Source organism: Desulfamplus magnetovallimortis (assembly GCF_900170035.1).
In the GTDB taxonomy this organism is placed as follows: domain Bacteria; phylum Desulfobacterota; class Desulfobacteria; order Desulfobacterales; family Desulfobacteraceae; genus Desulfamplus; species Desulfamplus magnetovallimortis.
Genome location: NZ_LT828543.1, coordinates 255438 through 313108 on the forward strand (window position 1 = coordinate 255438; position 57671 = coordinate 313108).

37 protein-coding genes (1 of these 37 only partly in view) are annotated in these 57671 nt (G+C 42.6%); 18 read left to right on the top strand and 19 right to left on the bottom strand.

All coding sequences use genetic code 11. The annotated features are described in order from the left end of the window. Positions 1-6890: VCBS domain-containing protein (locus MTBBW1_RS27470; RefSeq protein ID WP_139786721.1), on the top strand; the 6890-nt coding region annotated here is incomplete at its 5' end. A gap of 331 nt (positions 6891-7221) precedes the next feature. Here MTBBW1_RS27470 and MTBBW1_RS09690 read toward each other — a convergent pair. Continuing rightward, the gene (locus MTBBW1_RS09690) at positions 7222-7764 is read right to left on the bottom strand and encodes an FKBP-type peptidyl-prolyl cis-trans isomerase (RefSeq protein ID WP_080802849.1); all 543 of its coding nucleotides are present in this window, start codon (positions 7762-7764) and stop codon (positions 7222-7224) included. A 546-nt stretch (positions 7765-8310) separates the two neighbouring features. Here MTBBW1_RS09690 and MTBBW1_RS09695 point away from each other — a divergent pair. The 14 genes from MTBBW1_RS09695 to MTBBW1_RS09760 all read left to right on the top strand — a co-directional run bounded on the left by MTBBW1_RS09695 (position 8311) and on the right by MTBBW1_RS09760 (position 25168). Continuing rightward, complete coding sequence (locus MTBBW1_RS09695) at positions 8311-8808, top strand: MarR family winged helix-turn-helix transcriptional regulator (protein WP_080802596.1); 498 nt, start codon at positions 8311-8313, stop codon at positions 8806-8808. 111 nt (positions 8809-8919) lie between these two features. Continuing rightward, positions 8920-10086, top strand: coding sequence for an osmoprotectant NAGGN system M42 family peptidase (locus tag MTBBW1_RS09700; protein WP_186441191.1), 1167 nt, complete (start codon positions 8920-8922; stop codon positions 10084-10086). 44 nt (positions 10087-10130) lie between these two features. After that, complete coding sequence (locus MTBBW1_RS09705) at positions 10131-11903, top strand: N-acetylglutaminylglutamine amidotransferase (protein ID WP_080802599.1); 1773 nt, start codon at positions 10131-10133, stop codon at positions 11901-11903. 11 nt (positions 11904-11914) lie between these two features. After that, entirely contained in the window at positions 11915-13672 is a 1758-nt protein-coding gene (ngg, locus tag MTBBW1_RS09710; RefSeq protein WP_080802609.1) for an N-acetylglutaminylglutamine synthetase, read from the top strand. Between the two features lie 165 nt (positions 13673-13837). After that, the gene (locus tag MTBBW1_RS09715) at positions 13838-15301 is read left to right on the top strand and encodes a HAMP domain-containing sensor histidine kinase (RefSeq protein WP_080802612.1); all 1464 of its coding nucleotides are present in this window, start codon (positions 13838-13840) and stop codon (positions 15299-15301) included. Beyond that, positions 15279-16598 carry a sigma-54-dependent transcriptional regulator gene (locus tag MTBBW1_RS09720; protein WP_080802615.1) on the top strand — a complete coding sequence of 440 codons (1320 nt, stop codon included), beginning with the start codon at positions 15279-15281 and terminating at the stop codon, positions 16596-16598. The genes MTBBW1_RS09715 and MTBBW1_RS09720 overlap by 23 nt, the downstream gene beginning before the upstream one ends. A 410-nt stretch (positions 16599-17008) precedes the next feature. Continuing rightward, complete coding sequence (locus MTBBW1_RS09725) at positions 17009-18841, top strand: sensor histidine kinase (RefSeq protein ID WP_080802617.1); 1833 nt, start codon at positions 17009-17011, stop codon at positions 18839-18841. Between the two features lie 11 nt (positions 18842-18852). Continuing rightward, positions 18853-19656: a response regulator gene (locus tag MTBBW1_RS09730; protein ID WP_080802620.1), complete on the top strand. Its 804-nt coding sequence runs from the start codon at positions 18853-18855 to the stop codon at positions 19654-19656. Next, positions 19643-20086 carry a potassium channel family protein gene (locus MTBBW1_RS09735; protein ID WP_245809323.1) on the top strand — a complete coding sequence of 148 codons (444 nt, stop codon included), beginning with the start codon at positions 19643-19645 and terminating at the stop codon, positions 20084-20086. Before MTBBW1_RS09730 ends, MTBBW1_RS09735 begins: the two co-directional genes overlap by 14 nt. Before the next feature lie 34 nt (positions 20087-20120). After that, on the top strand, positions 20121-20783 hold the full coding sequence (locus MTBBW1_RS09740) for a potassium channel family protein (RefSeq protein WP_080802625.1): 663 nt from the start codon (positions 20121-20123) through the stop codon (positions 20781-20783). 18 nt (positions 20784-20801) lie between these two features. Continuing rightward, positions 20802-22286, top strand: a complete 1485-nt coding sequence (locus tag MTBBW1_RS09745) for a TrkH family potassium uptake protein (RefSeq protein WP_080802628.1) — start codon at positions 20802-20804, stop codon at positions 22284-22286. A gap of 275 nt (positions 22287-22561) precedes the next feature. Next, positions 22562-23140: a hypothetical protein gene (locus MTBBW1_RS09750; RefSeq protein ID WP_080802630.1), complete on the top strand. Its 579-nt coding sequence runs from the start codon at positions 22562-22564 to the stop codon at positions 23138-23140. Then, positions 23137-24498 (top strand): TrkH family potassium uptake protein, encoded by a 1362-nt coding sequence (locus tag MTBBW1_RS09755; protein WP_080802632.1) that lies wholly within the window; start codon positions 23137-23139, stop codon positions 24496-24498. Before MTBBW1_RS09750 ends, MTBBW1_RS09755 begins: the two co-directional genes overlap by 4 nt. A gap of 10 nt (positions 24499-24508) precedes the next feature. Further along, on the top strand, positions 24509-25168 hold the full coding sequence (locus tag MTBBW1_RS09760; RefSeq protein WP_080802634.1) for a potassium channel family protein: 660 nt from the start codon (positions 24509-24511) through the stop codon (positions 25166-25168). Between the two features lie 444 nt (positions 25169-25612). Here MTBBW1_RS09760 and MTBBW1_RS09765 read toward each other — a convergent pair whose 3' ends face one another. The 7 genes from MTBBW1_RS09765 to MTBBW1_RS09795 form a co-directional block, all read right to left on the bottom strand. Then, positions 25613-26215: a Spy/CpxP family protein refolding chaperone gene (locus MTBBW1_RS09765; protein ID WP_080802637.1), complete on the bottom strand. Its 603-nt coding sequence runs from the start codon at positions 26213-26215 to the stop codon at positions 25613-25615. 427 nt (positions 26216-26642) lie between these two features. Further along, entirely contained in the window at positions 26643-28616 is a 1974-nt protein-coding gene (locus tag MTBBW1_RS09770) for a methyl-accepting chemotaxis protein (protein ID WP_080802639.1), read from the bottom strand. A 68-nt stretch (positions 28617-28684) separates the two neighbouring features. Further along, positions 28685-30655, bottom strand: coding sequence for a histidine kinase dimerization/phosphoacceptor domain -containing protein (locus tag MTBBW1_RS09775; protein ID WP_186441192.1), 1971 nt, complete (start codon positions 30653-30655; stop codon positions 28685-28687). Further along, positions 30628-31638, bottom strand: a complete 1011-nt coding sequence (locus MTBBW1_RS09780) for a response regulator (protein WP_080802643.1) — start codon at positions 31636-31638, stop codon at positions 30628-30630. The genes MTBBW1_RS09775 and MTBBW1_RS09780 overlap by 28 nt, the downstream gene beginning before the upstream one ends. 313 nt (positions 31639-31951) lie before the next feature. Next, positions 31952-33886, bottom strand: a complete 1935-nt coding sequence (locus MTBBW1_RS09785) for a histidine kinase dimerization/phosphoacceptor domain -containing protein (RefSeq protein WP_186441193.1) — start codon at positions 33884-33886, stop codon at positions 31952-31954. Between the two features lie 114 nt (positions 33887-34000). Next, positions 34001-34642 carry a cyclase family protein gene (locus MTBBW1_RS09790; protein WP_080802648.1) on the bottom strand — a complete coding sequence of 214 codons (642 nt, stop codon included), beginning with the start codon at positions 34640-34642 and terminating at the stop codon, positions 34001-34003. Positions 34643-35247: 605 nt separating this feature from the next. Then, entirely contained in the window at positions 35248-36102 is an 855-nt protein-coding gene (locus tag MTBBW1_RS09795) for an MBL fold metallo-hydrolase (RefSeq protein ID WP_245809324.1), read from the bottom strand. A gap of 164 nt (positions 36103-36266) precedes the next feature. On the opposite strand from MTBBW1_RS09795, the gene MTBBW1_RS09800 reads away from it, so the two are divergent. Further along, complete coding sequence (locus MTBBW1_RS09800) at positions 36267-39134, top strand: DNA translocase FtsK (protein ID WP_245809325.1); 2868 nt, start codon at positions 36267-36269, stop codon at positions 39132-39134. Positions 39135-39247: 113 nt separating this feature from the next. Here the strand turns inward: MTBBW1_RS09800 and MTBBW1_RS09805 are convergent, their stop codons facing one another. The 9 genes from MTBBW1_RS09805 to MTBBW1_RS09845 all read right to left on the bottom strand — a co-directional run bounded on the left by MTBBW1_RS09805 (position 39248) and on the right by MTBBW1_RS09845 (position 50716). Then, the gene (locus MTBBW1_RS09805; RefSeq protein WP_080802653.1) at positions 39248-40081 is read right to left on the bottom strand and encodes an Rpn family recombination-promoting nuclease/putative transposase; all 834 of its coding nucleotides are present in this window, start codon (positions 40079-40081) and stop codon (positions 39248-39250) included. Positions 40082-40379: 298 nt separating this feature from the next. Next, positions 40380-42608 carry an SF1B family DNA helicase RecD2 gene (recD2, locus tag MTBBW1_RS09810; RefSeq protein WP_080802656.1) on the bottom strand — a complete coding sequence of 743 codons (2229 nt, stop codon included), beginning with the start codon at positions 42606-42608 and terminating at the stop codon, positions 40380-40382. After that, a complete protein-coding gene (gene gmhB, locus MTBBW1_RS09815; RefSeq protein ID WP_080802660.1) occupies positions 42605-43324 on the bottom strand; it encodes a D-glycero-beta-D-manno-heptose 1,7-bisphosphate 7-phosphatase in 720 nt (239 codons plus the stop codon). The genes recD2 and gmhB overlap by 4 nt, the downstream gene beginning before the upstream one ends. Positions 43325-43334: 10 nt before the next feature. Beyond that, positions 43335-44105 carry a septal ring lytic transglycosylase RlpA family protein gene (locus MTBBW1_RS29965; protein ID WP_087881746.1) on the bottom strand — a complete coding sequence of 257 codons (771 nt, stop codon included), beginning with the start codon at positions 44103-44105 and terminating at the stop codon, positions 43335-43337. A 6-nt stretch (positions 44106-44111) separates the two neighbouring features. Continuing rightward, entirely contained in the window at positions 44112-46595 is a 2484-nt protein-coding gene (gene lon / locus MTBBW1_RS09825; RefSeq protein WP_080802663.1) for an endopeptidase La, read from the bottom strand. 192 nt (positions 46596-46787) lie between these two features. Continuing rightward, on the bottom strand, positions 46788-47225 hold the full coding sequence (locus MTBBW1_RS09830) for an Hsp20/alpha crystallin family protein (protein ID WP_080802666.1): 438 nt from the start codon (positions 47223-47225) through the stop codon (positions 46788-46790). 194 nt (positions 47226-47419) lie between these two features. Next, complete coding sequence (locus tag MTBBW1_RS09835; protein ID WP_080802669.1) at positions 47420-47605, bottom strand: hypothetical protein; 186 nt, start codon at positions 47603-47605, stop codon at positions 47420-47422. Beyond that, positions 47592-48086: a type II toxin-antitoxin system VapC family toxin gene (locus MTBBW1_RS09840; RefSeq protein WP_080802671.1), complete on the bottom strand. Its 495-nt coding sequence runs from the start codon at positions 48084-48086 to the stop codon at positions 47592-47594. The genes MTBBW1_RS09835 and MTBBW1_RS09840 overlap by 14 nt, the downstream gene beginning before the upstream one ends. A 902-nt stretch (positions 48087-48988) precedes the next feature. Continuing rightward, entirely contained in the window at positions 48989-50716 is a 1728-nt protein-coding gene (locus tag MTBBW1_RS09845; protein ID WP_080802674.1) for an aldehyde ferredoxin oxidoreductase family protein, read from the bottom strand. Between the two features lie 558 nt (positions 50717-51274). On the opposite strand from MTBBW1_RS09845, the gene glgC reads away from it, so the two are divergent. Both glgC and MTBBW1_RS09860 read left to right on the top strand, forming a co-directional pair. Further along, complete coding sequence (gene glgC / locus MTBBW1_RS09855) at positions 51275-52507, top strand: glucose-1-phosphate adenylyltransferase (RefSeq protein ID WP_080802679.1); 1233 nt, start codon at positions 51275-51277, stop codon at positions 52505-52507. After that, positions 52507-53967 (top strand): glycogen synthase, encoded by a 1461-nt coding sequence (locus MTBBW1_RS09860; protein ID WP_080802682.1) that lies wholly within the window; start codon positions 52507-52509, stop codon positions 53965-53967. The genes glgC and MTBBW1_RS09860 overlap by 1 nt, the downstream gene beginning before the upstream one ends. Before the next feature lie 38 nt (positions 53968-54005). Here the strand turns inward: MTBBW1_RS09860 and MTBBW1_RS09865 are convergent, their stop codons facing one another. Together MTBBW1_RS09865 and MTBBW1_RS29055 are read right to left on the bottom strand one after the other, a co-directional pair. Beyond that, positions 54006-55214: a radical SAM protein gene (locus MTBBW1_RS09865; RefSeq protein ID WP_080802684.1), complete on the bottom strand. Its 1209-nt coding sequence runs from the start codon at positions 55212-55214 to the stop codon at positions 54006-54008. Next, positions 55195-57671, bottom strand: the 3' portion of a protein-coding gene (locus MTBBW1_RS29055; protein WP_080802686.1) for a glycosyltransferase. Its footprint extends 538 nt past the window's final position; 2477 of the gene's 3015 nt are visible here — the last part of the coding sequence; the start codon falls outside the window, past its right edge — the gene reads right to left on this strand; it ends in the stop codon at positions 55195-55197. The genes MTBBW1_RS09865 and MTBBW1_RS29055 overlap by 20 nt, the downstream gene beginning before the upstream one ends.

The window sequence follows — 57671 nt, forward strand, 5'->3', positions numbered from 1 at the left end:
AAGGTGATGGCACTGAAACCGCCGATGCCGGAGAGACAACCGAAGGTGATGGCACTGAAACCGCTGATGCCGGAGAGACAACCGAAGGTGATGATACTGAAACGGCCGATGCCGGAGAGACAACTGAAGGTGATGGCACAGAAACCGCTGATGCCGGAGAGACAACCGAAGGTGACGGCACTGAAACCGCCGATGCCGGAGAGACAACCGAAGGTGAAGGCACTGAAACCGCTGATGCAGGAGAGACAACCGAAGGTGATGGCACTGAAACCGCTGATGCCGGAGAGACAACCGAAGGTGATGGCACCGAGATAGTTGATGAATATGAAGACGAAATTATTGATGAGCAGACAGAAACAACAATAGCCGATGTAGATGATCCAGGAGACTTCACTGATGACGCAACAGGATTAACAGAGGACAATACCTTTGAAGATATTGATCCTGAAGCAGACTTTCAGGCAGATGTGGCAACCGCATCATCTCCTGACGTTGTTTCCGGCAACCCTTTTCCGGAAAGCGGGCAATCCGGAGATCAATCAGAACCCTTTTCTTCAACTACAGTTGCCTGGGAACCACATTCTGAATCATCCTCTTCACCCACAACAATCAATGATACCTTTTCTCAGGGAGGTCAGGAAACAGGTTACTCCTCAACAAGCACACTGTCAGAGCCTGTGACAAGTTCATTCAGCCCCTGGCAAAGTTCAGACCCCTTTGCAGCACCTGACCCATTTGCATCTGCAACACCTACAGCGACCTATGAGCCCTATCAGGCTGAACCTGTATCTACTCCTGAACCAAGAACAGAAACAAGGCCAACAACTACAACTGTTGTAAAAAGAGAGGAACCGGAAGAGAGTGAACCAGAGCCGGAACCCCTACCAGATCCAGAACCGGAACCGGAGCCAGCGCCGGAACCCGAGCCAGAGCCAGAGCCAGAGCCGGAACCAGAACCGGAACCGGAGCCAGAGCCGGAACCCGAACCTGAGCCAGAACCTGAGCCAGAACCAGAACCAGAGCCGGAACCAGAACCGGAACCTGAGCCGGAACCAGAACCTGAACCCGAGCCAGAGCCAGAGCCAGAGCCGGAACCCGAACCAGAACCGGAACCCGAACCAGAGCCAGAACCCGAACCAGAACCTGAGCCTGAGCCCGAACCGGAGCCAGAGCCAGAGCCAGAGCCGGAACCTGAGCCAGAACCAGAACCCGAGCCAGAGCCGGAACCAGAACCTGAGCCAGAACCAGAGCCAGAGCCAGAGCCCGAACCGGAACCAGAGCCAGAGCCAGAACCTGAGCCCGAACCTGAGCCTGAGCCGGAACCCGAACCCGAACCTGAACCCGAACCTGAACCTGAACCTGAGCCAGAACCAGAACCAGAGCCGGAGCCGGAGCCAGAACCAGAGCCAGAGCCAGAACCAGAGCCAGAACCAGAGCCTGAGCCCGAACCGGAGCCCGAACCGGAGCCCGAACCGGAGCCAGAACCGGAGCCAGAACCCGAGCCGGAAAATCATCAACCATCAGTAAGCAATGTGGCTATAAGCCTGAATGAAAAAGATGATCAGGCCACTGGTGATTTTAGCGTAAATGATTTGGATGCTTCGGATTTTCATACATTTACAATTGTGTCGCAGCCGTCAAGGGGAAGTGTAACCAATAACGGAAACGGTTCATTCACATTTGATCCTGGAAATGATTTTCAGTCCCTTGCTGAAGGTGAAACCCAGAGTGTTTCATTTACATATACAGCCACAGACAGCTCCAGCGAACCAAATGACAGAAGTGAGGCGGCAACTGTAACCATTACTGTCACTGGCCAGAATGATCAACCTGTTGTCTCTAATGTCTCTGTGGACAAAAACATTGACAATGATCCTGATACAGTTGAATCAAGCGTAAATGGGACATTTCAGGTAACTGATCCTGATACATCAGATTCTCACATCTTTGAAATTGTTTCACAACCATCATCAGGAACGGTTGTAAATAACAACAATGGAACATTCACTTTTGATCCAGGAGCCGACTTTGATGATCTTGAATCAGGTGAATCCAGAATAGTCACCTTCAATTACACCGCAATAGATAGTTCCGGTAGCGCCAATGACACAAGTGATGCTGCAACGGTAACCATTACAGTGACAAATGACGGCACATCAACACCAAACCACAAGCCCGTTGTTCAGAATATCTCCTTGAGTTTGGGAGAAGATGACACTGCCGGTAAAAGCGGAACATTCAAAGTAACAGATGAGGACAGCAGTGATACCCATACATTTTCCATTGCTTCACAACCGGAAAAAGGAACTGTAACGACTGGAAGCGGTGGAGCTTTTACATTCAAACCCGGAACAGCCTTTCAAAGTCTTGGAAATGGTGAAACTGAAACTGTCACATTCCAATATACTGCAACCGATGATTCTGAAGAGGAGAATGACACAAGCGATCCTGGAACAGTTACAGTCACTGTTACAGGTGCAAACGATGCTCCGGTTGTCAAAACTCCGATTTCAAGTCAGACCACAGGAGAAGCCGAAGCTGTGACCCTTGATGTTGCAAAATCATTTTCCGATCCTGATACCTCGGATGCAGGGAAACTAACATTTTCTGCAACAGGGCTTCCTCCGGGACTTGCAATTGCATCACTTACAGGAATTATCACAGGTAGTGTTGAAAGCGGAGCATCCCTTGGGGGTATGGGTGGAAAAGGAATATATTCTGTTGTTGTTACAGCAAAGGATCCAGCGGGAAAAACAGTCTCTTCAACATTTATATGGACAATTGACAATGATGCCCCTGTTGCCACGGATAACACCGCAGAAGTTACCGAGGACACGGCAACCACAGCCTCCGGTAATCTTATAAATGATGATGACGGGTTTGGCGTGGATTCTGATACCGGCGGAGGCGTTCTGACAATTTCACAGATTGACGGCATTACATCGGATTCTGCGGATGTAAGTGGTACATACGGAACCCTTGGCTGGTCAGTTGACGGTGCATACACATATACGCTGGACAACACCTCCGCCACTGTGAATGAACTTGCTGAAGGAGATACTGTTACAGAAACATTTACATATACTCTGGCTGATGAAAACGGTGCAACCGATACAGCAACACTTACTGTTACAATAACAGGTTCGAATGATGCCCCTGAGGTCATAACACCCATTACTGACCAGACAGACGGTGATACAGATGATGTGAACTTCAATGTAGCGGTCTCATTTAATGATCCTGACAATGGCGATACAGAAAATCTTACATTTGCAGCATCAGGGCTTCCTGCCGGTCTATCCATAACTTCAAGCACTGGAATAATTTCCGGAACCATTGATGGTGCTGCTTCACTTGGTGGGCCCAATGGAGATGGTATCTATAATGTCACCATAACCGTAACCGATACCAATGGTGCAACGGTGCAAGATAACTTCACATGGAGCATTGACAACATGGCTCCAACTGCCACAAACAATACAGCTCAGGTCACAGAAGACACAGCAACAACCGATTCCGGTAATCTTATCACTGATGATGACGGGTTTGGCGTGGATTCTGATGTCAGTGGCGGCACACTCTTCATTACAAATATTAATGGTACAACATCGGATGCCACGGATATCAACGGGACATATGGCACCCTCAACTGGAGTAGTGATGGTTCATATACATATACATTGGACGTCACCAGACCCGCTGTGCAGGCTCTTGCTGAGAGCGAAACAGTCACAGAACTCTTTACCTATACTCTTGGAGATGAAAACGGCGGAACCGATACTGCACAGCTCATCATTACAATTACAGGTACTAATGATGCTCCTGTGGCATCTGGAAGTTATGTGCATACTATCGGGGACACATCTGTAACTGATAGTTTTAACACCCAGAGTGATAATCTAATGGCAACAGATGTGGATGACACAACTCTTACATGGACTGTAAATGGAGGAAGCACCGCAAATGGTTCATACGGCAGCCTCAACCTAAATGCAAACGGTTCATATACCTATACACCAAACAACGCTGTCATAAACGCACTTCAGGCTGGACAAAATCCATCAGACACCTTCACGGCAACTGTTACTGACTCCCAGGGAGCAACTGATACCCGCACAATTACTGTCAATCTTACAGGGGCAAATGATAATCCTGTTTCAACAGGAACTTACAGCCATAATATAATTGACACATCAGCCTCGGACTCTTTCACCGATATTACGGGGTTGCTTGCGGCAACCGATGTGGATGATACAACCATGACCTGGACGGTCAACGGAGGCACTTCTGCCGCAGGTTCCTATGGAACCCTAACTGTCAATAGTAATGGCAGCTATACCTATACCCCGGATAATGCTGCCATTAATGCTGTTACAACAAACCAGACAGACACATTTACTGTTACAGTCACAGATGCACATGGTGGAACTGCCACAAACACTATCGACATAAATATTACTGGTGCAAACGACACTCCATATTTTGCTTCAGTAGGTTCTGGCTCTGCCTTGAGCTTCAATAAAACGAATGGCATTGTTGATATTGGAGATGTGAACGAACTTGACAATATTAGTCAGTACACTGTTGAGGCATGGGTGAATTTCAACTCTTTTTCTACATACGCAACTGTTCTTGGAAAACGAACAGGAGATGGTGATCGCACCCTAATACTTCAATCTACGGGAACAAACGGCCAGATAGCTGTGGCTGTTAATGGCGGATATGGTTACAGCACCACGACATTAAATACAGACCAATGGTACCACATTGCAATTGTTTATGACGGTTCACAAGGTGTTAATACAGACCGCCTCAAATTATATATTGATGGCCTTTATGATCCTTTTACCTCCCTTGGTAGTGTTCCGGCGACAACTCCGGACTCAAGTTCACGTCTTGTTCTGGGTGCTGAATACAATGGCACAACCACACCCACCAGCGGTGTAGTTCCATTTGATGGTAAACTTGATGATGTTGCCGTATGGGACACAGCCCTTGCCCAGGGGATAATAGCTTCCCACATGGTCACTCCGCCTTCAGGAAGCGAAGGCAACCTGATCGGATATTGGACATTTACTGAGCAAAGCGGCACTACTGTCAGTGATTCAGGAGCTGCTGCTCCAAATATACCAGGTTCCATTATCAATGAGGGTTCTGGAGTAGTTTGGACAACTGACGGGGCAGTCTCTTCTGGATCAGGAATAACTATTGACGAAGATCAAACTGTGGATGACTCTTTTCCAGCGACAGATGTGGATGATGTCTGGTTAATGCACGAATTAACGAACGATGTGGCAGAAGGTGACCTTAGCTTTAACCCGGACGGAAGCTTCACATTTGATCCTGCTGGCGATTTTGAGGATTTGGCCCAGGGAGAAAGCCGTGATGTCACCTTCAGCTATACTGCCACGGATGATGGTGGTGCTGTAAGCGCTCCCGCAACTATCACTATAACGGTTAATGGGGTAAACGATGTTCCTGTTGCCGAAGATGATATAAATGCAACTAATGACAACTCCATGCTTACACTAAATGCCGCCGGTGGGGTACTTGCTAATGATAGTGATGTTGATGATCCTGGGGGGGAATTCAATCCAGGTATTTCCCATACTGTGTCTGCCATAGAAGGAAGTACCGGTGTTGTGGCTGCAGGGGTAGCGGTAACAGGAAGCAATGGCGGTACATTTACCATAGCAAGCGATGGAAGCTACACGTTTGATCCAGGCAGTGATTTTGATGACCTTCCTGATGCAGCTTCCAGAACCACCAGTGTAACCTACACCATTCAAGATTCAAGCGGTGGAACAAATACCGCTACTCTTTCCATTACAGTTACCGGAGCTACACCTGTTTTAATTGACCTTGACGGAGATGGTGTTGAGGTAATGGGAGTAGATACTTCATCTGCTGAATTTGACATGGACAATGATGGAATACCTGATCAAACAGCATGGATTGGACCTGATGACGGTTTTCTTGCTATTGATATAGATGGAGATGGAAAAATCACCCAAAGATCAGAAATAGTCTTTACCGACCATGCTCCGGAAGCAGATACTGACATGGAAGCCCTGCAACTTGCTTTTGACAGTGATGGAGATCATATTTTGACTTCCCAAGATGCAAGATGGAGCGAATTTGGCATCTGGCAGGATGCTGATTCTGATGGCCAAACAGATGAAGGAGAGTTTCATTCCCTTGATGAACTTAAAATAAGTGCCATTGCTCTTGAAACAGAAGAAGTCAGTATTGAAGAGAGCAAACCGGAGCCAGGTGTTCTGATTCATGGCAAAAGCGTTGTAACATTTGAAGATGGCTCAACCACAACAGCGGTTGATGCATCATTGAGCTATATTCCAGGTGAAGATTCAGGTGAAAACCATGCTTTAAGCAATGATGAAAATGTAAATTATGACATCAAGAGTTCTTCAGATATCAATCTTGAAGATGGATGGCTCAGTGCCGCAACAATGAACTCTTCGGAAGTATCTACAACAAAAGACTCAGCAATTTCCCCTTTGCAAGAAGATATAGAGGCAACGCAGTATGAAGAGGTAACCACACATAAAGTGTTGTTTTCGGCTGAACATGCAGAAGAGATATTTAGATATACAGTTGAATCAAATCCTGAAGAAAATTATAAAGCAATGCTTAAAAATTCTGGAGACACTTCCAGTGAAGATGTTTTGGGAAGTGATACCTGGGATAACATCAACGATGGCTGGCACTCCCATGAATCTCCAAGTGATCTTTCTGTTGTTGACGATGCAGCAGATCATGTGTTCAGCACATCAGAAGAACCTTTTCAAATCGATGATCCGGTAGATGCTCTGGATGATGATGGAGGTGCATTGTGCTTTGGTGAAGATTATTTTAATTTTCATCAATAGTGCTGATCTCGTTAAAAGTCGAAAATGCCAAAGCCACTATCAATATTTTGAGTTTGACAATGCTAAATAATAGATCTGGTTGATATAAAATGTGCCGTTATTTTCAACCCATTCCTTAATTCTACTTTGTTAGCTTTAAAAAAGCTCTCAAAACTTTGGGTTCAGTATCAATTATGAATCTTAATAGTCTTTGAGAGCAAATATTAAGACAATCTACAGTTTCTCAACCTGTTTCTCAAAAAAAGACGGGGCTGCTTTATCCACAAGCCCCGTCTTTTCCGAACGCATAGTTTCAACTATCAAATATTAAGTCACGTTATTCTTTAGATGTTCAACACCCGCATCCGCAACTTCCTTTTGAATCAGAACCACAATCGTGTTTATCAGGCCCGCAATCGTGGGAATGAGAGCCACATCCGCAACCGTGGGCCTGGGGTGGCTCTAAGCCTGTTTCCCTGATGGTAATATCAAATGTCAGGGTTTCACCTGCCAGGAAATGATTTAGATCCATTTTTACGGATTCTTCACCGATTTCAGCAACTGTTGCCGGAACCGGTCGCCCTTCAGGATCCTGAAGCTGCAACATCATACCCAATGCTAATGGAATATCTTCGGGAATATGCTGCCTTGCAAGTTCCACAAAAGCATCTTCGTTTCTCACTCCATAGCCCTCTTCCGGTGGAATATTAACTGTCTTTGATTCCCCTTTTTTCATTCCAATCACTGCTGAATCAAATCCTCTTATCAGCATCCCCGATCCCACGGTAAATGTCAAAGGAGCCTTGCCTTCAGATGAATCAAAGACTTTTCCATTTTCAAGCTTGCCTGTGTAGTCAACGGAAATGGTATCCCCTGCATTAATTACGTCAGTCATATTAAAAACCCTTTCAGAACCTATATATGCAGCCGGTTCTGATATCCGGCCGAATCCCCTTGTAAAAACGGCTTGAGGAAAATTCTGCCGGTCATTAAAAAAAAAGCCCGATTCCGGCGGGCTGAAAAAGACCAATTTTTAATATAAGAATAATTTTCGGATTGTCCAACACGTAATTTTTAATGAATTGTCAGCATGACAACAAAACATGTTCTAAAATACTTTCTGGATGATATGAAGGATGCCATAATATCTTACAATTATTGGTAGTGTCCCAAACCTGTGGATAACTCTCTGCCAATGTTTATCGGGAGAGAGGTGCCCTTATCAGATCAACGGCTTTGGAACACCACCTAAATATATTTACTGTTCAAACAAAAAAACAAATCATCTAATATCTAATATATGCAATAATAACAAAAACATAAAACAAATATTAGATTAAAATAGTTGACTTTTTACATAGAACACTATATTGTTTGAATGTTTCCGGCAAACTTCTCTTTAAAAAGTGCTATTGAAACCTGAAAAATATAAGGGGCTACATTGAATACAGAACGAACAGAACAGCGCTGCAGAGAACTTCTCGTATCTCTTCGGAAAATCATACAGGCCATTGATATTCATTCGAGAGATTTGAATAAAAGCTTTGGGCTGACAGGTCCGCAACTTGTTGTATTACAGGAAATTTCTAATCATGGGCAGATTTCAATTACCCCGCTCTCCAAATGTACCAGTTTAAGCCAGGCAACTGTCACAGATATCACAAAGAGACTGGAAGCAAAAGGATATATTTCACGAAAACAGAGAAAAGATGACAAAAGGGCTGTTAGTCTTTTTCTGACAGAAGCAGGAGAAGAGATATTAAATGAGATGCCTCCGCCCTTGCAGGCAACATTCACCAAACGATTTTCCAAAATTGAAAATTGGGAACAGATGATGATCTTAAGTGCATTTGAAAGAGTTGTCGCCCTTATGGCTGCCGATGAGCTTGACGCCTCCCCTATTCTGCTGACAGGGCCTATTCAAAAAACCTTAAAATAACAATAATATTAGGCATCCTTCATATGAACCAACAGTACTTTACACATTTTTGTGAGAGATTCCCACCACTCAGCGCTTTCTCTCAGGAAAGTGTAAACTGGGAAATGAAGCATGCCTAATATTATCATAAAAACAATAAAAGTCAGGAAACATCTTGATATGAATGAATCTTATCTAAAGGAGAAATTGCTTTCCCTGCTCCAGATTCCAAGCCCTTCAGGTTACACGGATCAAATCGTACACCATGTATGCAGAGAGCTTGAGTCCCTTGATATTTCCTATAACGTTACCCGAAGAGGAGCGATCAGGGCAACTATTCCAGGAAAGAGCAGCACCCTTGATCGGGCAGTTTGTGTCCATCTGGACACCCTTGGTGCCATGATATCCAGGCTTAAATCCAATGGAAGGCTGGCAATAATGCCCATCGGCACCTGGTCAAGCAGGTTTGCAGAAGGTGCTCGGGTAACCATTTTCACACAGGAAAAAAAATACCGTGGTACCATCCTTCCTCTAAAAGCATCAGGTCATGTTTATAACGATGAAATAGACACACAACCGGTGTCATGGAAGCAGGTCGAAGTAAGGGTGGATGCCCATTGTTATAACAAATCTGATCTGGAACGGTGCGGCTTTGAAATAGGGGATTATATTGCAATTGATCCCTGCCCGGAAATTGACGTCACCGGCTACATCAATTCCCGTCATCTGGATAACAAGGCAGGTGCTGCAGTTCTTCTTTGTGTTGCCAGAAAAATTATTGAAACCAACATAAAACCACCGGTGGACTGCCATCTGCTTTTTACCATAAACGAAGAGCTGGGTACCGGAGCAAATGCTGTATTGTATAATGATATTACAGAAATGGTGGTTATAGACAGTGCCATGACCGCGCCAAATCAGAACTCCACAGAACAGGATACAACTCTTGTAATGATGGATCAGGCAGGGCCCTTTGATTATCATCTGAACAAAAAACTGGCAAAGCTTTGTAAAGAGAACAACATCGGCTTCAAAAAGGATATCTTTGAATTTTACCGTTCAGACTCAGCCTCTGCCATAGAGGCAGGCAGTGATATCCGCACAGCCCTTGTTGGCTTTGGAGTTGATGCCTCCCACGGATATGAGCGAACCCATATATCCTCATTGGTAAACACAGGCAAACTAATATTAACTTATATTGAAAGTGAACCAACATTTAAAAGGGATGAAAAACAGATGGGCACCATAAAAGGATTCCCCCATCAGCCCACCAGGGCACCAATAAATATTGAAACCTGATAACTTGTAGGTAACAAAACTAAGAATAAAAAAAAGGTGTAAAAATGTGCGGTATATGCGGAGAAATTTTCATTGATAATCACCCGGTTTCCCTTGAATCTGTAAAAAAAATGAAACAGGTCATGGAAAAAAGAGGGCCTGACAGTGACGGTCTCCATAAAGAAGATTCAATTGTATTTGGGCACAGGCGGCTGAAAATTATTGATCTTAGCGAAAAATCCAGCCAACCCATGATAGACAGAGAACTTGGCCTATCCATTGTTTTCAATGGTGCCATCTATAACTACCCTGAACTGCGAAAAGTTCTTCAGGAAAAGGGATATAATTTTACATCCACTGGAGATACGGAAGTTATTTTAAAAGCCTACCATGCCTGGGGAGAGTCATGCGTTAAAAAATTCAACGGCATGTTCGCCTTTGCCATCTACAACAATAAAGATAAATCTGTATTCCTGGCACGGGACAGGCTCGGCATAAAGCCCCTTTACCATGCCAGGACACCAAATTCCATCCTGTTTGCTTCCTCTTTGCCAGCCATTGTGGCAACTGATAAAGTTGATTCTGAGATTTCTCCTGAAGCACTTCACTACTACCTGACCTTTCATGCCGTGGTACCTGCCCCCAAAACCCTTATAAAAGGTATCGAAAAACTACCACCGGCAACCTGCATGAAAATCGACAAAGATGGTGGCATAAAAGAGAGCCGCTACTGGCAACTCTCATTTCACAGGGATGCTGAAGAGAAAAAATATAGCTTTGATGACTGGAAAGAGCAGGTAGTTGAAGGCTTTAAACAAGCGGTAAGACGTCGCCTTGTGGCTGACGTTCCTGTGGGAGTGCTCCTTTCCGGTGGGCTGGACTCAAGCCTTGTGGTGGGGCTTTTGGCTCAATCTGGTCAAAAAAATCTGAAAACCTTCTCAATAGGCTTTGAGAGCGTGGGAGGCGAAAAGGGTGATGAGTTTCAATATTCGGATATTGTTGCCGATTATTTTGCCACAGATCACAATAAAATTGAAGTGGATGCAAGACAGGTTCTGCCCAATATGGAAGCGTGTGTAAAAGCAATGAGTGAACCCATGGTCAGCCATGACTGCATTGGTTTCTATCTTTTGAGTCGGGAAGTGGCAAAACATGTTAAAGTTGTGCAGAGCGGGCAGGGAGCCGATGAGATTTTTGCCGGCTATCACTGGTATCCTCCCATGATGGAAAGCCACAATCCTGTAGAAGATTACAGAAAGGTTTTTGGTGACAGAAGCCACGAAGAGTTTCTAAATATCGTTTCTGAAGCCTACAGAGGAGATGATTATAGCACCACCTTTATTTCAAACCATTTTGCTCTCCCAGGTGCAAAATCAGCCATTGATAAAACCCTTAGAATGGACTCAACCATTATGTTGGTGGACGATCCTGTGAAACGTGTTGATAACATGACCATGGCCTGGAGTCTTGAGGCCAGGGTTCCTTTTCTGGATCATGAATTTGTGGAGCTGTCGGCAAAAATACCATCACACCATAAAGTGAGCCATGGCGGAAAACATATCCTCAAAGAGGCGGCAAGAAGAGTTATCCCCAATGAAGTCATTGATCGCCCAAAGGGCTATTTTCCTGTGCCGGCATTGAAATATCTACAGGGAGAATACCTTGATTTTGTAAAGGAGATTGTTTCGTCACAAGAAGCCAGAAAAAGGGGAATTATAAAGAAAAGCTACATTGACAGGCTCCTGGATGCCCCACAGGAACACATAACACCTTTGAAAGGTTCCAAGCTGTGGCAAATTGCTTTACTTGAATACTGGCTGCAACTGAACAGCCTGTAAAGGAGGCTCCCATGAAAAATGCCCGCTCCAAATACAGAATGGAAAAAAACTATGGTCAATCTCTTAGAAACTGGGAACGTATAGACACACCTGAGACACGCTGCATGAAGTCCAATGCATGGGTTGAGATGGGGTGGGGACGCCTGGTGTTTGCCCATACCTTTGACTCCAACCAAAAAATCGTGGAAGCAATGTGTTCACAGGGGTATGACACCAGAGACATTGCCCTTTATATCATTGACCCCCATGTGGTTATGGCTCTTGCACCGGATAAGCTCTTTCTTGATCCATCCCATACATTCAGAATGTGGTCACATGATTACAGACCAAGTAAAAACGTTTCAGATCTCTTTTCCATCCGTCGCCTCTCCACCATCAATGAAGCAGAAGAGACCAACCGCATCTATAGTACCTGCCACATGAAGGGAGCTGATCCTGATTTTATCCTGGATAACCGCGCTGAAAAAAAGAGAACTTATCTTGTGGCGAAAACCAACTCTGATAATAAAATCGTTGGAACGGTAACAGGTGTAGATCATGTCAGGGCCTTTGATGATCCCGAAAACGGCGCAAGTCTGTGGTCACTTGCTGTTGATCCCCAGACAGATATTCCAGGTATAGGAATTTCTCTTGTTCGTCATCTTCTGGAGCACTATTTTACAAAAGGACGGGCATTTGTGGATATCTCAGTTATGCATGATAACCGGAACGCAATCAAGCTCTATGAAAAACTTGGATTTCAAAGAATTCCGGCCTTTTGTATTAAACGAAAAAATCCCATTAATGAACATCTCTTTGTTCCGCAATCAGAATCAAATCTGAATCCTTACGCAAGAATTATTGTGGATGAAGCCAGAAAAAGAGGTATATCCACTGATATTCTGGACGAAGAGACAGCTCTTTTTAACCTTACACTGGGGTGTAAGTCCATTACATGCAGAGAATCTCTTTCTGAAATGACCACAGCAGTTGCCATGACCAAATGCGATAATAAACGCCTGACCCATGATATTGTAAAAAAAGCCGGAATCAGCCTTCCACGCCAGTGCCTTCATACCAACCATGAAGCTGATCTTGAATTCATGCAAAAAGTAAAACGCGTTGTGGTAAAACCGGTAAGAGGGGAGCAGGGAGAGGGGATAAGTGTCGATATTTCCGAGGAAAATGAGTTAAAAAAGGCGATCAAGGAGGCTTTAAAAATTTGTTCTGAAGTTGCCCTTGAGGAGTATATTGAAGGGGATGATCTTCGTATCATTGTAATTAACCAGGAGGTGGTTGCAGCAGCAGTAAGAAGGCCTCCTGCAATTACAGGAACAGGAGAACACACCATTGAAACACTCATCCAAAAATATAACCGAAGAAGAATGGCAGCCACACATGGAGAGAGTCAAATTCCAATGGACAGTGAGACATTGCGATGCATCAAAACTAAAGGGTATGAATACTGTGACATTCTCCCCAACGGTGAAGTTCTGGTGGTAAGAAAAACCGCTAACCTTCACACCGGAGGAACCATTCACGATGTCACCGGCAGATTGTCGGAACATCTTAGACATGTTGCAGTCAAGGCAGCAGACGCACTTGATATTCCGGTAACAGGACTTGATTTGATAGTAAAGGATGTGGAAGGGCATGAATATGTATTTATTGAGGCCAATGAACGCCCCGGCCTTGCCAACCATGAACCCCAGCCCACGGCTGAAAAGTTCATTGATTTTCTTTTTCCTGAAACCGCTTTATCCAGAGATATGACAATTAATAAAGATTAGTTACTTAGGAATTGATTTTTAATAAATTTTCCGTTGTGACTGGTAGGGGCACGACAAAGAGAGACCTTACAAGAAAGTTATTTATCTGGAAATATATATCGGAGGAGATTTAAGATTAAACCTATAATACAATCTATTCGATTTAAAATTTTTTTGGTGAGTCTATTGCCAATATTTGGTCTGATCGCAGCAGCTTTTCTCAATCATCAATATCTAAATATTCTGGGAAATAGTGCAGAACAAATTCTATCAAAAAATTATAAAAGTATCCGTGCTGCACAGGATATGAGAAAGTCTTTTGATGACTCCCGAACTCTTTTACTGGATCCACTTTCCGCGGGAAAACCTTTGAAGATCATCTCCGGCCAGATCATTGAAGATATTGCTTCAAATTTAATGGTTTGTGAAATGAACATTACAGAAAAAGGGGAGCTGGAATTAATTGATAGACTACATCAACTTTTTGATAAATACAAAATATTGAGAGAGGAACAAAGTGGTTCTGGTCAGGTTTGGGATAACCGCTTCTTGTCCATAACCACTGAGGTGATTAATAACATTGATGATCTGGTTGTATTGAATGAAAAAGCGATGGAGAGAGCCGAACACCAAACCCGAATCCTTGCAGATCAGGCTCAGGCCAATGCCGCCTTTTTATTTGGCGTGGTCATTGCAGCGATGATTGGTCTCAATTATTTTTTTTCTTATCGAATCGCCAGACCCATTATGGTTTTGGCTCACCAGCTTTCAAAAACCAGAGAGGGAAGTGGAATCTATCCCAAGATATCCTTGAAATCCAATGATGAAATAGGATTTCTTGCCCGTTCCTTCAATCAGCTCTTTAACAGGCTGGAACAGTATGATAATAACAGGGATTACATAATCTCTCAAGAAAAGGAGAAAGTCCGCCGTAGTGAGGAGGCAAAAGGAAAATTCATTGCAGATATTTCACATCAGCTCAAAACACCTATGACATCATTAAGCATGAGTCTTGGGCTGCTTAAAAGCAGAGGAGAAAAACTGGGCATTGAAAAAAGAGATAAATTGCTGCTCACTGCATATAATGATTGTAAACGATTGAATGTATTGATTAACGAGCTGGTTGATATTTCAAGGCTTGAAATAATGTCCATGCCTCGCCCTAAAGAGACCCTTGATATTAAAATGGTGGTTGATGAATCATTATCCCCGTTGATTGATCAAGCTGAAAAAAAAGGGGTTCAGATAAAAAAGGAGATACCGGAAAAAATACCCCGGCTTACCATAGATTCGTTTCGATTTCCCTGGGTAATTACCAATTTGGTTGGTAATGCCCTGAGATATACATCTACCGGCGGACTTATAACTTTAAAGATTTTTCAAAAAGGCTCAAGGGTATATTTTCAGTGCAAAGATACTGGAGACGGCATAAAACCTGAAGTGCTGCCTCGGATTTTTGACCGGTTTACTCAATTCTCTGAACGGGGAAAGAGTGGGACGATCGGATTGGGTCTGGCAATTGTCAAGGATATCATTGATCAGCACGGTGGAGATATAACAGTGCAAAGTACACCTGGCAAAGGGACTGAATTTACTTTCTGGGTACCGGGTATAAAGGAGTCAAAAGATGAAGAAAGCATTGATCATTGATGATGACCCCAATATTTTGACAACACTTGAGATCTATCTTGAAGATAAGGATTTTGAGGTGCTGACGGCAGATACAGCACAGGCAGGCCTTGAACTGGTGCGACAAACAGAACCTGACATAGTATTACTGGATATGAAGCTGCCGGACAAAAGTGGCCTGGAGGTTCTAAGCGAGATAGTCACCAGAACTGTTACCACCCAGGTATTGATGATCACCGCTTACGCAACTGTGGAGACAGCAGTTAAAGCCGTCAAAATGGGTGCTTTTGATTATCTTCCCAAACCATTTGTTCCGGGACAACTTGATCTGGTGCTGGAAAAGCTCCATCGATTCAATCGGATGGAAAAAGAGATTGCTCTGCTGAAGGGGATCTTTTCAGAAGGTGGATTTGTAACCCGCAGTAAAAAATTGCTCAAGATTTTAAACACATCCCGGCGAGTGGCCGACTCCATCGCCACCATTTTGATCGGAGGCGAAAGCGGAACCGGTAAAAGTTTGCTGGCAAGGCTGATCCATGACTGGAGTCCCCGATCTTCCGGCCCTTTTGTTATGGTGGATTGTGCCGGTTTTCAGGAAAATCTTCTTGAAAGTGACCTTTTTGGACATACAAAAGGGGCGTTTACCGGTGCGGTAAAAGATAAAATCGGCAAACTTGATCTGGCCGACAAAGGCACTGCCTTTTTAGATGAGATTTCAGAGGTTCCCAAATCCATACAGGGGAAGCTGCTTCGCTTCATTCAAGACAAGGAATTTGAAACAATTGGTGACCCCACTCCCAAAACAGTGGATGTCCGCATTATTGCGGCAACCAACAGAGATCTTGAATCCATGGTCAAAAACCAGAGCTTTAGAAATGATCTCTACTTCCGTCTGAATGTCATCGAGATCTTTTTACCTCCCCTCAGAGAAAGACCTGAAGATATTGGCCTGCTGGCTGAAATGCACCTGACCCGATCGGCCAAGCTCAATGGAAAGTCCGTTGAAGGGATCGGCGAAAAGACAATGAAAATGCTACAGTCGTATCCATGGCCCGGCAATGTCAGGGAGTTGATCAATACCATCGAGAGAGCGGTCATTATCTCTGAGGGGAAGGTTTTGGATCTTCATGATTTACCTTCCAGTATCCTCAACTACACCCCGGATCATGGCATCGGCATCAAAAGTCTTGGGGAGATTGAAAAAGAGCATATCCAAAAAGCCATCCTCCACACATCCTCCCTTGAAGAGGCTGCCGGAATCCTTGGAATTGATCCGGCCACATTGTGGCGAAAACGGAAAAAATATCAACTTGATTAAACCATCATGACAGTAGAGACAAGGCATGCCTTGTCTCTACGACCTTTCTACTCTACGGTGCTACAGTGCCTTCCCCGATTATGAAAATAATGAGGGGTATTTTCACGGTAACAGAATAATTGCCACCTTCCTTAATCCCTGCCCAACTGCCGCAGATCTTGGAAAATCTCTTCCTGCGTTGGTATCTTCGTTTGTCCAGGTTATGAAATTGCAAAATGCAATGCCCCCATATTGCAGAATTCAAGACAACCACACATCTCCAATACATAACTTTTTATTGTAAAAATTCTCTATCTATTTGTATTTAAAAGAAATGTTAATAGATATCTGCTGTATGGTATTGTTTTTGCTTTATACCAGGATGCTCAAACGTGTTGTAAATGCTTTGGTGAACTTTAAGGATGATTAATATGACATTGAAAAAGAAAATTCTGATCGGATACGGGGTAGCCTTTCTCCTCATGGGGCTTGTGGTTGCATGGTCGGTCACCAATCTGGTTTCCCTTGGCAAAGCGTCAGGGGCAATTCTGAGTGAAAACTACAGAAGCATACTTGCCGCCGAAAACATGGTGGACGCACTGGAACGTCAGGATAGTGGAATCCTTCTGATCTATTTGGGGGATGAGGAAAAAGGAATCTCACAATTTCGTGAAAATGAAGCTATTTTTTTGGAGTGGCTGGTCAGGGCCAAGGATAACATCACCATAAAAGGCGAAGCAGATCTGGTTAAGGATATTGAATTGGATTATGCGGCTTATCGGCAATATTTTTCCAGGTGGAGAGATTTTCAGAATAACGAGAAGCAGCTCTCCTTATCCGAATCATACCATGAATCAGTTTATCCCCTTTTCACAAAGGTGAGGGAGGAATGCATCGACCTGCGTCATCTCAATGAAGAAACCATGTACGCTGCCAGCGTGAAAGCCGGAATTGCAGCCAGACGGGCTATTTGGTCAACCTCGCTTGTGGCTGGCTCCGCTTTGATTGTAGCTCTTATTTTTAGCCTATTTCTCGCGGAAAGGCTTGTACGGCCAATCAGGCGTTTCATGGAAGCATCAAGAAATATTTCAAAAGGTGATTACACTGTTCAGGTGCCGGTGGAAACAGGCGACGAACTGGGAAAATTGGCTCAAGAGTTCAATGAAATGGCTTCAAAGCTCCTCCGGTATCATGAAATGAATATCGAGCAGATCATCTCCGAAAAAAACAAGGGTGAAGCTATACTCTCAAGCATTGAAGACGGTTTGGTGGTGTTTGATATCAATCTAAAGGTAACCGGCATCAACCCTGCCGCACGAGAAATACTTGGGGTTACGTTGACGGAAACCACCTCATTACGATGTTCGGATATCATACTCGATTCAAAAGTCTGTGATTTGATCAGTGAAACCGTTGAGACCACAATCCCCCCGACTCTTCCGGACGAACAACGAATCGTTGTACTGTCATTGGGTAAAAGAACCAGACATTACCTCTTCTCGGTTACCGCTATCCGCGGGATGGATCACAATCTTTCAGGAATCGTGCTTCTGCTCCGGGATGTCACCCGCTTGAAGGAGGTAGAACAACTCAAAAGTGATTTTGTTATGGCTGCATCCCACGAGTTGCGGACTCCTCTGACCAGCTTGGGAATGAGTGTCGATCTTTTGCTGGAGCACGCTTCCGGAACACTTGCGGCAAAAGATCAGGAGCTCCTCAAAGCGGCCCATGAGGAGGTTCATAGAATGAAGGCACTTGTCAATGATTTGCTGGATCTTTCCAAAATTGAGGCCGGCCGGATCGAGATGGAATATGAAATCATTCAAGTCATCACCCTTTTCGATCATGTTCGAACGGTTTTTAGACATCAGCTTGAAATGAGACCGGTTGAACTGAGCGTTGAGATTCCAGATGATCTGCCGAGGGTTCGGGCGGATGCGAACAAAATCACATGGGTACTGACGAATCTGGTTTCCAACGCGCTTCGATATGTGGGCAGCGATGGGCACATTCAGCTCAAGGCCCATAGAATCGGCCCCAATGTCCACCTGTTTGTACAGGACAACGGTCCGGGAATCCCTCAAGAGTATCAGTTGAAAATATTTCAAAAATTTGTGCAGGTTAAAGGTCAGGAAACCGGAGGCACGGGCCTGGGGCTCGCCATCTGCAAAGAAATTGTACGTGCCCATGGCGGTACTATCTGGGTGGAGTCGTCTCAAGGAAACGGCAGCACCTTTACCTTTACCCTGCCGGTAAACGCTTAGGAGAGAAATCAATGGAATCAATAGAAAAAACGAAAAAAACACAGATACTGATCGTTGATGATGAAAAAAACATCAGGCTGACCATGTCTCAATCATTGGAGCCCCTTGAAATTCCACTCCAGACGGCCGTGAACGGCGAAGATGCCCTTCTGAAGTTAAGGGATTTTCAATTTGGGTTGGTGTTTCTGGACTTGAAAATGCCGGGGATCGACGGGATGGAGGTGCTGCGCCGGATCAAGGAGGATTGGCCGAAAATCAGGGTGGTAATCATTACTGCTCATGGGAGTATCGAATCGGCTGTGGAGGCTATGAAACTGGGTGCAGTGGATTTTATTCAAAAACCTTTCAGCCCGGTTGAGATCCGTGATCTGGCGAGCCTGGTTATAGAACGTGAAGCGTTAGACGAAGAAAGCGTGATTGATTACCCCTCTCTTATTGATCTAACAAAACGCCACATTTCAGACCGCGAATTTGCCACGGCACGTGAAACAGTCAGAAAAGCCATAGCCGCCGACCCTGCACATCCGGAAAGCTACAATCTTCTCGGGGCACTTCTTGAAATCAAAGGAGACTGGTTAGAAGCCCAGAAGTTCTATCGAGCGGCATTGGATATAGATCCAACATTCAAAGCTGCCTGGGCGAATCTTGAAAGGACAACGTCCTGGAACAAATTCGGCAAGATTGATCTGGGGCCGGACAAGCAGGAGAAGAAAGAGGAAAAAACGCGCGAAACGGGCACAAGTGAGAGGTACAAGAGATGGATACAAGTGAAGGACACAAGTCAGGGGCACAAGTGGGGGGATGATGAAAAATAGCCGATACATTGTGGTCGTGGGTTGCGGACGGCTCGGGTCCCATCTTGCGAACTGCCTCAGCCGTGATGGAAACTCGGTTGTGGTGATTGACCGGGTTGAAATGACATTAAACGATTTGTCACCGGATTTCAGCGGATTTAGAATCAATGGTGACGCTACCCACATGGCGGTGCTCAAAGAAGCCAAGCTTAAAAATGCCGATGTGTTGATTGCCACGACCCATGAAGACAACGTCAATTTGATGGTGGCTCAGGTCGCCAAAAAAATCTTCCACGTCCCTCATGTGCTGGCCCGGGTTTTTGATCCTAAGCGGGAGGAGGTCTATGCCCAACTGGGAATTGACACCATCTGCCCGACCTCCGTGGCTGCCGGCATGTTTTTACAGGCTGTCGCCAACGGTGGAAAAGGTCAAAACGGAACCTCACCATGAAAGTAATCATCAACGATCAAAACGGAGCTTCACCATGAAAGTAATCATCGTCGGAGGGGGGGAAACCCTGTTTTTTCTTTGTCGCAACTTCACAGCCAGGGGGTATCAGGTTGTCATTATCAATCGTGAAAAGGATGAATGTATTCAGTTGAGCCGTCAGCTATCCGCAATGGTCGTGTGCGGAGACGGAAGTGACGCAGGGATTCTCAAGGAAGCCGGAGCAATTGGAGCCGACGCTATATTGGCGATTACCCCAAATGATCAGGATAATCTTGTTGTCTGTCAGTTGGCTTCTCTTAAATTTGGCGTACCAAAAGCCATAGCTCTGGCCAATGATCCCGACAACACCGAGATATTTGAAAAACTCGGAGTTTCGGCATTCTCGACAACCCAAATCGTTGGCAGCCTGATTGAGCAACGGGCATCTCTGGAACAGATTCTCAATTTGTTGCCTGTGGGAGAAGGCAGGGTAAATGTGACCGAAATTGTTTTGGGAGCTGACTCTCCTGTGGTTGGCAAATTGCTCAAGGAGATTAATCTCCCTGAAAACGCACTGATTGCGGTCATTATTCGTGACAATAACCCCATGATCCCACGGGGAGAAAATGACCTTCAGGAGGGAGACAGAGTGTTGTTAATTAGTTTACCGGAAAATCATGGACCTGTTCTAAAATCGCTAACCGGAGAACAAATGTAATATAGAGGAAATAAAATTTTGCGGGAAAAAGAATATCTCAAAAAACGCTATGCCGCCATATTATCTTCAACAGGTATGATTCTTCTCATCTCCAGCATGGTGATGCTGACTCCGCTTCTTGTTCTGATACAGAATCCGGAAGAGTCAAAAAATGCTTTATCGTTCTGCCTTCCCTCACTATGTCTCGCCCTTTTGGGAGGAATTCTGTGGCGATTGTTCAAGTCAGAGTCAAATACAACCCTGTCAGTACAGGAGGGTGGTATTATCGTCCTTGTAAGCTGGCTTACTGTCATTCTGTTTTCTGCCTGGCCTTTTATTTCTGTTATGGGGCTTCCATTTTCCAGGGCAATTTTCGAGTCTGTGAGCGGTTGGACAACTGCTGGATTGTCGGTTGTGGATGTCACTGCCGCAGGCCAGATGATTTTGTTGTGGCGCAGCATTATCCAACTGGCTGGTGGAGCAGGCCTGGCCATCATAATGATGTCGGCCGTTGTCGGCCCCACAGGAGTTGGCATCTCCAGTGCCGAGGGCCGAAGCGATCAGCTTGTGCCACATGTCAGGCAGTCGGCCCGTCTTGTCTTGATTATTTATTCAGCCTATGCCATGGCAGGTTTTCTGGCCTACTTTGCGGCGGGGATGTCGCCCTTTGATGCGGTTAACCATGCTTTCGCAGCTGTTTCCACAGGTGGGTTTTCAACAAAGCCTGACAGTATCGGGTATTGGAACTCAATCACTGTCGAAGCGGTTACCCTGCCACTCATGCTTCTGGGCAACCTGAGCTTTGTCACTGCCTGGTTCGTTTGGCGTGGCAAATTTTATTTTGTTTTTAAAAATGGCGAAGTGCGCATGCAGTCTCTCTTGATGCCATTATCCGCCGCACTTCTATTTATCTTTACGTGCCAAAGCATCTACCCTCACATTGGTAAAGCAATGCGTGTTGCACTCTTTGAAACCATTTCGGCATTGACAACAACGGGGTTTTCAACGGTAAGCTATGGCAACTGGAACTCTTTTGGAGTGTTCCTTCTGATCAGCCTTATGTTGATTGGTGGCGGCACATGCTCCACGGCCGGCGGGATCAAGCAGTTCCGTATTTATATCCTGTTTAAATTGCTGTTTCTGGATATCAAACGCCACCTTATCCCAAGAACCGCTGTCACGGAGCTTCCGATATGGGAAGGAAACAGGCGTGTTTTTTTGGATGATGCTAAGTTTAGGCAAATAGCGGTATTTGTTTTCCTTTATATAGCCTCCTATGGATTGGGTGTCATGATTCTGTGTTCCTATGGCTACAATCTGAGCGATTCCCTTTTTGAATTTGCTTCCGCACTGGGTACTGTTGGACTTTCCGTGGGGGTAACTTCAGCCGGAATGCCTGACGGTGCTCTCTGGGCGGAAATCTTTGCAATGTTTCTTGGAAGACTCGAATTTATGGTCATCATAATAAGTTTCCTCAAAATTTATAAAGATATCACACCATCTGGGGGATTCTCCCTTGGATGACCCCTTTTCTGTGCATATTTTGATCACTTTGGAAAATGCAACTTCTGGGCATCTTTTGATCGCTTTGCAAAATGCAATGCCGCCATATTGCAGAATTCAAGACAACCACACATCTCCAATACATTACTTTTTATCAAAAACAGCTTATCTATTTGTATTTAATAGAGATATTAATAGATATGAGTTGTATGGCATTCTCTTTGCTTCATATCCTGATCAACGGATGGGCATCAAAATTGCCTGCCACCACGAATTGGTTAAATGGAGAATACATTATGCCAGGAAAACGACATATTCTAATCTGCTCTCTTTCAGAAAAACCGGAGAAAGCTATAAAGTCAGCATCCATAACATGGACAAACACTCCTCTGACCTGTTTTCAGCGGGCTGTAACAGAAAAATATACCCACATTGTTGTCATTCTTCCTGCGGAAAATTCAGATATTTATCACCATGCCATTGAACTTTGCAAGATAATCAAGGCTACACCTCTCACATCTTCTGTTTCTGTGGTGTTTTTTTTGGAGAAACCTCACAGAAAACTGCTTGATGCCCTTGCTGCCGCAGGAGCAGATGGGGTGGATATCCGCCCTGTGCCCTCTTTGGATCAACCTGATCAAATGGAGGAGAGGGTAAAAACTCTTTGTTCAGGCAATTCATTTTCTCCCGTACAAACTGTTTTAAAAAGCCTTTGTCCATATCTGTCCGATTTAAAGGATGACAAAGCTGAGTTTACGGTTTGTGGTGCCTATCGACATCGGATGTTTTTAGGGGGCGAACGATTGAAAAATCTATGTCATTCCAAAAATCATCGTTATTGCGAATTTTATCAAAACCCCAGGGATTTCAAATGAATCTACGCCGCCGATTGCTGAAACTTCATCCAGCAGCTCTGGTTTTATCAAGTTTTATGGCAGCCATTTTTTTGGGAATGTTTCTGCTTAAATTACCCGTTTCAGTGAAAACAGGAATGTTATCATGGATGGATGCACTGTTCACATCCACTTCCGCTGTCTGTGTGACAGGATTGGTGGTGGTTGACACAGGAACTACCTACTCTCTTTTTGGCCAGATCGTGATTCTCTTTCTCATTCAAATCGGAGGTCTGGGTGTGATGACACTCTCTGTGATTCTTTTTCGTGTGATCGGAAAAAGAATCTCTTTTCACCAGCTTATGGCGGTTCAAGATACATTTTTGCACACCCCACAGGAAGATATATTCAAGTTGGTAAAACATATTTTTGTGATCACCTTTTTTATTGAACTTGCAGGAACTGTGCTTCTGACTATACATTGGTATGGAGAATTCTCTTTATCAAAAGCTTTATATACAGCTCTTTTTCACTCAATTTCAGCATTTTGCAACGCCGGTTTTTCCCTTTTTCCAGACAGCCTCGTCACCTGGAACGGAACTCTTCTGCTGAACATGACCATATGCACTCTCATCGTTTGTGGAGGAATCGGGTTTTCGGTACTCTATGAGTTCAAGAACTGGATCAAATTGAGAAAAAAGAAAATATTCAGGTTTACTGTGCATCTGAAAACAGTCCTTTTGACAACCGCTATTCTCATACTGCTTGGTGCAGTGTCGTTCTATTTTCTTGAACAAAAAGGAGTACTTGCCGGAAAACCCTTAAATCAGAAGATTCTCATCTCTCTTTTCCAGTCGATCACCTGTCGAACTGCCGGTTTCAATACAGTTGATTTGAGCATATTGAACGATGCGACGCTGGCCTTGATGATTTTTTTCATGTTCTTTGGGGCATCCCCAGGCTCTTGCGGTGGTGGCGTAAAAACCACGACACTCTCTTTACTCATAGCCACAACAGTGGCCAGAATGAAACGAATGAAAAGGGTCAATATGTTTAAAAAAAGTATTCCCCAGGAAACTGTGGATCGATCCGCTACCCTGGTTTTAATGTCAGTGGCAGTTATCAGTATGGTTCTTTTTTTTATTCTTGTGGGAAATACAGCTCTTGCTGCTCCAGAGAAAGAAGCATTTCTTTCCTATTTGTTTGAGGTGGTTTCGGCCTTTGGGACAGTGGGCTTGTCACTTGGGATCACACCGGATTTAACCTCATGGGGAAAATTTTGGATAATCTTGACCATGATCATCGGCAGGGTCGGTATTCTGACTTTTTCATACATAATTGTAGGAACTCATCCCGACAATGGATTTGAACGTGCCGAAGAGAACATGATGATAGGTTAACAGGAGTCTTATGAAAAAATTTGCAGTGATTGGATTAGGTAATTTCGGATTTTATGCGGCCAAAGCGTTATATGAAGATGGCAACGAAGTCATTGCCATTGATATTTCCAAAGCCCGTATTCAGGCTATTGATTCCTTCTGTACGGAAGCAATCTTGCTCGAAGCCACAGATAAAGAGCGTTTGAAGGCACTCGGAATTTCATCAATGGATGGGGTTATTGTATCTACAGGTACCAAAATCAGTACCAGCATTATGATCTGTCTTCATTTGCATGAACTCGGGGTAAAAAATATCCTTGTCAAGGCTCTGGACGATGATCACGGTAAAATCCTTAAAAAGGTAGGAGCAACCCAGATCATCCACCCTGAAAGGGATGTTGCCTTACGAATTTCTCAAAAATTGTCCAGACCCAATATACTGGATTTCATTCCACTGTCGGAAGGGTTTGACCTCGTCCATATTGAACCTCCCAAAAGTTTTATAGGAAAGAACCTTAAGGAGCTTAACTTAAGAGCAAAGTACAATGTACATATAATCGCTATAAAAGAACAACTGCCTGAAAAATTTTTTTTGGTTCCCAATGCCAATTTTGTTATTAAAGAGAGTGATGTGCTTATGATTCTTGGGAAATCAGAGGATATCAAAAGAATAAAATTACTGAAAGGATAGTATCTTTGCCATGCAATGCAAATATTTTCATTTAAGTACCGGCATCCTTCATATCAGCTCAAAAGTAGTTTAGACTTTTCGGAAAATTTTAAACCATGATTGAAAGGATTTAAGGATTAACATGATGAAAAATCGGCATGTTTCATTTTCCGGTTTACACTTTCCTGAAGCAGAGTCCTGTTTTTCGGGAAACTCTCCCAAAAAGTGTAAAGTACTTTTGATGCGATATGAAGCATGTCGAAAAATCAGGATAATCCCTTAATCATAAAAATCATGGTTCAGAAAAAGTGTAAACAGATAAATAAAAGATTCCTAAGTGCCATTATTTTCTATTGACTCCCAAGATAAGGCTATGATCTTAAAACATAATGCAGTAGAGACAAGGCATGCCTTGTCTCTACAATTCATAATTATTTACACAATTATTTTCAACTTTTACATGCACTACTCGGCAACTTTTTCAGAGGATTCTTCTGTTGCATTATCATTCTGGCTCTGGAGTGCAGGGCATTTGGCCATATTTCTTGCCTTGTATTTTGGGCAATCTACATTTGACTTGCTATACCTTGGGCAGTCAGCATTATTACGATTGCATCCTTTTCCCTTGCCCATTCCCATTTTTCCAAATTTTTCCATTCCATGAAATCCCATGGGAATGTCAATTTCCGGTGCAATCGCTTTTACAGCAAATGCCATTTCAAGTTTTTTACCCATGATCTCTTTTTTTAGATCTGCAATCTCATTTACCAATGCTTCGATTTTTGGCCTGTCAGGAGAAGATGCTTCCATAAGAACCCTCACCTGCTCATGCCTGGAAATCATGGATGCCCTTTTATCGGCTGTTTCATCAATAAATTTCTGCTGTAGAGCTTTTATCTGGGTTTTCTGGTCATCTGTCAACTGTGCCCACTGCTGTCCCATCCCCCTGCCGTTATGATGTCCTTTGCCATATCCATTTTTTCCGCAACCTTCCCATGCAAATGCTGTTCCCATCATTGAGATAATTGTAAAAAGAGTAGCTATTGCAATTAAAGTCTGTTTTTTCATGTTGTCTCCTTCTGGTCTCTGTAACCATTTTAAAATTTTTCATTCGCTGTGTTTTTAATTTACCCAATTTTTTTTACCGTGGAAATAGATACATTATTGCCATAGTCGGGGGTGGCCGGACTCCGGCCATGACGGTTTACATTAATAAAAAGCACAATGTCATGGGTATTTAATTATTTGCTTTCCCTGTCCAACTTCCCAAAAAAAAGCTCTTTATCATGGAAACAGAGTATATCAAGTAGCGTGCCAAGCTATAATTTATTTTATAAAGCCTTGAATTTTTAATATATTTTATTTAACAAAGAAAATATTGCGAATACTCTTCTGGATAATTAAAAAGCAAAGTGGGTATTTTATACTCACATGGTGCTATCCATATGGATATAAAATACCCAACTCATTATTTTTGAAAATTATCTGTCAAGCATCAGATCTTGAACTGTTTCAAAATATCTTCTATATGACTGGATATTTTTTCGATTTCAGAGGCACTGTTCTGAACATCTACACTCTCATTTTCAACACTTGATGAGGCGGAGTTCAGTTCTACGACAGACTCCCCGCTCTTTCGGGTCTGTTCGGTAATGATTGCGATACTTTCGGATATCTCCCTGATTCCAATGGTTGCCTCTTGGTAGTTCTGACCGATTTCCACAGTTTTTCGGGATTGTTCATCCACATTATCTGAAATGGTGGAAATTATGCCATCCATCTCGTGAATAACACCGGAAATCTTTTCGATTCCGGTCATGGATTCCAGGGTTGCTTTTTGGATATTGTCGATCTTCTCCTTGATATCCTTTGTGGCATCTCCGGTCTGTCCGGCCAAAGCCTTTATTTCACCAGCGACAACTGCAAAACCTTTTCCGGCTTCTCCGGCTCTGGCGGCCTCTATGGTAGCATTCAATGCCAGCAGATTGGTCTGTTCGGAAATATCATTGATGGTATCGGTTACCTTGTGAATATCATTGACTATTCTACTCAAAAGCTCCATTTTACCAGAAACATCACGGGCACTTTGGGTTGCATTTTCGCTGATTTCACGAGCGGAAGCGGTCTCTGTTGATATTGCCCGAAGAGAAGTTGAGAGAAAATCAAACCGTTTGGACATCTCCTCCACATTGGTGGAGGTCTCTTCAATTGCTGCGGCAATGGCATTGACATTTTGGCTGGTCTCTTCGGATGCCTGTGCCAAATCTCCTGCATTACCCGAAAGTGTAGTTGCGTCACTGTTCATCTGCCCGGAGACTTTACTGAGGGTTTCCGAAGCTGCCTCAAGGACACTTACATTTTCTTTCAGATTTTTAAATACCTCCTGATTTACTGCAAGACAATGGTTTAGAGTTTGACCAAGATAGCCCATCTCATCTGGTCTGTAAACCCTTGACCTGACAGTCAAATCACCCTCTGATGCCTCTGTCACTATCTTTGCAAATCGCTTCATACGACTGTTGAGCAAAATCTTGAAAAGAAAGTAAAGCATAACCATAGTTATAAAAACAAATCCAATCCCAATTGACGAATAGAGAAAGAGCATATTATGTATTGCAGCTACCTGCTTGGATATATCCTTCTCTACCACAATTACTCCTTCAATTTTTCCACTGAAATCTTTTAACGGACCAATAAGGTTAAATATATGCTTTTCATCAATTATACTTTCCACACTTTCAATTTTTCCGTTTTCCATGACATCGTCAAAAACGGTAAAAAAATCTTCCATATTTGCAACCTGAAAATTCCTGGCAAGCAACTGATATTTTCCTGACTCATCTTTTCCCAAAATAGAGGCATTTATGTGATAGAGATTCTGAAGCCTTTCAAGAAAAGTGTCGTTTAGAGAGATGGCAAACTCCACGGAGCCTATGTGATCCTTGCCAGAAAATACCGGTGAAAGTCCCCGTATGCCAAAGCCAAATGCACCTCGATCAAGCCCCCTAACGGTTTTCAATTTTTTGTTGGCTGCCACGATTGTAGGTCTGATCTGGGAAAGGTCATCTCCGAATTTGTCAGGTTTGTGAAGCCGCAGAAAAGATGTGGCCGGTGGCAGATGAAACTGAAACTGATTGATATTTATCTCGCTTTTGATCTTTTTGTACATTGGAAGCAGCATTGATTTAAGGCCATCCCTGTCCCTATTCTTGAAAAGCTCTTGAACAGTTTCAGTGTCAGCCACCCACACAGCAAGACCCAAAGCCCTCATGGAGGCATTATCTATATGGTCAATCACCTGGCTGTACTGATGTTCCATCTCTTCCATCAGGGCAGCCTGAAGCTCTTTTTTTCCGGCATAGTAATCCGTGGTCAGAATACTACCCACAGCAACAACAAAAATTATGATGATAAAAAGCTGAAGTTTGAATTGAATCGTTTTATACCATTTGATCTTGATTTTCTGCATATTAATTTCCTCTGTTGTTTCTACTTTATTAACCTCTCAAAACCGACAACTATATTAAAATATTATTTTCAGCGAACAGGCCATTTGATAGTCCAGCAGGCTCCTTTGGCAGATTCCAGATGCCACTCTCCTTCCAGTTGATCCGTCACAAGGGCTTTGACCAGTTTGATGCCAAGGGTATGATCTTGTTTCAAATCAATATCATGGGAAAATCCTGGGCCACTGTCACAAATTTTAACAATAATGCAACTTTTTTTATTAATTGATGCTATGATCTCTATTTCAAGAGGATGCTCATCTGAAACAGCGTATTTCATGGCATTTGTAATAAGTTCCGTGGCAATCAAGCCAAATGGCGCAGCATGATCAAGGCTCAGTACAATATCCTGGGCACTAATTCTTATATTGATTGTTTCTCTGGAATTTATATAAACAGGGCAAAGTTGATTTGAAAGGGTTTCAAGGTATTCTTGCATGTTGATTTGAGACAGTGTTTCGGATTGGTAGAGACTTTCATGAACAATTGCTATGGATTGTATCCGGTTCTGGGAATCCTTAAAAACTGACACCGCATCCTCATCTTTCAATTTTCCGGATTGAAGTCGCAGCAAACTGGAAATTACCTGCATATTGTTTTTGACACGATGATGTATCTCCCTTAACAGAAGTTCCTTCTCCTCAAGAGATGACTTTATTTGCTGGACAGCTCTTTTTTTATCTGTAATATCCTCTGCAATGGCAATGACCATAAGTTTGTTTTCGATTTGAAGCGGTGCAAAAGATATTCGGCAATCAAAACTTGTACCGTTTTTTCTTATCCATCTGGTTTCAAGATTGCTGTTGGAGCCACTTTTAACCATTTCGCTGACAACTTTTTCAGATTCACGTAAAGAATTTTTGTCAGGATATGTGATGTCAGTGGATTTTCCGATCAGCTCCCCATCCTGAAACCCAAGAATTTTATACATTGCAGAGTTACACCATGTAATAATCTTTCCTTCACTCAGCCCTATTCCCAGAGGAGATGCATCAAGAATGGTGCGAAGTGTCTTCTCAGAGCTTGTAAGTGCTGCGGTCTTTGTGGCAACCTGTTCACGAAGATTAAGATTCCAGAACCAGACAAGAGCAGTCAACAGGGCAACAGCGGCGAGAACCGCCACAATATATGGCCACAAAAAGAAAAACCATGGAGTCTGCTCTGCTGAAAATGATACTCCAAGCCACTTATGCTGGATTTGAGAGAGCACTCCTTTTTGGCGCGCAAGTTCAATGCCCTTGTTCATGATACTAAGCAAAGCGCCGCCAGGCTCTTTCAATCCCATGCAGTTATGCCCAACGTAAAGCGGGGTACCCACTTTTTTAATCTGCTGGGTAAGATTGTTTGAGAACACATGATAGAGCACAATCTGTTCATCTCCGATCACAGCGTCTGCATCTCCTGAGATCACATTCTCGGTGGCTTCTGCAAAATTCTTAGTGTAGTTAAAATTACAGTTAATACCATTTAGCTCAAGATACTCTTTGGCATAATCTCCGGCCTGCATTGCAACTACCTTGCCCTTAAGATCTGTAATATCCTTAATATCAGGGCGCTGGGCAGAGACAAAAATCGTAGCCGGCACCTCAAACATGGTCTGGGTAAAATCAAAGGTTTTATCCCTTTTATCACTGAAAAAAAAGCTGGTCAGCACATCTGCCTTTCCGGATAAAACAGCCCTTTGAGCCTCCTGAAAAGAGCTGTCAGTAAACAATGCCTTAAAGCCGAATTCAGTGGCAATCCACCGAATGAGTTCAATGCACATACCAGTGTGGTCACCATCCTCTCCCACAAATTCAAATGGCGGGTAGTGGGTCTGGCTCATAAATACCAAAGTTCCCTTTTTTTTCAGATATGCCCTTTCGGCCTTTGTCAACTCTATGGCATAACCTTTTGGGCTGTTACAAACCAGAAAAAAAAGAGTGAAGACAGTCAGATAAAATATGAGCTGATACCCTGAATCTATAACATAACTTATCTTATTTTTATATTTTTGTACCACTCCTGATCTCCATACAGCCTGCCGGCACATTCAGGACAAATTCCATGGCTGAATGTGGCATCCGAATATTTTTGAATATATGCCTCAAGTATATTCCAGTACCCCTTATCATCTCTTATTTTTTTACAACTTGAACAAATAGGTATCAATCCACTTAATGTCTTTATATTGTCAAGAGCCTCCTGGAGTTGCTTAACCTTTTTTTTCAGCTCAAATCCAAGTTTTTTTCGTTGTGTGATATCTCGGTTATTACCCCTTCTTCCCAGATATTTGCCTTCAGGGGAAACAACAGACTGGCAGAGATGTTCTATCCAGATGACTTCACCATCTTTCCGCACAATTTCAAACTCCAGGGGGTTTTGTTCATCAGTGGAGGATATGTGAGAGTGAAACTCTTCTTTTATCCTCTCCCTCTCATCGCTTTTTAAAATTGTATAGAAAAAATCAGGATTTTCGATAAAATTATCAGGAGAATATCCGGTGAGGCGTTCACAGGAGGGTGAACAGTAAAGATAAATACCTTCGGGACTTATCCATGTCTCCCAGTCATATGTGTAATTGGCAATTGTTTTAAATCGAAGTTCGCTCTCTTTCAGTTTTTTCTCCATACGGGCTTTATAAAGAGAGATCTCAAGTGTATTTTTTAGGTCTTCATATTTAACAGGTTTTTTCAAAAAGGCGTATGGCCCGGCTTTTTTCGCTTTTTCGATTATGGATTTGTCGGAAAAAGCAGTCAAAAAAATGATGGGAATATGTAACTTTTCCGTGATTTCAAGCGCAGCCTCAATGCCGGTCATTTCGCCCTTGAGCTTGATATCCATCAAAATGAAGTCGGGCATTTTTTCCTGTGCTGCTTTAAAGGCATCTTCGGCATACCGGATAGTTTCCGGTTCCGGTGCGTATCCAAGTTGGCTCAACTGCTCCATGAGATCCATCCCGAAAATGATTTCGTCTTCCACAATCAAAATTTTTGCTGGATCCATCTCTCGCCCCCTGTTGCATAAAGGTAGGTTCTCAAAATCGACATCTTATTGCTTTTTCAGAAGTTATTGCAGTTGTCTGAACCAGGATAACCAGGATGGATAGGATGCTCAGGATAGATAATCCTGCCTTATCCTGTTAATCTTGGGAATCCTGATTCAGACAGTGTTGACAAGGCTTACAAGATCATAGGTGTCGACTTTGAGTTGGTTATAATAATGAAAAATATTTCCTCAAAGACGACACACATGGTCCTTTGAGGCTTATCATCACATTTCAAGAGTCGTAAATTTTACAACTATCTTCCATGGCTATTCAAGCTTCTCTTTCCCACTCAATGAGCCAGAGGCTGCCCTCGGTTTCAATCAGTTGCAGATCGCCTTCCAGTTGTCCACGTACCAGTTCCCGTACAAGGCGCAGGCCAAGGGTATTGGATTGCTTCCAGTCTATTTTTCTGGGAAATCCAACTCCGTTATCTGAAATCCGCATACTATAACGATTTTTTTTCATGTTGACTTCAATTGCAAGTTTGCCTTTCATGTCATTGGGGAAAGCATGTTTCAAGCTGTTTGAGATCAACTCCGTTGCGATAAGTCCACAAGTGACAGCCTCTTCCATGGGAAGAACGATTTCCCCTGCATTTATGGTGATTTCAACATTTTCAATATACATTTCCGACAGATGACGGACAAGCTTTTCAAGATAAGCCTGAAAGTCTATTTTTGACAATGTTTCGGACTGATAGAGAATTTCATGGACAAGAGACATGGCATGTACCCTGTTTTCAGTTTCCTGAAAAGCGGCAACTGTCTTTACATCGTCTATATTTCTAAGTTGAAGGTGAATGAGACTGGAGATCACCTGCATATTGTTTTTGACACGATGGTGGATTTCACGAAGAAGAATTTCCTTTTCCTGGAGCGATTTTTTGACCAGTTCCTGCCTGAGTGTCTGATCCTTGATTCTCTCGCTTGCTTCACCTACCTGCATGGCAATACTCTCCATGGAATATTTCGTGAATTCCTGAAACATTGGTGAGGTGTGGGATGCCACGTTCATACCACCTATCACCTTATCTCTGTTTATAATGGGCATCATGGCAAAGGCCTTCATGCCGGAAGCCTTTTTTTTAACTATTTCTTCATCAGACAGATGAAGGTTCGAAAGAAACTGGCCATAGGTAGAGAAGATTGGCCTGCCTTTCATAATTAGCTGAACCTGTTGAGTGTCGGGCGCATAGTAAAGGCATTCATCTACAAACCAGTTCGGCAGATTTTTATATCCGGCAAGCCTGAGCCCGCCTTTATCTGGCAAAATTTCGTAAATACCGGCGCAGTTAACTTCATCAATCTGGATAAGCGCCTCCAGGGCAGCGTCAACCACCTGTTGAAACGTGCTGCTTTTGGCAAGGCGTAATCCCAGATCCCGCTGTACCCTTATCAACCTTTCCGTCTGGTCTTTCATGGTAATGTCACGAAGATATTTAACAGCACCTGTGGGCTTACCGTAATTATCAAACATGGGAAACGCATAGAGTTCCATTACCCCGTCAGGAAGATCAGGACGTTTGAAAGGAACCCGTTGCATTTCAAGAACTCCACTCTTAAAACTTTTCATAACAGGGCATGAAGGACATAAAATTTCTCTGTTCTGGAAAACCTGAAAGCATTTTTTTCCAATCAAAGGCATTTCGTGGGAATATAATTGCTGCATTGTTCTGTTTGCAGATAAAATATTCATTTCTGTATCCAGGACATTAATGCCATCCTGAATGGAATCAAAGACATTTTCCAGAAACTGCTCCTTTCTTTTCAGCTCATCTTCCATCTCTTTTCGCAATGCCATCTCTTTTTCAAGTTTTATCAATGTCTTGACATGGGTTTTTTCCATTTTTTCAAGATCGTTGATATCCTGCATAACCACAACTGCACCTGATGGATATGTGTTGGAAATAGGGGTTATGGAGACACGCATTTTCCGGATTTTCCCATATTTATTCCTGAGCGTCCCTTCATGATGGAGAATAGGGGCTTTTTGCCTTATAGCTCTGTCAACAGGGCAGTTATTTAGACAGGTATTGCCCTCATCTCCAAAAAGCTCATAACATTTTTTATCTGTTGCCTCGGTACTGGAGCAGCCGGTCAGTTTTTCAGCCGAAGTATTGATAAAAATGAGATTTTTTTCCAGATCACGGACATAAACCTGTTCGCTCATGCTGTTTAAGACAATTTCATGGATTTCGGGGGTCATCGACATCTCCTCAAAAATAAATTGGGTACTTACCGTGGAAATGGATACAATTTTTTATATTAGGGGGTGGCTGAATGGCAGCCATGACCGTTCAATAAATGTCACAGCAATGGATTATGCAAGCAGAATCGCCCGAACCGGAGATGCTTCGGCATCCTTGATCTTCAACGGAAGGCATATCAGCGTGTAACTGCCCTGGGGAACATGGGCAAGTGTTATTCCCTCCAGAATCAAGATATTGTTACGAAGCAATAGATGATGCACTGGAAAACCAGTGTTGCCATATGGTTCAATGGTAATGTAGTCAATGCCCACAAGAGGAGTTCTGTTTTCTGCACATATCCGGGCTGCCTCCAGTGTCATGGCTGCATAGGATTCCGTAAATTTGCCAGCGGTGCTTATACCGGTCAGAGAATTTCTTGTTTTAAAGAGAATTGCCTCTTCAGGGGAGAAAGAGACATTCTTCAATACACAAGGGGTTATCAGATCACAGGATGTGGCGTCAACCACCCGGGCAGGCAGAATAAATTGATCCGGTGAAAAAGTGTCAATGGTATCGCCATCTCCCCTGAAATGGGAAGGTGCATCAATGTGGGTTCCGGAATGGGCACTTAAAACAAGTTTTGAAAGATCAAAACCGTGGGGCTCTATGGATGCAGTCTGATGTTTTGAAAAAGGGGTATCGCCTGGATAATCTATGGATGTCTCTCCAAGGGAAACCGAAATATCGTAAACCATGCTGAAATTAATTTTCATTTCATAACTCCCGATTGATGGAGGGTCTTTTCAGGGGTTGGTCGTAACGTTGAACACTGTAGAATTGACGATTGTGGCGAGCATCCGCAATTTACGTTAATGAGCCTGCCATGGCCGTTATAAAAAGTTTCTTCAAAAAAGTGTAAACAATGTATGTAAATATTAAGGATGCCATTCAGGAAACTCTTTTATAGTACTGAGTAGCAGATTGTGTACGATCTCCAATCCCCAGAAGAAGTGATTTCACAGAGATATCTTCATCCAAATCATCCCAATGCAATCTTTATACTAAAAGTCGACATCTATGATCTTGTAAGCCTTGTCAACACTGTCTGAATCAGGATTCCCAAGATTAACAAGATAAGGCAGGATTATCTATCCTGAGCATCCTATCCATCCTGGTTATCCTGGTTCAGACAACTGCAATAACTTCTGAAAAAGCAATAAGATGTCGATTTTGAGTTTATATCTGATTATAACCGGCATATTGTAAAATAATCTAATAGTATAGGAAATTCCATGTTATCTCCTGTAAAAACAGGTGGTTTATAAAAAAAGCGTCCGAAGGACACCAAGATTGTTTAAAAAAATTGCCAAAAACAAAATCAAGCCCTGTTTTCATGATGCCGTATTACGGAACGAACTCCATTGAGCATACTTACATTACCAAAACAAAAATATTTGGTAAAGTAATCCTCCTTTAAACGCAACTTCCTGAAAATCTCTTTTTCAAACAATCCCTGTTTCCAGAGAGCTATGACTCTTTCATAAAGCTCTTCCAAAAACTCCAGCTTTAATCTAACATGCCCTTTGCCATTTTTTTCCCTGGGATTATGGGCGCAAAGGAGGGTATCAAAATCAAGGTTTGCAACTTTTTTGAGAGAATCTATCTGAAATCCAATATCTTCATCTGCTCTGAAAAACCTGATCCTGTCACCCAAATATAGATCACCTGAAAAGATAATTCCCTTTTCAGGCAGAAAAAAAACAGTATGATCCCTTGAGTGTCCTGGCGTATGTATGGGAATCATAGTGCCAAGAGATGTTTCAATTTTTTCTGAAAACGGCAATATATCAAGGGGAGTGGTTTTTCCCCATATATATTTCTGGTAAGGAAGTATGGGATACCCATGCTTCATCTTTATGATGCATTGTTCATGGCCAAACACTTTTGTTCCAAATTTTTTTTGAATTACAGCAGCATTGCCGGAATGATCTTCATGGTGATGGGTCAGAAAAATCTGCCCTATTTTATTTTCACGGGCAATATCAACAACCTCTTTAGCCATGTGGGGCTGGGCAGTATCAATCATTACATTACCAAACAGATAGCAGTAAACAGTCATTAAAGGCGGCCCTGCCACTGACCATCCAAGTTTAAAGCCCTTGATACCACCATTGAATTCATATTTTTTCAAAAGGCGCAATACATTTATCTCCTTTGGAATAGTGGTTTTCATTTTTTAAAAAAACAAGCAAATTTTAATATCATACAAAAAAGCTATTTTTAATAGCCCAAAAAACTGTAAATTGAAAGAGTCTGTCGTGGAAAGCCAGACAGAAGAGATTTTTTTAAATGGATTAAGCTTCTGTATTATGATAATAATCAAATGATTCCTGAAGATTGATTCAGCAAAATGACCTTAACATAAAAAAAACAGATGGTATCGTGGAACAAAATAATTACGATCTCAATAAAGATATTCTGACCATAATAACCCCCTGTGGTCATTTCAGATTTAAGATTTCAGATGCTGACCTGCTGAAAAATGCGGACAGAATCGCCGGGATTTTTACCGGTGAGATGGAAAAAGTAAATAAGAAGCTAAAGAACAGCAGGGAGCATTTAAGTCAGTATGCCAGATTGTTACTGATCACCTTAAATATTTGCGAACAGCAGATAAAGCTTGAAGACAGGCATATTCAACTTGAAGAAGACCTTGAAAAAATCAGCACAGAGCAGTCAAAGCCACAGCCGGCTAATGAACACTTGCTGGCTGACCATGGTGAACTCATAGCTGATTATGAAAAGCTTAAGAAAGAGCATGAACTTCTTCGGGATGAGTATGAAAATATTAAAAGCAGCCATTCAGAGCATATGGAGTTTTACAAAAAGTTCAAAGAAGATCATGGAGAGCTTCAACGTGAATATGCCGATCTTGTAAACAGTCATGCAAGAATTCAGGCTGATCTCGTAAATCTTCAGGAAGAACACACAGGGCTTATGGCTGATCATGCAAAGCTGCATGGTGATTATGCTGACCTTCTGAGCGACCACTCAAGACTTAAGGCAGAAAACACAAATATTCATTCATCAAACCCAATTTCCGTACACTCAGTACAGGGAGAAGATGCAATTTCTGATACTGAAGTCACAACACCCGATACTCCTTCAAAATCTGCAACAGCCGGTGCTGTATCAGAAAAACCAACTCCCGACACTTCTTCTGAAATTATAACCTCCGATACTGCTTCTGAAATTATAACCTCCGATTCTGCTTCTAAAATTATAACCTCCGATTCTGATACAGAAGCCACAATATTTAATCCTGACAACAAATTCTTGTCTGAACAAAATGACAAACCTGCTGAAAAGCCTGATGAAAAAAATGTTCCTCAAATTCCGGAGACCTCAGAAATCGAAAATTATAATGGAGCATCAGAGGTCATCAACCATAATGAAAGCACAGAGTCCCTTAATCAAAAAGAAAAAGACGACACTGAAAACCTGCAAAACAAAGGTAGCATAACAACACCCTGCAATGAATCTTCCCTGACAGATATGGAAAACAATGGGAAGTATAATATTGAAACATGCGATGAAGAAACAACTGTGCTGCCTTCCCCTGATGAACAAGCATCTGTTGTAAATACACACGTTGAAAAAACAGATGCTGAACAAACACATGTTGAACAAACATCTGTTGAACAAACATCTGTTGAACAAATGCCAATTGAACCGCCACCTGTTGAACCACCATCTTTTATCATAAATGTTCCTGACAGCAATAAGCATGTCCCCAAGCCTCCATCTCTTTCAGAACCTGGAGAATATCAGATTCCTTTACTGAGTTTTCTCAGAAATACCAGCAGCAAAACAGAGGTTGATCAGCAAAAAATCAGAAGGGATGCAGAGCTACTTGAAAAAAAACTTGGTTATTTTGGTATCAAAGGGGAAGTTATGGGTGTTTCTCCAGGGCCTGTTATCACAACCTTTGAATACAAACCTGATCCAGGAATTAAAATAAGCAAAATTGTCAATCTTGCGGATGATCTTGCACTTGCACTAAGTGCATTCAGCATTCGTATAGTGGCCCCGATACCCGGAAAGGATGTAATGGGAATAGAAATTCCCAATCTAAAGAAAAGCGTGGTGCCGTTTATTGATATTGTGACAGCGGAGGACTTTGTAAATACAAGCTCCAGAGTCCCGATATGTCTTGGCAAGGATATCATAGGAAACCCTGTTGTTGTGGAACTTGACAAGATGCCGCATCTTCTTATTGCCGGAGCCACAGGTACAGGAAAAAGTGTTGGCCTCAATGCCATGATCACAAGTATCCTCTACAAATCATCACCGGACGAAGTTAAGTTCCTGATGATTGACCCCAAACGCATAGAGCTGTCGTTCTACAATGACATCCCCCATCTACTTACACCTGTTATTACAGACATGAAAAAAGCCAACATTGCCCTGCAGTGGATGGTAAGAGAGATGGACAGAAGATATAACCTACTTGCTCATTTTCAGGTCAGAAACATTGAGCAGTATAATCGAAAAATATCAACAATCGAGCCGCAGTTTGATGACGATGGCGAAGAACTTGAAGCCCTTCCTTTTATTGTTGTTATTATAGACGAGCTTGCAGACCTCATGATGACAGCATCAAGGGATATTGAGCTTTCACTCACCCGACTTGCACAGATGGCAAGGGCTGCCGGTATTCACCTGATTCTGGCAACCCAGAGACCATCTGTGGATGTTCTGACAGGTATCATCAAAGCCAATTTTCCAACCCGTATTTCATTTCAGGTGTCATCCAAAACTGACTCCCGCACCATCATAGACTCCAACGGAGCTGAAACCCTTCTTGGTAACGGGGATATGCTGTTTGTTCCGCCAGGAACCGCAAGGCTTACAAGGGTACATGGCACATACCTGTCTGAGGATGAGCTTTCAAAAATCACGGCATTCATTAAAAAGCAGAGGAAGCCCAATTACATATTTGATGTCATAACAGAACAGGAACCTGATGAAATATCTTCTGATGTCATGGACGACGAATATGATGACAAGTACAATGAAGCCCTGGAGTTTGTTGTCACGACCCGTCAGGCATCCATATCCGGCATCCAGCGGGCATTGAGGGTTGGGTACAACCGAGCAGCAAGAATAATTGATATAATGGAAAGAAAAGGGATTGTCGGCCCTTCGGATGGCATAAAACCACGCAAGGTTCTTGTCAACAGCATGGATTTTGACTCAATGTAACGTACATGGCGGGATTAGAATCACAAGCGCAGACATATAAAAGCAGCAAGCATGGCTCTTGATTTTTTAGCCATGCTCCTGATTCCGGTTCAGTCTATACTCCTGGATCTGATTTATTCCAGAGGAAGGTTATCAATATCGAATCCTTTCTCTTTTAACAAATTGAGATAAAACTCTTTTGCTTTAAGAGCCTTTTGAAGCTCCTGCTCTTTTTCATTAACCTCCTGCTCTTTCTCGGCAATCATAGCTTTCCATGTGTTATATTCCAGTTGGGCATTTATTCTGCTCTGATAAAGCATGTAATTTTTTTGATTTTCTGAAAAATCCTGTAAAGTTTCCATGGCCTGTATCATCTCCTTTGTTTTCATTTTCTCGGGCAGATTATCTATATCCTGATTTTCCGCCTGTTTGAAAAAATATAGCCAGCGCTCCTTTTCATTGTGGATTTCCTGACGATCATCAAACAATGAGAGCTGAAGCAAATGAATATTCAGATGATCTGTCAGGCAGATCTCATTTGCGGTATCATGAATGCCGAAATTCAGATGATAGGTTCCTACATCCTTGAAAAGAGGGCTGTCCAGAAGCCAGATAGATATTACGGGTTTGAGTTTGCTGTAATTTTCTGATTTGCCGATCTGCGAATGATACATTGAGCTCCAGTTATGCATCATCCTTGAAGCCAATGACGGATAAACGGACAACTGGATTTCCACCTGATACTTAAACTCATTTTGACATTTGGCTTTGATATCCACAATGGAGAGCTTGTCTGTCATGAACTCCCTGTCATTGTAGGGATTCATGATCACAACATCGGTAATGGTATCCTCGCCTTCAAGACCTGTCACGGCATTTAAAAAATGAATCAGAAGATTCTTGTTTTTTTCTGATCCAAGCAGTGCTTTGAATACGCAATCGACTATGGGGTTGATTTTATGTTTCATGGGTGGATGGTTACTCCTGTTCAATTAAATGGTCATGTCTTGCAGAGGGAGTAATTAACTGAACTTAACGCCCTTTGGGGACTTTTCCTTAAGCACCTGCTTTTGAAGGACAAAAATAAAAATTCCTATATCGTAAATTTAATCTATCGGGGTTGTAAAATCAAGTTTTTAGGAAACGATTTTTGGGTTCATCAGGCTTGGTGTTAAAAATTGGGTGTAGTGCCCAAAGCTGTTGAAAAAGTAATTGGATTGAGGTTAGAAATTTTAGTTTAGATACTTTTTCCGACACGATTTGTTGTTATAATCCCATACAAAGCCGATCTTTTAACCCAGAAAGCCGCATGTCGGTTTTGTTGTTTTTAAGGGCAATTTCAAGGGCCCGGCGGGAACCCACAATAATTACAAGCTCCCTGCCGCGGGTCATGGCTGTGTAAAGCAGGTTTCTCTGCAAAAGCGGATAGTGCATGGTGGTCATGGCAATAACCACGGCAGAGTATTCAGAACCCTGTGATTTGTGGACAGATACAGCATAGGCAAGGGCAAGTTCGTCAAGCTCCAGAAGATCATAGTCAACAAGACGTCCATCATAATTTACAACCAGCCGGTTTTCAGACTTTATTACATCCTCAACAACACCGATGTCGCCGTTAAACACCTCTTTTTCGTAGTTGTTTTTAAGGTGCATCACCTTGTCACCGATCTTGAAAAAAACTCCACGGCTTTCAAGTCCTCCGGGACGATCATTTAATACCTCCTGAAGTTTCTGGTTGAGGTTTATTGTTCCTGCCTCTCCCTTGTGCATGGGGGTGAGAACCTGGATGTCATCAACATGAGGAAATGCATTTTTAATGCGGCTGCAGCAGAGATCAGATACAATTCTGACAACTTTGTCTGCATCATTTGCCTCAATAAAATAGAACTCAGACAGCCCCTGTTCCTTTGTTCTATTCTCAAGAAGGGGCATCTCCCCCCTTCGAATGGAGTGGGCATTTAAAACAATGGGACTCTCCTCTGCCTGGCGAAAAATTCGAGTCAACGAAAATGTGGTGACAGCACCACAGTTAATAATATCAGAGAGGACATTGCCAGGCCCCACAGAGGGCAACTGAAATATATCACCCACTAAAACAAGGATGGAGTTTACAGGAACGGCACAGACAAGATGGTACATAAGATAGGTGTCCACCATTGAAGCCTCATCCACAACAACAACGTCAGTATCAAGGGGATTATCCTGATTTCTGTTAAAAGCATCTGCATCAGGATCATATAGAAGCATTCTGTGAAGAGTGGATGCCTTGCGGTCAGTGACTTCGGAAAGCCTTCTTGCCGCCCTTCCTGTTGGTGCACTGAGCATCACCTTTTTTTTCAATTTGCGAAATACAGCACAAACTGCCCGGACAAGGGTTGTTTTTCCTGTGCCTGGCCCGCCTGTAATAACAACAACCCTGTGGCCAAGAATCTGGCGAATAATATCAACCTGCTCTTCAGAGAGTTTCAGGGCAAGTCGTGTAAAAACTTCCCTTGTTATTGTCTCTTCATCCAGATTATGTGCAGGAACAGGTACTGAAAGCATGGCCTTTATTTTAAGGGCAATTGTTGTTTCAGCCCTGTGCATTTTTCGTGAATATATAATATCTTGTAAAGTTTCTTTGTTGAGTTGATTTTTTGAGTCAAAAGATACATATACTTCAACAAGGGCTTCCGGCTCAATAATTTTTTTTGCTTCAATCACAATCTCCTTTCCCGCTTTCAAGGCATCGAGAGCTTCCTGTACAGTTTCCTCGTCAGTACCTGTAAGCTGCATACAACGCTGTATAATATCCCTTTTTTCAGCATAAGCATGGCCATCGGATTCATTTTGAATAAGAAGATATAGAATAGAAGCCTTTATTCTTTCAGGGTCATTTCGCTCAACACCATTTTGCAGGGCAATGGTGTCTGCCACATTAAAACCTGCTTCAGGAATATCCCTTGAAAGACGATATGGCTTCTCCTTGAGTATTTTAAGGGCACCTTTGCCATAATAGTTTAATATTGCAGAAGCATGGGTTATGCCTATGCCTTTTTCCTGGAGAAACTGCATCACCTTTCTTACGGCATGGTGTTTGTCCCAGGCGCTGGAGATTGCCATAAGCTTGTTTTTGCCGATGCCTTCAATCTCCATGAGGCGTTCAGGCTCATTTTCAATTATTTCAAGGGTTGCAGCCTTGAAATGCTCAACAATTCGCCTTGCCATGGATTTTCCAATACCTTGAATAATGCCTGAAGCCAGATATTTACGTATCCCTGAGACAGTGTCAGGAAGGGTCACCGCAAATGACTCAACCTTGAACTGCTCGCCATATTTTGCGTGGGAAACCCATTTTCCTGTGAGTTTAAGGTTTTCCCCTTCTGTAACTCCTGCAAGATGGCCAACTATGGTGACAGCCTCCTTGCTTTCCGGAATCTTAAGGCGGGCAATGGTGTAGTGGTTATCTTCATTCCTGAATGTAATTTTCTGGAGGGTACCGTTGATTGTAATCATCTGGATTGAAAATCCTGTCCGGACAGTTTTGATATATCGGGTACCTTTGAGAGGCAGGATGGGTTAGAGCGTTTTGACGCACTGAGTTGGTTAGACACATTGAACTGTTCAGACATAGTGAATTCGTCAGACACACAGGATTGGTAAGACATATTGGACAGGTCAGGCAAATGAGCGATGATCCATTGTGCCGCTTCCATGAGATCTGCTGCCATCATGTCAGGTGGAGTTCCCTTCTTTTCAAGGGCTGTCATGGATTTTTGGCCATTTCCGGTTAGAACCAGAACCGCAGCAGCGCACCCTGCTTTACGGGCGCATTCAATATCCTTTACACTGTCTCCCACCATAACAGAAAAGGATAGATTAATTCCATGCTTTTCAACAGCCTGAAAAATCATGCCGGGCAGGGGTTTTCGGCAAAGACATGCATCATCAGGCGTATGGGGGCAGTAAAAAATATCGTTGATGCGACCTCCTGCCCTGGTAACTCCCTCTTTCATCTTTGCAAAAATTATATCAAGTTCACCTTTGGTAATCATACCCCGCCCAACGGCTGACTGGTTGGTGATAACAAAAACATCGCATCCGGCTTCTGTTAAAAGAGCTATGGCATCGGTACTTCCAGGAATAAAATGAAATTCATTTTCACTCTTGATATAATCAGGAGAGTCAATGTTGATAACACCATCTCTGTCAAGAAATACAGCAAAACCCATTTTTTGTCACTTACTCCGCTACAGTAAAGGCATTTGCTTCACCTGCCCTTAACATCCTTTTTCTGAACTCCTCGGCATCGTTGAGATTGTCAAATTTTCCAACTCTTACCCTGTAAAACAGGTTGGTATCATCCCTGAATTCAGTAATATGTGCGTTGCCGTAGCGGCTGTATTTGGTTCGCTGATTTTCTGCGTTGCTTTTGACAGTAAAAGCCCCCACCTGTACAGTGAAATTCCCTTTCCAGTAGTCAATGGGAGTATAGGCAACTTCATGGGAACCACCTGAAGCAACAGATGCCTTGCCAAGAGCCTCTATTTTCACCCTTGCTGTTCCTGGTTTTGCAACCCCGAGAAGCTGGGCGGCCTTATAGGAAAGATCAATGATACGGCCCCTGACAAAGGGACCGCGGTCATTTATCCTTACATCCAGTCTCTTCCCATTATCAAGATTATGGACCCTTACCCATGTATCCATGGGAAGGGTCTTGTGGGCAGCAGATACTTTGTACATGTCATAAACTTCACCATTTGAGGTTCTTCTGCCATGAAATTTCTTACCATACCAGGAAGCAAGACCTTTTTGTGAAAATCCCCTCGCACTTTTAAGTGGATGATAGCGTTTACCCAGAACCGTATATGGTTTTGAGGTTGCAGGGGCTCTAGAACTGCTTTTTCCGTTATCCGGCTCAGGTGAAGGCGTTGCTGCACAGCTTGCAATCAGAAGAATCATGCCAGCACTGATGATTAATTTAGCTTTCTGTACTGTACTGTAAAGAGTCATCAGAAGTTATACTTTCGGAGATACGGAAGCACTTTTTTCCTCTTCTTCCTGGTTTTTGCAAGGTTCTGAAGGTTCAGATGATTTTCTATTATTACCATTGTTTCCATTATTGCCTGATTTTTCAATTTTCCTGAAATTTTTAAGATCCAGAGCATTTTTCACCACAACATCCATTTTATCGGTAAAGGTGAAAGTCATTGCATCTTTTATATTATCAGGGATGTCCTCCATATCCTTTTCATTCCATTTTGGCAGGATAAGCTCTGTAATGCCGGCTCTGTTTGCTGCAATGACCTTCTCCTTGATGCCACCAACAGGCAGAACTTCTCCCCTCAGGGTGATTTCTCCTGTCATGGCAAGCTTCTTTTTTACCACCTGTCCTGTTACAAGGGATGCAAGGGCAGTCAGCATGGTAACACCTGCTGATGGCCCATCTTTTGGAATGGCTCCTGCCGGAACATGTATATGGATCTCATGGTTCTCAAAAAACTCCGGCTCAATGTTAAATGTGGAGGCATTACCCCTCAGATAACTCATGGCGGTTCTTGCAGACTCTTTCATGACATCCCCAAGCTGGCCTGTAAGGATAAGGCCCTTGGAACCTTTCATTGCTGTGGCTTCAACAAATAGAATATCACCTCCCACAGGCGTCCATGCAAGACCGACAACTACCCCGGGAACAGTTATGTTTGCACCATTCTCCTGCATGTTACGCACAGGCCCAAGGTATGCATGAAGTTCTTTTTTGCCAATGGAGACCATCTCTGCCTCCTCCTCGGCAATTTTGCTTGCAACACCACGGCACACAGTACCGATCTCCCGTTCAAGATTTCTTAGGCCAGACTCCCTTGTATAACCTGAAATAATCTCTTTTACAGCACCCTGGGTAAACCTTATATTACTGGTTTTAAGGCCATTTGCCTCTCTCTGGCGTGGAATAAGATAGCGTGTTGCAATTTTAAGTTTTTCTTCCTCGGTATATCCTGTAAGCTCAAGCACCTCCATTCTGTCACGAAGGGGTGCGGGAATGGTATGGAGTACATTTGCGGTGGTGAGAAAAATTACATCCCTTAAGTCAAATGGAACATCAAGGTAGTGATCGGTGAAAGAGTCATTCTGTTCAGGATCAAGCACCTCAAGAAGTGCAGAGGATGGGTCTCCGTGATATGAAGAGCTTACCTTGTCAATTTCGTCAAGCATAAAAACAGGATTATTGGTGCCAGCCCTTCGTATCTCCTGAATAATCCTTCCGGGCAAAGCACCAACATAGGTGCGTCTGTGTCCCCGGATTTCAGCTTCATCCCTTATACCGCCAAGTGCTATTCTTACAAATTTTCGGCCAAGTGCCCTGGCAATGGAACGTCCAAGAGATGTCTTTCCTGTACCGGGAGGTCCAAAAAAACATAGAATGGGGCCTTTGGAATCTTTTTTAAGCTTTCTTACTGCAAGGTACTCAAGAACTCTTTTTTTAGGTTTTTCAAGACCATAATGATCCTGATCAAGAATCTTTCTGGCCTCTTTAATATCAAGTTTATCTTCTGATTTTTTGTTCCATGGCAGGGATGTCAGCCAGTCAAGGTAGCTTGATGATACCACATATTCAGATGATGACGGGTGCATACGCGAAAGACGCTTTAACTCCCTGTCTGCCTCTTTTGCCGCAGCTTCCGGCAACTCCTCTGACTTGATTTTCTGACGATACTCTTCAATTTCAACACTTTCATCATCAGTCTCCCCAAGCTCTTCTCTTATGGTTTTCAACTGTTGCCGCAGATAGTACTCCCGTTGCCTTTTATCCATATCCTCTTTGACCTGACTCTGGATCTTTGAACCCATTTCAAGGATCTCCAACTGATCATTCACAAGGCGGGTAACTTTCTTCAAACGAGCCTTTACATCCATCATCTCAATGACATTCTGCTTTTCCAGAATCGGTGCATTTATTGTGGACGCCACCATATCAGCAAGGATATCAGGCTCCTGTATGGATTTGACCATTGCTGCGATCTCGGCAGGCAGACCAGGGGAGAGATGTACAATCTTTTCGTACTGATCAACAATGTTTGACATAAGAGCCAGAGTCTCTTTGTCATTTGTAATATTAGTGCTTTCAAGCACCTCAATTCTGGCCTGGAGATATGGTTTACCGTCAATATACTCTTTGACCTCGAAACGGCTTAAACCTTGTATCAGAAGCTGGGCACGATTCTCTTCCATTTTTGCCATTTTCAAGATTACGGCAACTGTCCCCACAGTATAAAGGTCTCCTGAGGAATGCTTGGAGCCAATATCTGAGCGTTTTGACAAAAGAAGACCAAGTATTCTGTTGCCGGCCATGCACTCATCAATCAGTTCAATGGCTTCCTTCTGCATGATCACAAGGGGAAGCACCATTTTGGGAAACAGATTTGTATCAACAATGGGAAGAAGTGGAAGGATCTCCGGTATATGATCGGGACTGACATTTACTGAAGTCTGAATTTCGTTCATGGAAATTTCCTAATATACTTGTTCTTTTTTTGGCATGTTTCATTTCCAGTTTAACACTTTCAAGAGCGATATTCTCTTTATTATGGGATTTTTCCCGAAAAGTGTAGAGTATTTTAAGGGATATATGAAAAATGCCTCTTTTTCTTGAAATATGGAGTTCCAGATAACGACTCCGGCTTTTGAAAATAGTGGTTAAGATAGTTCAATTTTCTGTGGTTTTTGAACCGGAATCTTGGCCATGGTCAACTCAAGAAAACCGTTATTAAAGGATGCTGTTACATGATCCGTATTAATCAGGGATGGCAGATACAAAATTCTTTCAAACGGGCCAAACTGAATCTCTGCAAGCCTGTAGGTAGCAGGAGCATTGGGTGGTGTCCGGCACCTGTTTCCGGAAATCTTAACAGCCTTGTTGGTTACTTCAATTGAGATATCTTCTTTTTCAACACCTGCTATTTCGGCCTGAATAATAATCTCCTCTCTGGTTTCAAAGATATCCATCTGGGGTTTCCAGATCCTTTTAGTAAGGCAGAACATGGGGTTCATGGATTGAAACATGTCGTGGGCATGTTTGGCTCCCTTTGAAGATCGATCAAAATCCTCGCTGAAATGTATTTCAATATATTCCATATAGAAAACTCCTGATGCCGCATTATATAGTACGAGATAGCGAATACAAAGCTATCTCCGTTTACCATGAAAATGCAATTCCTAACTATTCATTTTTCAAACTGAATAATCTTTAACTTGAAAATTCCCCTCATGATTTTCATGGTCCGGGGATGACCGTTGTATTCGGCCATGAAGGTTTATGCCGGAAATTGTTATTGTTTTTTTGACTGGTTTGATGTGAATTTGATTTGCCATTTTTTAAATTTTATAAGTGCATCTATGTTTATTTCTTTAACAGATTTTTCAACTAATTCTTTGTGAAGTTCATTTCTTATCTCATGCAACTCCCATAGCATAATATCTTCGTTTTTATTATAACTATTTTTATATGTTTCCATATTTAGAACCCCCAAATATTTGCAACGAGCCTATTTCAATGTCTGTATAGTTATTGTTTCTATTAATTTCGTGTATTTTTCTTATAGGATTAATGCTGACAATATGTTTAAAATTCCATGATGCCAATGCATCAATATCGTTTATTACAGCGATTGCGATATGGTAAGCATCTTCCGGTTCTGATTTTGGAATTGCCCCCTTATTCATGTATTCAATTGCCAAATTTTTTGAATCTTCAGACAGTTCAAGAATTTTAATATCATGATTGACTACAAGTTCGCTGATATTATTCTTTTTTATTTCATTTTTTATTTTTTCAATCTCTTCAATAGTTATAACAGATATGAAAAGTTCATAAAATATGGAGTCATTTTCAAACCATTTTTGAGTGATTAATTGTCTTAAAGGTTTGGAAGTGTCGTAAAACGCACTTGGAATCGAAGTATCAAGATACAATCTAATTCTATTTTCTTCGTTCATGGTAACTCCTCAATAGTCATAATTTCTCAAATTTGCCATCATCAAAGTTTTAGTTTTTCCTGGTCCGCTTTTAGGCAGTGGCAATGATTGAAAAACAGATGACCATTAACGGTAAGATACCACTGGGTTTATCAGTTGTAAAGTATCAATTCCCGTATTTTTTTTTAATAAACTCCCCGTCTTTTAAGTCTCTTAAAGACTTTCATGCTTCATTATGGCAGATGGTTACTCAAAATCGACATCTTATTACTTTTTCAGAAGTTCTTGCAGTTGTCTGAACCAGGAACCAGGATGGATAGGATGCTCAGGATAGATAATCCTGCCTTATCTTTGTTAATCTTGGGAATCCTGATTCTGACAGTGCTGACAAGGCTTACAAGATCATAGGTATCGACTTTGAGTGGTTATGTCATGGTCGTTTTTATAAGAAAGTCCCCGTATTTCGGCATCTTTCATTTATCGGTTTACACTTTTCTGAACCATGATTTTCATGATTAAGGGATTTTCTTGATTATTCATCATGTTAATCCTTAAATCCTTTAATCATGGTTCAAAATTTTCCGAAAAGTGTAAACTACTTTTGAGCTGATATGAAGGATGCCCGTATTTCAAAGTTTTTTTCAGGGCTTTCATGCTTCGTTGTGGCAAGATGGGTTTGCCATGGCCGTTATATGAAAGTCTCCGTAACAGCCTGTTTTAAAAACGACTTTCATCTCTTCGATTGTGGCGGTCATCAGCCATGTACGTTATAAGCAATTCCCCGAACAAAGAAAATAACAAATCAAAAAGGCATGATTCCGGGCTCTTTAGGGCAAAGAGGGAAACCATGCCTTGATTGGAAAGAAAAAGCTCTCTTCCAGATTATATTTTTATTTTGATATTTCTTTCAAAATCAGACAATTTTAGAAATTCAGTGTCTCCTGAAGATCTTCAATGGAAAAATCCCATTCAGAATTATGTGGCGGAAAGGGGCCGTTGAACATTTCCGGAAGCTGATCATCCAGTTTTGTAAAGCCTGCCCTTCTATTAAATTCTTTTTCATCATTTAAAATAGATTGCCCAAGAGCCACCACATCATCTGGAGTCAACTTCAGTCCATACCTTGCATTGAGCATATCCACAATTGTCTGTACGCCATCCTCGTTATCAAGCACGGCAAAAGCAACAAAGAGACAAAGGCCTGCAGCATCAATGGATGCAGTTGCTATCTGAAGGTTTCTGGAAAGCTCTACATTTCCTTCCTTTTTCAAAGGATCAATATCACCTCCGACCTTGAGAATATTTGCAGTTACCCCATATCCTGCGGTATGATCTGCGCCCATGGGTGACGTGGCATATGTCACGCCAACACCCTTGACAGCCCTTGGGTCATATGCAGGAAGTCCCTGTCTTTTTACAACAGGCACACGATCCACACCCAGTGCATCGCCAACAAACACGGCACCATTGCCCAGAATCTTGCCATTTCCGCTTCCTTTTCCAACCTCTTTAAGAAGAGCAATTGAACCAGGGCCGTCTCCCCATTCAACAAGGCCGCCTTCCATTGCAACTCCAAGTGCTACTCCTGTCTCTATGGTATCCAAACCAAAATCATCGCACAATCTGTCCAGCATGGCAATGTCGTCAATATCTTTTATTGTGGTGTGGGCACCAAAAGCCCAGAGTGTTTCATATTCAAAGCCTGAAGTCAGTTGCTTTCCATTTTTGTCATTATAGACCTGGGAACATTTAATTATACATCCTGGATGACATCCCTCGGATACAATCCCGCCTCTGGCTTCAATATTTTCCACCATCTTTTCTCCGCTTATATCCTGGGCATGATCAAATCGGCCTGATCGGAAATTTTTGGTAGGAAGTGCTCCTGCCTCGTTGATGACATTGACAAGAACCGCTGTGCCAAGCCCCGGCAATCCCTGACCTGTTACAGGATGGGCATTGAGCATCTCCACCCATCTCTTGTTTGCAACCTTAAAAGCTTCTGGATCTGCAAGGGAAAGGCGTTCACATCCCTTGTCATCCACCACAATTGCCTTGATTTTTTTGGAGCCCATGACAGCGCCTAAACCGCCTCTTCCCACAGCTCTTCCAGGAGTTCCCTTGAGGTCAGCCTGCTGGATACTTGCAGCTTTAAGGCGCTGTTCACCTGCCTGTCCAATGCTCATGACACCTGTGTTCTTACCATATTTTGCCCAAAGTTTTTCAATGGTTTCATAGTTGCCAAGTCCCACATATTCATCAGCCGGCAAAATTTCAACCTCATCTTTATTGATAACAATCATGCTGAAATCGTCGTCATCCGGCTTACCCTCCAGCACCACTGCGCTTATTTGAAGCCTTGCAAGTTTCTGGGAAACAAATCCACCGGAATTGCTCTCTTTGATACCACCTGTGAGCGGGGATTTTGCACCAACAGAGAGTCTTCCTGAATTAGCTGCCGGTGAACCGCTCAAAAGCCCCGGCGCAATCACAAGTTTATTGGCTGGCCCAAGTGGATGACATGTAGCTGGTACCTCGTTGAGAACCATCCTTGATGTCAAAGCTCTTCCCCCAAGTCCGGCAAGGCTTTCCGGTGTCTCTTCAAAGGTAAATGTTTTTGTTTCAGTGTTAATTCTCAATATTTTTGCCATTACATTTCTCCCTGATTTAAAAAATCATTTTTATCTTAAATACTTTCCTGCCGAAGTTGTTCCCTTGCGGACATGTATCACCTCCCTTGCCCAACACTGATATTAAAAACAGGCTGTTACGGAGACTTTTATATAACGTACATGGCTGATGACCGCCACAATCGAAGAGTTGAAAGTCTTTATTAAAACAGCTATTTACTGAGACTTTCATATAAACGTACATGGCAGATCCATCTGCCTCAACGAACGTTGAAACGTAGAGGCGGATTCCATATCTCCGTCCCAAATGGGGCATAAATGGATTCTGCCCCTACAGTTTCATAGAAAGTCATTAAAAAAACAATGCAGGGATACATTTAATAAACATAGAGGAAAAAATACAACCAGAAACGACAAGAACATACATTTGAGGCATTATAAAAAAGAAAAAAAATTCTGTAAAGGGTGGGAGTGATTTTTCCCAGCACATTTACATTTCTTGACATCTGCCTTCCAAAGGCTTTAAAATGTTTTAATAAAAGCCATATGAATAAATTCTTTCGCAAAAGGGGGTAAATTGTGTCAGGTATTCTTTCCATGATTCTCGCAGGAGGTGAAGGCACCCGTCTCTTTCCATTCACAAGTCTCAGGGCAAAACCGGCTGTTCCCTTTGGTGGAGGCTACAGGATAATTGATTTTGTCCTTAATAACTTTGTCAATTCAGATCTGCTCCAGATTTTTGTTCTGACACAGTTCAAATCCCATTCTCTTATGAAACATTTAAGTCAGGCATGGCGTATCACAGGCCTGACAGGTCGCTTCATTGACCCTATACCTGCCCAGATGCGCACAGGAAAACACTGGTACAAAGGAACAGCAGATGCCATCTACCAGAACATCAATCTTATTGACAGCCATGATCCGGAAATTGTCTGTGTGTTTGGTGGAGATCACATATATAAAATGGATGTCAGACAGATGATTGACTACCACAGAAGCAAGAGTGCCGAACTTACAGTTGCTGCCATTCCTGTTCCGGTTGAAGAGGCTTACAAGTTCGGTATTATTGAGGTGGATGAGAGCGGCAAAATGGTTGGCTTTGAGGAAAAACCTGAAAAAAACCCCAAAACAATACCCAATCGCCCCACCCATGTCCTTGCATCCATGGGCAACTATGTCTTTGATGCAGATTCCCTTGTTAACTATCTCCAGATAGATGCTGAAGACGAAAACTCCATGCACGATTTTGGCCATAACATCATCCCCATGCTTGTACCGGGAGGGAAGGTTTATGTTTATGATTTCTCCACCAACGAAATCAGGGGAGAACCTGAAAACTCAAAGGGCTACTGGCGGGATGTGGGAACACTTGACGCATATTACGAAGCCAATATGGATCTTATATCAGTGACTCCTCCCTTTGATCTTTATAACCGCTACTGGCCACTCAGAAGCTATCATCCACCTGTGCCCCCTGCCAAATTTGTACATGACTATAAAAACAGAACAGGCCATGCAATAAATTCAGCTATTTCAGCCGGATGCATACTAAGCGGAGCAGAGGTTAATCAGAGCATTCTTGGACATAGGGTTCATATACACAGCCACTCATATATTGAAAAATCGGTATTTATGGGAAACACAGATGTCGGTAAAGGATGCCGCATCAAAAAAGCCATATTTGACCAGGAGGTTGTGGTGGCCGACGGTACTGTCATAGGAGAAAATCTGGATGAAGACAAAAAACGTTTTCACGTATCTGATGGAGGAGTTGTGGTAATCCCCAAAGGAGCAAGGGTGGGATTTAACTGATGAAAATATTAATGATAACCTCGGAGATGGATGGAATCATAAAAACAGGGGGACTTGCAGATTTTGCAGCCGCCCTGCCGAAAGCACTTATTAATCTGGGGCATGAAGTGAGAATCATAATGCCAAAGTACAAAAACGGAATATTTCCCGTGCCTTCCATTTCCGATTCCCTCTACTTTAACCTGAATCATAAAGATAGCTATGGTTCTCTTGTTCACCATATTCAATCAGATAATATTCCTGTAATGCTTGTGGAGCATCATGATTTTTTCAGTCGTGACGGGATTTATGATGATGGAACTTACGCATATCCTGACAACCCGCTTCGCTATGCCTTTTTATGCAAAGCAGCACTTGAGTATTGCCTTCATGAGAAGTGGATACCTGATATCATCCACGGAAACGACTGGCATACAGCCCTTGCTCCCTATTATCTCAAGGAACATTATCACCACCGTCCTGAATTAAAAAATACCAAAACAGTTCTTACCATTCACAATGGTGAACATCAGGGAAAAGCCGGAAAAGAGTGGCTTGAGCCACTCGGAATTCCTCCCTGGCATTTCACAAGTGATATAATTGAAGAGTACGGAATCCTGAACCTGCTAAAATGCGGTATCATGTACGCAGATGCAATTAATGCTGTAAGCCACGGTTATTACGGCGAACTTCTTCAACCTGACACCTCTCATGATAACCTGTGGCAATATTTGCACAAAAGGCAAAGCAGTTTCAGCGGAATTTTGAACGGATGCGACTATACAATGTGGAATCCTGCAAGTGACAAATATATCCCATACCATTTTTCTGCACAGGTGATGAGAGGAAAAGAATTTTGTAAAAAAGCCCTTCAACGCAGAATGGGATTGCCAGAAAATAAAAATCTGCCTGTTTTCGGTCTTGTGGCAAGACTCTCCAAACAAAAAGGTTTTGACTACCTCATACCTGCTCTTGAAAGGCTTCTATACGAAAGGCCACCTCTACAACTTGCAATGCTTGGTTCCGGAGAGGCGCATTACGCTTCAAGGCTGCATTATCTTCAACAGCATCATCCCGGAACAATGAGCTTTGTCAATGGTTATGACAATGAGCTGTCTCACCTTATTGAAGCCGGAGCTGACTTTTTCATTATGCCCTCCCTTTTTGAACCATGTGGTTTAAATCAACTTTACAGCATGGCATATGGAACTCTTCCTGTTATACGGGAGACAGGTGGATTAAAAGATACTGTTAATATTCTTGAAAAAGGGCATGGGAATATTGACAAAGCCACTGGGATTGGTTTTAAAAATCCTGACAATGAAAGCTGCTATGAATGCCTGAAACAAGCTGTTTCTCTCTACCTACATAACAAGGATCTCTACCGTCAAATCCAGCAGCAGGCAATGATGCAGAAATTCACATGGGAAGATAGTGCCAAAGGGTATGAAAGTCTTTATTATCAAACTGTTAACTCTTAAATCCAGAAAATTATAATGCCCGCATACCTTTTTTACCGTTAAAAAAAATCACATTTTTGATAATATCTCAAATCAGAAAAGAGATACTTTATCATTTCTGGATCTTCATGAAAGCGTTTCAACAGACTTAAAGGGTGGTTCAACATTTCCATAAATGGCCCAAAAAGTTCCGAAGGATCACGAAAACATTCCCAGTCACATCGCCTGCAAAATGTTTTTTTATTAATAACACTCTTCATATTCAATGTCTGATATTTCCCCATATTCTCACTGCCCCGATAACCACAGGGATAAGTGTTTCCATCTCTGGAATCAACAAAAAAGAAGCTGTGACCACCAAGACACGGATAAGATGAATAACAGTTTCCCTGCCTTGTATATTGCTTTATCAGGGCATGAAGAGAGCTTAATGGAGAAAAAATTCTGATCTGCTTTCGATATCCCGGGATTGTCTCCATCAGTGCCTGAAACAGTATAACTTTTTCCTCTCTGCTGAATGAGACAAGAGTATCTCTGGAAGTTGCGGAATAGACAGCTTCTCTATTATCTTCCATACTCATTGGATAACAAGCGTTTACAATGGTAAACCCCAGATCAACAACAAACCTGTAAAATTGGGAAAATGCCTCACAGGCAGCATGATGGAAAGCATCTCTATTTTGGGACAAAAGCATAAGAGGGCTTTCCCCTCTTCCCATGTATCGGTTGATGCCCAGATTTGCAGAAGGGTAGATCCCCGCTGACTCAAATATGGGCAAAGCCTGTTCTATGCCCTTGATAACACCTGGCAATCCCCTCATTCTTTCATGGCGGTTTGGGGATGCCGAATCGATGCTTATCCAGAAGTTCCTAAGACCGCTTTTGGCCAATTTTTCTGCAAGTGGATAGACCCGCTTTTTGAAATTATCTTCATCGCCGGTGAAACGAAGAAGAAATCCGTTTGTACCGGTTCGAATAAAAGGAATGCCGGCTCTGTGGGCGTGACGAATCATCTCAAAAAGCTCCTCAGCCATAAGAAAGGGCTCTCCACCGGTAAAAGAGATTGCTTTCACCCGATTTTCTGCGGCACGGTCAATAATGGCCTTTACATAATCCAGAGACATTCTGGTGCGTGGAAAACGATTTGTTACTCGCATCCCACACTGCCCGCATGTGGCGTTGCAGGCATCCGTTATCTGAAGCACCAGTTGACCTGGATAAATGGTCGGAAATATGGCTGAAATAGCGTCATGCGCAAACTTTTGCATTGGGAACATATCCTTGAGTGTCATTTTTCTGAGAGTCTGTTTTTTTGACATCCCTTTGTTCTGACGGGCTTTTTAAAGAGCCAAAGCGAGTAAAGGATGCTCCTTTTCCATTCGAAGCAGATGCAGATAAGGATAGATGTCCGGCGGATATTGATGTTGCAGAATAAACTGAAGAAGGTATTGATACTGCATGCCCAACATGCCGGCGGCGCATATGCGTTTCCTGAGCAGGGGATAGAATATCCAGGTTTTTGAGAAACCTGATCAGGAAAGTATCATTTACATTCTGGACAGATACTGAATTTTTGCTGTCATTCAGGATATCATCCAAAGCAGCATCCCAGGAAAAATAATCCTTTACGTATTCTCTGGCCTTATCTGAAATTGCCTGTGCCTTTTCAGGCATCTTTTCCTTTAATCTGATGAGAGTGTCAATACGATGAACCCATTGTTCCATCTGGTTCCAGGGCAGCACAAAACCTGTTACACCATCCTGCATGATCTCCTGGGGGCCACCAACATCAGTCACAAGCACCGGAAGACCGCATGCTTGGGCTTCCACAATCACCATGCCAAAAGTATCTGTGGTACTTGGAAAAACAAACAGATCAGAGCAGGTATAATATTTCATGAGTTCTTCAGTTGATAAACGCCCTGTAAAGAAGATGCGGTTTTGCACATGGACTTTGTTTTTCCGATGTTCAGAGAAGAGATTACTTTGATTGGCATTGTTTTGACCGGAATTGTTTTGGCCGGAATTGTTTTGTCCGGAATTATTTTGACTGAAATTATTTTGACTGAAATTATTTTGATTGGAATTATTTTGATTGGAATTATTTTGATTGGAATTATTTTGACCGAAATTATTTTGACTGGAATTATTGTTATTGGCATTGCTTTTAACAGAATTATTTTGACTAAAAAAATCGTTTAAAGCAGATTTTTGGGATGAATTCTCTTCCTCCACCATGAGGTATGATTTCAACTCCTCAAGATCTGGCCCGTCACCGCAAATGACCAGATTGACATCTGAATGAAGCTTTTTCACATCCTTATAAATATCTGCAAGAAAATGGATTCGTTTGTCCTTGCTGACCCGCCCTGCCCACATAAGAGTATAACCGGAAGGAATTGATTTGCTTTTGAGAAATCGCATCTTCTCCTCCTGAGAATAATCAGGTGTATCAATCTCAAAACCTCTCTTGAGAACCTTCATTTTTTCCCGTTTATACCCTTCTGTTTCAAGAATTTTAATATACTCTGCCGTGGGGACCCGAATAGTATCAGCACAACCATAAAACCAGCTAATATATCTATGAACAAAAGATGAAATCCCCTCATCATTAAAAATATATTCTGCCTGGTAAGCGAAATCGGTGTGGTATATCGCACTGCATGGAATTCCCAGAAGCTGTGACATTAAAAGCCCTATAAGCCCCACAGGACCAGGAGTAGATATAATTATCTTTTCAGGTCTGTATTTATAAATATTTTCAACAGCATTGAGAATAGAGGGGATTCTCAATGTATATGAGTTATAAAATTCCGGTGTATGCGAAAAAATGTCCGGCAGATTAATTGTGTTGGAACTCAAAATATGGGAACGACTCTCCGGCAGGCATACCACAAACCTTATCTGTGAACCACGCTCCTCAAAACTTTTCATGTAGTTTTTCAAATTGATGGAAACTCCGTTGAGATCATCAATGGTATCTGTAAACCAGAGTGTCCTCTTCTGTTCCTCTCCCTTACAAGGAATATAGCGCTCCTTGAGTTCCGCAATAAGATCCCGATCCATATAAAGATGTTTCAATGATGAAAAAAAAGGAATGGAGATAAACATGAGAGGCAGTGAAGAGGATATATTTTTGAAGAGCTTTCCGGCATCTCCTTTGGAAAAATCTTTGATCAACGATTCACACAACATTACAATATAACCATCCAGCAAGGTGGCCATGTTCTGGTAAATGCGCTCCATGCGGGCTTCCACATCCATATCTTCATTCTGTGCCCATGCCTGTACATCATCGAAAAAACGTAGAAGGAGTTTGTCTTTAACATCCTTGCCACGTTTTATTTTCCAGCGTGTCACCCAGTTTTTCAAACCGTTTTCTCTGTTTCCATTGAAAACCAGGGCATTTATAAGCTCCCTTATGCCGGAAACATTGTGGTTATCTTTCCGGCTGGAAAAGTCACAGAATATTTTATAAATTGAAAAGGCAAAGGATTTGTAATCGTTACAACGCCCTGAACAGGATGTCCTTTTTTCGCGTATGGCGTTAATCAATGCCTCTTTACCGAAAAAATACTCCTTCTTTTCATCTTCAGGGATGACCGATGAAGTAAATGTCTGACCAATAAAAAGTGTTGCATGATCATCTGAACCACCAGTAATGCCTTTACGCCAGGGCTCTTCGCTCAATGGATTGATACCATGCCTTGCAATAAGTATATCAA

Coding starts and splice junctions, on each gene's coding strand:
- MTBBW1_RS09705 (WP_080802599.1), top strand. CDS start 10,131: ATGTGCGGTATATGCGGAGAAATTTTCATTGATAATCACCCGGTTTCC.
- recD2 (WP_080802656.1), bottom strand. CDS start 42,608: ATGATTACAATCAACGGTACCCTCCAGAAAATTACATTCAGGAATGAA.
- MTBBW1_RS29965 (WP_087881746.1), bottom strand. CDS start 44,105: ATGACTCTTTACAGTACAGTACAGAAAGCTAAATTAATCATCAGTGCT.
- MTBBW1_RS09865 (WP_080802684.1), bottom strand. CDS start 55,214: ATGCAAAAGTTTGCGCATGACGCTATTTCAGCCATATTTCCGACCATT.
- MTBBW1_RS09690 (WP_080802849.1), bottom strand. CDS start 7,764: ATGACTGACGTAATTAATGCAGGGGATACCATTTCCGTTGACTACACA.
- MTBBW1_RS09840 (WP_080802671.1), bottom strand. CDS start 48,086: ATGAACGAAGAAAATAGAATTAGATTGTATCTTGATACTTCGATTCCA.
- MTBBW1_RS09795 (WP_245809324.1), bottom strand. CDS start 36,102: ATGAAAACCACTATTCCAAAGGAGATAAATGTATTGCGCCTTTTGAAA.
- MTBBW1_RS09780 (WP_080802643.1), bottom strand. CDS start 31,638: ATGGATCCAGCAAAAATTTTGATTGTGGAAGACGAAATCATTTTCGGG.
- MTBBW1_RS09830 (WP_080802666.1), bottom strand. CDS start 47,225: ATGGAATATATTGAAATACATTTCAGCGAGGATTTTGATCGATCTTCA.
- MTBBW1_RS09730 (WP_080802620.1), top strand. CDS start 18,853: ATGGAATCAATAGAAAAAACGAAAAAAACACAGATACTGATCGTTGAT.
- MTBBW1_RS09835 (WP_080802669.1), bottom strand. CDS start 47,605: ATGGAAACATATAAAAATAGTTATAATAAAAACGAAGATATTATGCTA.
- MTBBW1_RS09805 (WP_080802653.1), bottom strand. CDS start 40,081: ATGAAACATAAAATCAACCCCATAGTCGATTGCGTATTCAAAGCACTG.
- gmhB (WP_080802660.1), bottom strand. CDS start 43,324: ATGGGTTTTGCTGTATTTCTTGACAGAGATGGTGTTATCAACATTGAC.
- MTBBW1_RS09700 (WP_186441191.1), top strand. CDS start 8,920: ATGCCTAATATTATCATAAAAACAATAAAAGTCAGGAAACATCTTGAT.
- ngg (WP_080802609.1), top strand. CDS start 11,915: ATGAAAAATGCCCGCTCCAAATACAGAATGGAAAAAAACTATGGTCAA.
- MTBBW1_RS09790 (WP_080802648.1), bottom strand. CDS start 34,642: ATGAAAATTAATTTCAGCATGGTTTACGATATTTCGGTTTCCCTTGGA.
- MTBBW1_RS09770 (WP_080802639.1), bottom strand. CDS start 28,616: ATGCAGAAAATCAAGATCAAATGGTATAAAACGATTCAATTCAAACTT.
- MTBBW1_RS09725 (WP_080802617.1), top strand. CDS start 17,009: ATGACATTGAAAAAGAAAATTCTGATCGGATACGGGGTAGCCTTTCTC.
- MTBBW1_RS09750 (WP_080802630.1), top strand. CDS start 22,562: ATGCCAGGAAAACGACATATTCTAATCTGCTCTCTTTCAGAAAAACCG.
- lon (WP_080802663.1), bottom strand. CDS start 46,595: ATGAACGAAATTCAGACTTCAGTAAATGTCAGTCCCGATCATATACCG.
- MTBBW1_RS09860 (WP_080802682.1), top strand. CDS start 52,507: ATGAAAATATTAATGATAACCTCGGAGATGGATGGAATCATAAAAACA.
- MTBBW1_RS09845 (WP_080802674.1), bottom strand. CDS start 50,716: ATGGCAAAAATATTGAGAATTAACACTGAAACAAAAACATTTACCTTT.
- MTBBW1_RS09755 (WP_080802632.1), top strand. CDS start 23,137: ATGAATCTACGCCGCCGATTGCTGAAACTTCATCCAGCAGCTCTGGTT.
- MTBBW1_RS09760 (WP_080802634.1), top strand. CDS start 24,509: ATGAAAAAATTTGCAGTGATTGGATTAGGTAATTTCGGATTTTATGCG.
- MTBBW1_RS09765 (WP_080802637.1), bottom strand. CDS start 26,215: ATGAAAAAACAGACTTTAATTGCAATAGCTACTCTTTTTACAATTATC.
- MTBBW1_RS09740 (WP_080802625.1), top strand. CDS start 20,121: ATGAAAGTAATCATCGTCGGAGGGGGGGAAACCCTGTTTTTTCTTTGT.
- MTBBW1_RS09735 (WP_245809323.1), top strand. CDS start 19,643: ATGATGAAAAATAGCCGATACATTGTGGTCGTGGGTTGCGGACGGCTC.
- MTBBW1_RS09720 (WP_080802615.1), top strand. CDS start 15,279: ATGAAGAAAGCATTGATCATTGATGATGACCCCAATATTTTGACAACA.
- MTBBW1_RS09785 (WP_186441193.1), bottom strand. CDS start 33,886: ATGACCCCCGAAATCCATGAAATTGTCTTAAACAGCATGAGCGAACAG.